The organism is Vibrio sp. 10N.286.55.E10 (genome assembly GCF_002872555.1).
In the GTDB taxonomy this organism is placed as follows: domain Bacteria; phylum Pseudomonadota; class Gammaproteobacteria; order Enterobacterales; family Vibrionaceae; genus Vibrio; species Vibrio crassostreae.
This window is the reverse complement of record NZ_MCSD01000014.1, coordinates 1-42,629: the sequence shown is the minus strand read 5'-3', so window position 1 is coordinate 42,629 and position 42,629 is coordinate 1. Positions and strand designations below refer to the sequence as shown.

Sequence of the window (42,629 nt, the reverse complement as noted above, 5' to 3'; positions counted from 1 at the left end):
ATTAAATCTTTAGGTTGACCAACCTGGAGATATGGACGCTCACTTAGTGAGTTGACCACTGCGGAGTGGTAGTTCAGTTGGTTAGAATACCGGCCTGTCACGCCGGGGGTCGCGGGTTCGAGTCCCGTCCACTCCGCCACTTATTAGAAAAGCCCTGCTAGAAATAGCAGGGCTTTTTTACATTTAAAGAAAAGTGTTTTGCCCTTCGGCCGAATGAGTTCCACAAAGGGTTTGCCAGAAGCCCACAATCCCGTCCATTCCGTTACTTATTAGAAAGCCTAGTCTGACGACTAGGCTTTCGTCGTTTCTGGGTTATGAGTTTTAACTCTTGGTTTTGATTTCCGTAAAAGGTTGTTTTGGTTAGTAATCGTTGAATCGACGATTGATTAGAAAGCTGTGTTAGCAATAGCCGGGCTTCGCGCTTATGGGCTCTAACATGACAAATTATTTTTAATCAATAAGTTAGCAGGGGTTTTCTAAGTAGCGGTGGCTTCTTAATTACTTCTGTTGAGTGATGATTAAGCCGCGCTTTAAACTTCGGAGTTTTGCTGTGTCTCAGAATTGATTTCGTCTAGAGTCTGAAACTCCGCTGCTATACATTCACTTCTTCAATCTTAAACCAATAGGTTGGTTACGGAGGTAGGCCAGATTTACGAGATCCAATACTTAGAGGTACATTACTTAAATGTAATTTTCATCTAATGATTCCAGTTGCTAAGCCCACTGTAATCTAGAGCTAATCTCTATCAAATGACAACTACTGCGAAACGTCTTTACTTTCTCTCGGTACAAATCCAACCAAGTTATCTGATCATTATTCCTTCAAAAATCTATATAAAGATTGTCAGTCAGCTCAAATGGATTCTAAACAGCTTGTTTTATAATTGGCTAAAACTACATACGGATAGCTCTAAAGTATCCCTCAGTGTTTTTTAGGAAACCTTGCGGGTGATTTCATGAGGATTTAACCTCATGACTTAAAATCAGTACTTATAAAGCATTAATAGCATTTGAAATCCAATGATCAAGATGTGTGACTTATGGATTGTTCCGAGCTAGGCAGGCCTTATTAAAAATGGACGGTGCTTCGGTCAGCAATAAGCTGGGTGTGGAGAAGGGATCTGGATGGAAGACCTTTACTACCATCTCTAGTGTTTGCTTATTGGTACTGAGGAAGTTATCCAAGGTAAACAGTAGATACAAAAAAGCCGATGCTTGGCATCGGCTTCATGATAGTTGTAACAGTTTAAGCTGGTTGAACGAGAGCGAGTGCCTTGCGAGAAACTTCGTGAGCAGCCTTCGTTAAGTTTTGCTTTTCTAGTGCATCAGATAAGTATCCGTAATCTGATACGTTTGAGCGAAGTGCTAGTGCTTTCTCGAAGTGGGTTTGTGCTTCTGACCACTTCTGTTCTCTTAGGTAGAACTGAGCCAATGCGCTGTGTGCTTCGGCATTGCCACCATCTTTACTGATGGCGCGCTCTAGCATCACAACGACTGGGTGGTGATCGGCAAGGTTAAGCTCTGGAAGCAACATGTAGAGCTCATTTGAACCACTCTTCGCAATGTTCTCTTTGATCACAGTGAAGGCTTCTGAGTCAGCTTTACGAGCGATCAGTTGCTTCACAAAGCAGGAAACAAGGTGAGAGCTTTGTTTCTGCTTTCTTGAAAGCTTGTTCCAATGGCTGATTAAACCTTCGCTACCTTGCTGCTGTGCCACATCGTGAAGCAAGCCGCATTGTGCTTTTTGTTCTAACTCAACTTGCTCATCAGCCGTAAGAAGCTTGTTTTTAGCTAGCTTAGGCGTTAACTCTAGTAATGGCTGCCAGAGTTTAAGCTGCATGTAGGTGGCTTTTAATAGGCCAAGTACAGCGGTGTTATTAGGGTATGTACCTTTTAAGGTCGAAAGTGTATCGAATGCGGCTTCGTAGTTCGACTCACTGATCTGTTGTTTTGCTTTAGTTAGCTCAACAGCCAGTAGAGAGTCGTCCTGCTGGCTAGCAAGCTCGATGTACTTATCACGCTCTTTCGTATTACCCTGTTCGTGAGCCGCTTGAGAAGCGACTAAATAACAAAGTAGAGGCATGTCGTGGTGATTCGCCCAGCGAGTTACCTTTTTCTCTGCGCCTTTCCAATCACCCTCAAGAAGCTTGATGATGCCTTCATTGGTATAACGACGCGAGCGTTTTAGTTTACGAACGCTGAACCAGTTCCAAGTTGTTGAGCTCGCGTACATAAGCTTCTTAAATAGGTACTCTAAGCCAAACAGTGCGGCCAAAAGGGCAATCACAAAGATAGCCATTGTTGTCACACTCATCTCAATCGTCTTATTGGCAATTGAGATCAGCACATAACCTTGTTGACCCGAGAACTGAGTACCGACAAACAGACCCGCACCGAGTACAAGGAAAAGAAAAATCAAACGAATCATTATTTCTCCTCCGAGGTCATTACCGTTACCTCACGGCGTAGACGTTCACGAATGACATCTGACAACTCATTTTGAGATTCAAGCTTTACAGGGTATTTCACAGAGATGCTCTGTTCACTTAACTGTTTAATTGCTTTCTCAAATTCAATCACTGAGTTGTTATCTTGGTTTAGATACGCTTTAGACCATTCGCTAGCGGTATTAAGAGCTGCGCTATAGAGTTCACCTTGTTCTTTGTAGACGGCGCGAATCGCGGTTTCTAATTTACCTTTGATGTTTTCACGCAGGTAGAAGTGCTGTTCTGGTGATAGTAGAGGGATAACTTCGCCATCACGACTGCGGAATGTGATGAAGTTTTCTGAGAAGTCTTTCATCGAAGTCATCAGGTTGTTCTGCCAATCATTAATATCTTGCGATACAGCTTTTTTCTCAACAACTGCGGCTTCAGGAAGAATCGCATTGGCAAGCGGAAGCGTATCGACTTGCTGTTGCAGACTTGTGATGCGGAGAACTAAACCGTCACGGTCGATCAGAGGAATTGTGCGAAGTTTAGTAATATCATTGGTCATTGATTGACGCAGTGACACTAAGCTAGGGTCGTTCAGTGCTGCGATACGTTGATCGGCACTTTCCATTAACTTGGTTGCGCTAACGGCATCATGCTCTAGGAACAGTTTACGTCCCGCTAGTTTCACAAGGTAATCGGCTTCGGCAAGTAACCAGTCATTCGGGCGGCGACCTTTAACGTCAGCCACTGCTAACTGTAGGCTTTGAATACTCTTCTGCTGTTGAGACTGTACGACCTGAGTTTTCTCCACCGCGTGTGACGCTTCTTGGATAGTCTCTTGCTTGATGGTTTGTAGGTCTTTATTTACTGCAGATTGGGTATTTTGAAGCTGTGCTTGAAGAGCGGCGATTTGAGCTGAATACTCAGCGCTCTTTTGCTGCATTTGAAATGCGATACCGCCACTGAAAATAATCGAAATAGCGATCGCAATAGCGCCTAGTTTGACACCGCGCTTACCTTGCTTTTCTGCTTTCTCTACTTGCTCTTTATGCTCAGTTTGAGGCTGTTCATTTTTAGCGGTCTTTGACGCAGAGGCGTCAAGCTTCTGTTCGGGCTGTTTTGTCTCTGTAGAGTCAGCTTTTTCGTTTTCAACAACTACTGGCTGAGTGTCTTGTTTCTTTTCAGGTTCAATATGCTCGTTATTTTTTTTGCTTGTCATGCTTATTTCCTGTTCTAGCTAGGGCCGGAGAGCAGCCAGTAATATTTGGTTCGTAGCACTGTGAGTATTGGTCACGTTCGAGAAGCCGAGTTGTTGTGCTCGTTCTACTATGCGCTGACTTGGGACAAATAGGTGTCTTGTTGAAAGCCAAGTCAAATACTCATCAGGGGTAATTGAGCAGAGATACTCCAATTGTTCCTGACTAGTGATGACAACTTTGGACGCTTTTTTGTTTATCCATGTTTGATAGGTATTGTGGTCGCTAATGGGAATATATTCTCTACGGTAGGTCTCACAATAAGAGACTTGTGCACCTCGGTTGAGTAGAGAATCTCTAATGAGCTCACGCCCACCATTACCACGTAGTATCAAAATGGACTTATTTTCTACGCCATTAAGTTCAGTAAGTTTAAGAAGGTGTTCACTATCACTAACTTGAGGGTAGTTTACTTTTTGTTTACAGACTTTGCTTAAAACGTGCGCAGTTTTTTGACCAACGCCAAGATAAAGCGGCGAAGTAGGCCAAATGGATGAGGTTTTCGAAAGGATGTTTTGGGCAGCGGTCACGGCGTGGTGACTGACGGCGATGATGATATCGCTGTTACTGAGCTTGGTGCTTAAATCCGCAGAGTTTGGATTATCAACGATACGAATCAGCGGATGATGGATTGCTTGAATCCCTTCATCCGCTAGTTGTTGGCAAAGCGATTGCCCCTCTGAACCGGGGCGAGTCACCAACACTGTCATGATTATTCTTGGTCAGCGTAGAGCTTGGTTAGGATTTCTCTTGCACCATCATCCAGCAATTGATTTGCTAGAGTCACGCCAAGCGCTTCTGCATCCTTACGAGAACCAGAGATCTCACCACGAACCATCTTAGAACCATCCGGTTCACCAACTAATGCACGTAGCCAGATATTGTCGCCGTCTAATAGTGAATAGCTACCGATAGGCACCTGACAACCACCTTCTAGAGTAAGGTTCATTGCTCGTTCGCAAAGCACGCGATCGGCTGTGTCTTGGTGGTTTAGTGGTTCAAGAAGTTTAATCAGACGCTCATCATCAAGACGACATTCAATGCCAACAGCACCTTGACCGACAGCCGGTAGAGACTGCTCTGGTTCGATAAAGCTACGGATACGCTCTTCAAGTTCTAGGCGCTTAAGGCCAGCTGCCGCTAGGACGATAGCATCGTATTGGCCATCATCGAGTTTACCTAGGCGAGTACCAACGTTGCCGCGTAGCTCCTTGATGATTAAGTCGGGGCGAGACTCAAGTAATTGACACTGACGACGCAGGCTGCATGTACCAACGACAGCACCTTGTGGTAGCTCATCAATATTGTTGTAAGTGTTTGATACGAATGCGTCACGTGGGTCTTCACGCTCACAAATCGTTACCAGACCTAGACCTTCAGGAAAGTCGACAGGTACATCTTTCATTGAGTGAACGGCTAGGTCAGCACGACCTTCTAGCATTGCTACTTCAAGTTCTTTAACGAACAGTCCTTTACCGCCCACTTTAGCAAGAGGAGTGTCGAGGATGATGTCACCTTTGGTCACCATAGTTACCAACTCAACCTCTAAACCAGGGTGAGCAGCTTGCAGTGCATCCCTTACAAAGTATGCCTGCCAAAGGGCAAGAGGGCTTTTTCTGGTCGCGATACGGATTGGTGCTGAATTTGTCATGGTGGTTCCGATATAGGTTCTGTAATAGCCTAATCCTACCATTATGAGGCGAGAATTCTTACTGTTTGATCATTTGATACTTTGATAGCTCAGAGATTTTCATTAGTTCACCAAAATAGTGTGATTGGTATCTCATTTGAAACATGGGCTATTATTAGAAATAGTCAATAAAGAGGACACTACGGCGCCGTGAGTTTAACTTTCTGTCATCAAGGAATTGACCAGTATGACAGGTTCCTTTGCTTTACCATTAAGGCTAAAAGTGTTAAATTGATCACGTTTTGTTGCTGCTTTCGTTCAGTAACTAAACAGAACTGCACTTAACCTCAAACCAAGGACTTACCTTGCAGGCTTACACTCAAACTTTGATTCAACGATTAGACAATCTAAATCAGCAGCGCATTGATCGTGCGTTGGCGTTGATGAATGTGCAAGGCCAGCGAGTTTTCAACCTTATTCCCGCACTGCTTCACTTTAATCACCCGATGATGCCTGGTTATTACGACCAACAAGTTCCTTTTGGAATTCGTAGCTTCACGCTTAATGAATTCCAAAAGCAATTTGTCTCTGATACCGAATTAACGCTGGGTGGTAAACTTACCGAGGCTGCTGAACCTGCCATCCTTGGCTTGTACACCATGGGCAGTACTTCTTCTATTGGTCAAAGTACTTCAAGTGATCTTGATATCTGGGTATGTGTGTCTCCAGATATGGATGGCGCATCTCGCGACAGCCTAACCAACAAATGTCTGCTGATTACCGATTGGGCTGAAACCTTAGGGGTTGAAGCTAACTTCTTCTTGATGGATGAAGAGCGTTTTCGTTCGAACCATTCAGAAGAGATGACCGGTGATAACTGTGGCTCTTCGCAGCACTTGTTATTGCTTGATGAGTTCTATCGTTCTGCGGTTCGTTTGGCTGGCCAGCGCTTGTTGTGGCAAATCATTCCTCCAGAAATGGAAGAGTGTTACGACGAGTATGTTCAAGGCTTATGTCAGGATGGCTATCTTGACTGCTCACAGTGGATCGATTTCGGTAAGCTGAATCGTATTCCCGCTGAAGAGTACTTTGGTTCTAACCTGTGGCAGCTCTACAAGAGTATCGACTCACCGTATAAATCGGTGTTAAAGGCGATCTTGTTAGAAGCTTATTCATGGGAATACCCAAATACTCAATTGTTGAGTATTGATACCAAGCGCCGTTTCTTTGCGGATGAACCTGATCTGTATGGTATGGATAGCTACTATCTGATGCTAGAGAAGGTGACGCGTTACCTAGAGCGTATCAATGACCACACTCGATTGGATTTGGTAAGACGTTGTTTCTACCTAAAGACTCACGAGAAGTTGTCACGCGAAGCTGGCATTGGTTCTGTTGCATGGCGTCGTGAAGCCTTAACTGAGATGACTAAGTCTTGGGATTGGGGACAGGAAATCATTGCTGAGCTCGATAACCGCCGTAACTGGAAGGTTGAACAGGTTAAAGTGGTGCACCATGCACTACTTGATGCCTTGATGCTGAGCTACCGTAACCTGATTCAATTTGCGCGTCGTAATGACATCACTTCAGCCATCAGCCCACAAGATATCAGTATCTTGGCACGTAAACTTTACGCTGCGTTTGAGGTCTTGCCTGGTAAAGTGACGCTACTGAACCCACAAATCTCTCCTGATCTGCATGAACCCGACTTGAGCTTCATCGAAGTTCGTCAGGGTCAGTCGAATAAAGCCGGTTGGTACTTGTATAAACAGCCACTGGTAGCGCATCGTATTCTTGGTCAGCCTTCTCTGGAACACCATGAGTACTTGAGTAAGTTGGTTGCTTGGTCATTCTTTAATGGCTTGATTACTGAGTCGACACGTCTGCACTCTGTGGTGCGTGATGCCCATATTGATATCGATAAGTTCTATCAAATGGTGAGTGATCTGCGTAATACCTTCTCTTTACGTAAGCGTCGCCCAAGTATGCAGGCCCTGGCTAGCCCATGTGAGATTAGCCAGTTGGCGATGTTCATCAACTTTGAAAATGACCCGACTTCTGAATTAAGTGGTCGTGCATTAAAAGTGGATCTCAAGAATGCGGATATCTTCAGCTTTGGTGAAGAAGGTAAGAGTTTAGTCGGTAGTGTTGATTTGGTTTATCGTAACTCTTGGCATGAAGTACGTACGCTGCATTTCCAAGGTGATACGGCGATGCTGGATGCGCTTAAGACGGTACTTGGCAAAATGCACCAAGATGCGTTGCCGCCAGAGTCGGTCGATGTGTTCTGTTACAGCAAAAACCTGCGCGGTGTGATGCGTAACATGGTGTATCAACTGCTTGCCGAGTGTATCGACCTAAGATTGAAACCGATTGAACCAGAGAAGCGCCGTCGCTTTAAAGCCATTCGCTTAGCGAACAAGATGTTTGGCCTGTTTTTTGAGCGCCGTGGTGTGTCGGTTCAGATGTTGGAAAACTCGGTCGACTTCTACCGTAGTATCTCAACCAACAAGCTGAAGGGGTCGCCTTTACTGATGCTCGATAAAGAGCAAGAGTATCAACTGCCAGAAGTGGTGGATGGTTTTGCGAGTGAGGGCTTAATTCAGTTCTTCTTTGAAGATACCGATAAAGGTTTCAATATTTATGTATTGGATGAGTCGAATCAGGTAGAGGTGTATCACCAGTACAGCGGCGAAAAAGATGAGATGATCGCGAGTGTGAACTCTTTCTATACGTCGGTAAAAGATGAGTCGAAGATGTCGTCTAAGTTGATTAACTTTAATTTACCTCAGTACTACCAGATTGTTCACCCTGAAGAGGGTAGCTCCTACGTTGTGCCTTACCGTAACGATGCGACGTTAGCTTCTCGGAGTTCAAAGATAGTCAACATCTAGGCTTATTAAGACTGATTGATATTAAAAAAGGAGTGATTGATTCACTCCTTTTTAGTTTTGCTTACAAATGATTAGACCCAATCGATCTCTTCACCTGCATGCTTCACGCATTCTTCTTTCACCATCTCAAACAGCTCCATGCCCGTCTTTGAACATGTCCACTTGTCGTCAACTAGCTTGAAGTGAAAGCCACCAGATTTAGACGCTAACCAGATTTCTTTCATTGGTTCTTGGCGGTTGATAATGATTTGGCTGCGGTTCTCAAACTCGAGTGTCATTACGTTACCAGTCACTTCGTAATCAATATCTGCCTCTGATTCATCGATAGCTTCTTCGATGTTTTGCATCTGTATATCGACCAGTTGATGAAATTCAGTCTCGTTCATCCTTTCTATCCTATTGCTTTTCCTGAGTGTGGTGCGATTATAGGGGGCATTGAGTTAATAATCACGATATGCAAAATGAAAAAATTAATTACCGCTCTGTTTATGGTGTCCGTTATTGGACTTTCTGGTTGTGGTCAAACGGGTCCGTTATACGATCCTGATGAAGTTCAGCAGACTGAACAATCACAATAAGTGAAGCACGCAGAAATCGTTATTTATAAGGGATAAGAACTTTGGATTACTTCAACTATCAGGAAGATGGCCAGCTTTGGGCTGAGGACGTCGCACTTTCACAATTAGCAGAGCAATATGGTACACCGCTGTATATATATTCTCGTGCAACATTAGAACGCCACTGGAATGCGTTTGATTCATCGGTTGGTGAGCATCCACACTTGGTGTGTTATGCCGTTAAAGCTAACTCAAACCTTGGCGTATTAAACACTTTGGCTCGTTTGGGTTCAGGTTTCGATATCGTTTCAGGCGGTGAGCTAGAGCGTGTGGTTGCTGCCGGTGGCGATCCAGCTAAAGTTGTATTCTCTGGTGTCGGTAAAACAGCTGCTGAAATGAAGCGTGCGCTTGAGTTGAACATTAAGTGTTTCAACGTTGAGTCTGAGCCAGAACTTGAGCGACTGAATAAAGTGGCTGGTGAGCTTGGTGTTAAAGCACCGATTTCACTGCGTATCAACCCAGATGTTGATGCCAACACTCACCCTTATATTTCTACAGGTCTGCGTGATAACAAGTTTGGTATTGCTTTCGACCGTGCTCCTGCTGTCTATGCGTTTGCACAAACACTCGATAACTTGTCTATCCATGGTATTGATTGCCACATCGGTTCTCAGTTAACGGATATCGAACCTTTCATTGATGCGACTGACCGTTTGCTTGCTCTGATCGACCAACTACGTGCTGATGGTATTAACATTAAGCACCTTGATGTTGGTGGTGGTTTGGGTGTGGTATATCGTGATGAATTACCACCACAACCTTCAGATTACGCAAAAGCACTATTGGCTCGTTTAGACAATCATTCTGATCTAGAGCTGATTTTCGAGCCTGGAAGAGCGATTGCTGCTAACGCTGGTGTACTATTAACGAAAGTTGAGTTCCTCAAGCCAACAGAGCACAAGAACTTTGCCATCATAGATGCAGCAATGAACGACCTAATGCGCCCAGCACTTTACCAAGCTTGGCAGGATATTGTTCCTGTGAGCCCGCGTCAGGGTGAAGCGGTGACTTACGATTTGGTTGGCCCAATTTGCGAGACAGGCGATTTCCTAGGTAAAGATCGTGACCTTGTTCTTGAAGAAGGTGATCTGCTAGCGGTTCGTTCTGCGGGTGCTTATGGCTTCGCGATGTCATCTAACTACAACACTCGTTCGCGTGCGGCTGAAGTGATGGTGGATGGCGATAAAACTCACTTGGTTCGTCAGCGTGAAGAGCTTACGAGTCTGTGGGAACTTGAAAACATTCTTCCGGAGTAATTTTAAGCGTTATGCACTTCCACTTTTCTAAAATGCATGGTTTGGGCAATGATTTCATGGTCGTGGACTGCATTACTCAAAATATTTTCTTTTCTCCAGATTTGATCCGTCGTTTGGCGGATCGTCACACTGGCGTGGGCTTTGATCAGCTACTTGTGGTTGAGGCTCCCTATGATCCAGAAACTGATTTCCATTATCGCATATTTAATGCGGATGGCAGTGAAGTGGAGCAGTGTGGTAATGGCGCTCGTTGTTTTGCACGATTCGTTCGCATGAAAGGCTTAACGAATAAGTACAGCATCAACGTGAGTACCAAGAAAGGTAAAATGGTTCTCAAGATTGAAGAGAATGACTTGATCACGGTGAACATGGGCATTCCTGAGTTCGAACCTGGCAAGATTCCATTTAAGGCGAAGCAGCCAGAGAAGACGTATATCCTAAGAACGGATGTACACACTTTATTCTGTGGTGCAGTAAGCATGGGTAACCCGCATGTGGTGACTGTTGTTGATGACGTCGACACGGCTGATGTGGATACCTTAGGCCCGCTTCTTGAATCACATGAACGTTTCCCTGAACGTGTTAATGCTGGCTTTATGCAAGTAGTTAACCGTGAAGAGGTTCGCTTACGTGTTTATGAACGTGGTGCTGGTGAGACTCAAGCGTGTGGCAGCGGTGCATGTGGCGCGGTTGCGGTAGGCATTACTCAAGGCTTATTGGCTGAGAATGTAAAAGTTCGTCTACCTGGCGGTGACTTACACATTAGCTGGCAAGGCCCGGGAAAACCTCTGTATATGACGGGCCCAGCGACGCATGTGTTTGATGGTCAACTTTCTTGCTAATAATGATTTATAACCAATAGATTCATAAAATATAAAGGATAGGTTTTGTCTTACGTTGAAGCCGACGCACTCACCGCAGAAGTGGTCGCGGAATATTTACGTGATAACCCAGATTTTTTCCAAGACCGAAAAGATTTGGTTGATCGCCTTGCTATCAATAACGTTGAGCAGGGCGCTGTTTCTCTGGTTGAGGTTCAGCTTAAACGCCAGCGTCATCGAATCGAAGAGCTTGAAGAAGAGATCACTGGCTTGATGTCGTTGGCGGCAAATAACGATAAAACCTTCTATGAGTTTATGGATCTGCAAGCGCAAGTGCTGAAATGCAGTGACTTCATGCAGGTGATAAAAGCCGTTGAACAAAAAGCGTTAGATCTTGGGCTTAAAGCGCATGTTCGAATTCTTTCGCAACCGGGTTTTTATCAACTTAGTGCCGAGGGTTACTCGAAGTTTTCGCTTAACCATTTTAATGGCAAAGATGCTTATCTAGGACGCCTGAGAAAAGCCGATAGACACGATTTGTTTGGTGATTATCCAGTTCCAGAGCTAGGCTCTTATGTAGTACTACCGCTTGCTAAGCAGTCTCCATTGGGCTTGCTCGCCTTTTCTAGTGAAGATGGCGGACATTTCCAACCCCATATGGATACGCTCTTTTTACGCCATTTAGCACTTGTTGTCGCTCATTTGGCGGACACCTTACCTTGGCAGATAAATAATGAGCCTAGAGCCCAAAATACCTCTTCCTAACAGCCTTCAAAAGCCACTTTCTCGCTTCTATGAGTATCTCAGAAGCGAGAAGGGACTCAGCTTACACACCCAACGTAATTACAAACAACAACTTGAAACCATGGCCGGTCATTTAGTCACGCTAGGGCTAAAGGATTGGGGTCAAGTCGATGCGGCTTGGGTAAGACAACTTGCCAGTAAAGGCATGCGTGAGGGAATGAAAGCGAGCAGCATCGCAACGCGTTTGTCTTCACTACGCAGCTTCTTTGATTTCCTTGTGTTGCGTGGCGAAATGACCGCCAATCCAGCCAAAGGTGTCTCTGCACCTCGCAAGCAACGCCCTTTGCCTAAAAACCTCGATGTCGATGAAGTCGGTCAACTGCTTGATGTTAATGAGGACGATCCATTGTCTATTCGTGACCGGGCGATGATGGAGGTGATGTATGGTGCGGGGTTACGATTGGCAGAACTGGTCGGTATCAACCTGAAAGATGTGTTGGGTCGACAAGGCGAAATTCGAGTGATTGGTAAAGGCGACAAAGAACGCAAAGCGCCTTTTTCTGGTTTAGCTAAAGAGTGGGTCGATAAATGGCTCAAAGTCCGTGGTGAGTTGGCTTCACCGGGTGAAACCGCACTGTTTGTCTCTAAGCTCGGGACTCGTATTTCTCATCGAAGCGTGCAAAAACGTATGGAAGAATGGGGCAAGAAGCAATCTGTCGCGAGCCACATCAGCCCGCATAAACTGCGTCACTCCTTTGCAACGCATGTGCTGGAATCGAGCCAAAACCTTCGTGCTGTTCAAGAATTGCTTGGCCATGAAAACATCTCGACGACCCAAGTGTATACCCACTTAGATTTCCAACACTTAGCACAAGCTTATGATCAGGCTCACCCGAGAGCGCGTAAGAAGAACAAAGACTAGATTTAAGGGTTTATTATGCGAATTTATCGAGGGTTAAAGCCCATCAAAGCCATGACCTTTGACTTGGATGACACCCTGTATGACAACTGGCCTGTGATCATGAAGGTTGAGAAGGAGATGGCACAGTGGCTTTATCAAAAGCACCCAGTGTCGGCTTCTTTATCGCTCGAAGAGTGGCAGGGCATTAAGCAGCAAGTCGCATCTGAAAACCCAGCTTTGAAACATGATGTCACCGTGTGGCGTGAAACTCAGATTAAGAGTGGTTTGCTGCAATTGGGTTATTCTCAGCAGCAAGCAGAGCAAGCGGCTCGAGAAGGCATTGAGCATGCCTTGTGGTTGCGTAATCAAGTCGATGTGCCTGACGAAACACATCGAGTGATGACTGAGCTTAGCCAACGTATTCCTCTAGTTGCAATTACTAATGGCAATGTCGACCCGCACAAAATTGGCTTAGGGCTGTATTTTCAGTTAATCCTTAAAGCCGGCCCTGATGGCAGAGCTAAACCTTACCCAGATATGTTTGAAAAAGCTCAGCAGCACCTAGATTGTAATGCTGAGAATATTCTTCATGTTGGTGATCACCTCAAAACGGATGTCTACGGAGCCAAGCAAAATGGCTTCCAAGCATGCTGGTTTAATGACACTGGTTCCAATTTATACCACTCCCCGAAGGCGAGCCTGCTTCCTGATGTTGAAATAGACCAACTTAGCGATCTTATGCGACTAATTTAATGGCTAGGTAGGCTTATTGTGTCGCATTTATGATAGTGAATTGTTACATTAGTCGCCTATAAAAGCCTGATTAGGTTAGGATAATTGGCGACTACTTTTTAGCGATTCATTTCAGTCATAGCAGTGGTTGCGGGTTGTTACTTCACTCGATTTTGAACAAGGGTTGGCATGCAAACATTTACATTTCTCGCAAATACTGAGGCGTTATTTAGAGCTCAATTTGATCAGCGAGAATGGTGTGACAGCAAACAGTACCTTATTCAAATCTTCTCAGCTCAATCTTCAGATCTGGCTCGTCAAATCGCGAGTGTTGCCCTCAATCGCTTAAACAATGCGACGCTAATCGGTCAGAGTGCTCGTCATGTTATCTGTGACAACTGTCTTGAGAGTACATGTACTTTAGTCATCATCAGTGAGTTTAACGAAACCCATCTAACCTCTGCGGTTCAGCCGTTTACTGGCAATCCAACTCAAGACAGCCAAGCGCTTGCTTCTCAGCTAGGCCTAACCAAAGACACCAAAACCGTTATCAGCCTATGTGATCAGGTAGAAGGGCGTGATTACCCTATCTATAGCGCTTTTGAGAATTTGCCTTACGCCTTGCCGATCGCTGGTGGACTGTGTCATGAGAATGAATTTGGCCGTTGGGTTATGTATAACGAGCAAACCTACCAGCACGCCTGTGTTGCGGTGGCTCTGACTAACCCAAGATTGAAGGTTTGGTCGGACGCGTACTCTGAGTGGAACCCGATTGGGATGAAGCTACGAGTCACACACGCAGTTGGAAATCGCTTATACGCGTTGAATGACAAGCCGGCTATTGAGGTATTCAAACATTACCTTGCGGATGGCAAAGACCTTCCTTTTAGTCAACTGATGAGCTTTCCGCTTTATCGAGAGCTTGGCAGAAAGAAGGGTATCTCGACGCCTCTGCGTATTAATGATGATGGCAGTATCGAGTTTGATAGCCCTTGGCATGTTGGTGAAGAGGCGCAGTTTTGTTATAACCACCCCTCTTTGACCGCTGAAAAGGTACGTCATGGTGCCGAGATGCTTGCGATGCATCAGCCTGAATCGGTGATCATCTATAACTGTGTATCTCGACTTGAGTTTATCGACAGTAAACTTGAGCTCAAGCCATTTGAAGGGATAGTGAACACGTGTGGTGCCTACTGTATGGGGGAGCTATACCGTAATGAAGACCGTCAAGAAATACTGCATCACAGCCTGACTTATATTGCTATGCGCGAGTCTGACGAGATCAAAGAGTTTCATTGTGAAGACTTTCAGTGTGGCTCAACAGTGTCGCCATTACTTAACCTGGTCAGAAATGCAGTCGCTGATCTCGACAGTATGAATACTCAGATGGAAAAGAAGCTCCATCAACAAGCGCGTCGTTTAACCGAGAGCTATCGCATTGACTCACGCACTGGCTTGCCGAATCGTATCGTATTAAAAGAACGCCTCAATACGATTCTATTTAGTGAACACTTACTCACGTTAAAGCTAACGAACTTCCATCAAGTTAATGAAAAATACGGCTACCAAGTGGGTGACCAGTTACTGCTTGATCTGTCTAATCACTTTATCGAACGATTGCAGCTTCGTGTCGTGAAAGAGCCTCGCGTGAAGGTTGAGCTGTTCAGTATTGGTGTCGGAGAGTGGGCGATTATCTTTAATGCCAGTGTTGGTAGTGCGAGAATAAAAGAAGGTTTCGTTGAGTTCGCGGATGACATCGAACACATCAACTTTGAGCCGTATGGTTTGGCTGATATTGATTACCTGTCAGTTTCTTTGTGTGGCGGTTTTGCCAGTCGTTGTGATTTCTTAACCGACAGCGGTGACGAAATCTTATTGAAAGCGATCGAAGCTCGACGTTATGGGGTTCGGAACAATACCCACATCACCAATGCCAAAGACATCCAGGTGAGCGAAGAAGACCGCAAAGAGCAACTCGGTTGGTTGAGCTGTGTAAGTCGTGCGATTTTAGATCAGAACATCATCACCTACTCACAGCCGATTGTGGAATCGGGTACGCACGAAATGATTGGCCAAGAGTGTTTGGTCAGAATCATGGAGTCGGACGGTACCATTGTACCACCAGGAAAGTTCTTACCTATCATTGCTGACACCCATCTATACACGCGTCTTAGTCGACACATGATTAAGAGTACTATCGGCTACATGGCGGATAAGCAGAGCTCATTTTCTATCAATCTATCCCCACAAGATTTGTTGAGCGACAAGACGCTTGAGGTGCTCGAGGCTGCGATCAGTGGCATGAACGATCCCACTCGACTAGGTTTAGAGGTTCTCGAGTCAGAACAGATTAAAGATTATGGCCGCATGATCGAGGTGTGTGATCACTTCCGTGCACTCGGGGCGAGAATCATTGTTGATGATTTTGGCTCTGGTTACTCCAATATCGATGAAATCATCAAGCTAGAGCCGCAGATCATTAAGCTCGACGGTAGCTTGATTCGTAATATCGATAAAGACCAAAAACAAAGAAATATCGCCTCTCAGTTGGTTCGCTTATGCCAAGTGTTCAATGCCAAAACGGTCGCTGAATTTGTCCACAACCAACAAGTTTGTGAGATAGCAGAACAAATGGGTGTCGATTATCTGCAGGGTTACTACTTCGGTGAGCCTAAGCGACTGTTTTAGCTGTTAAAGCTTCCAGTATCAGTATAACTACTGACGATAAAAGTACTGCGCCGCCATTAATGACTGCTTTTTGGCGGAATGAATGATGTCTTACTAAGGTCACATTATTCATAGCACGATCGTAAGTATTCCGTGCAAGCCTTATCTATAATAAGCACAATAACAGATCATTAACGTAACGATTAATGTGAATATGCAGTCGACTTCTCTCCTGATACAAGACATTGAGCAAACCCAACTTGAATTGGAAAAGATAGATTTTCATCAACATGAAAGCCTACTGATTCAGGTGTTTTCGTCTTTCGAGAAAGGTTCTGTTTTGGCTGCCTGCCAAGTGATTCAATCGACATTCCCCAATGCCAAACTGATTGGTTGCAGCGCTAACCATTACATTAGCCAAGGTGTCATCCTACACCAAGGTCTTTATCTGATTGTTACCCGCTTTGACACGACGTCTTACTCCTGTGGTGTTGTCGAATATAGCGAACAACCATTGTCTGATAGCCACGCTATGTGGCAACAGCTTGAGTGCAATGATAATACTCAAAGCATCATTTGTTTCGCAGACCGCTTGCAGATAAATAACCGAGATCTATTTTCAGCATTTGAGCAGTCGAGGTATTCATTACCTATCTGTGGCGGTGCATCGACCATCACAGATAATGGGCGATGGGTGATGTTAGACGGCATTTGCTATGAAAATGCCTATGTGATGCTTGCGCTGCACAGTGTTGAGCTCGCAATCACAAAGGGTTACTTCACTGAGTGGAACCCTATTGGCCGGACTTTCCGAGTAACAGGTGCTCAAGATAACCGGTTGCTGGAGTTGGATGGCATGCCTGTTCGCGAACTCTATAATCGTTACCTCGCTGATGGTCTCGAAGTGCCTTTGGAACAACTGCATAACTTTCCGTTGATGGTCGGTGAGCCGAAAGAGCAAAACATTCACTTACCGCTCAAGGTAGCGGAAAGTGGAGAGATAGAATTCAGTGGCCAGTTTCAAGTGGGCGATGAGGTCCGGTTTTGTTATGACCATCCATCACTGACCTTAGAGCAGATACGACTGGGCGTGCAACAGATCGCCTCTCATAGACCAGAACAGTTCTTTATTTACAACTGCACCTCTCGCATCGACTTTATCGATGGCAACCAAGAGGTTGAGGTTTTTCAAAAATTGGCCGACAGCTATGGCGTTTACTGCATGGGAGAACTTTATCAAGAGAATAGCCAACAGCGAATCTTGCACCATAGCCTCACTTACCTCACGCTTAGAGAGGGCGAGGGTAAGGCGGTATTGCCGTTAGAGACACAACCCGCGACTAACATATCCCCTCTGTTTTCATTGATCCGAAATGCACTGCTTGATGTCGATGACATGAACAACAGCATGGCGAGTAAGATTCAGCAGCAAGCTACTGCATTGACGGCGAGCTACCGAATTGATCACCGTACTGGCTTGCCCAATCGAAGTGTGTTGCGTGAGAAGCTGTCGAAGATGAGCAGTGACAGCCATTTGTTAGCTTTGAAGGTCACGACCTTTGGTCAGATCAATGAGAAGTACGGCTATCGAGTGGGTGACAAGCTTCTGCATGATTTGAGTGAGTACTTTCAAAAGGCGCTGTGGCAGTTCTTTGATGAGGGTTGTCAGCTTTACAGTATCGGTATTGGTGAGTGGGCGGTGGTGTTTGATAGCTGGGCGAGCCAAGAACATATTCATCAGCGATTTTCGGAATTTGCCGATCAAACCGAGCATGTAAATTTCGAGCCGACCGGTTTACCCGACATTGATTACTTGTCGGTGTCTATCTGTGCGGGTATAGCCAGCCGTCGAGATTTTCCTACTACCTCTATTGATGACTTATTGTTGAAGGCAATTGATGCGAGGCGCAGCGCAGTCAGCCAGAACAAACACTTAGTGAGCGCCAAGACGCTCATTCAATTGGAGAAGCATCGCCAAGAACAACTTGGTTGGTTGTCGTGCGTGAGTCGTGCAGTGCTCAATCAGAATATTGTGGCGTGTTCTCAGCCCATATTATCGGCACACAGTCATCAAGTAGAGAGCTACGAGTGTTTGGTTCGAATTGAAGAGGACGGTCAGTTGATTGCGCCGGGTAAGTTCTTGCCAATCATTGAAGGAACCCACCTCTACACACGCCTCAGTCGGCAGATGATAACGCGCACCTTTGATTTTATGAGTCAGCGAACCGATTCGTTCTCAATTAATTTAGCACCACAAGATTTCAGCAATGAGAAAACCATTCTTCACCTTGAGCAAGCGATCAAGAAAATCAGTCACCCACAGCGTATTGGCTTGGAGGTGCTAGAAACGGAACAAATTCAGGATTACGGTCGCTTGATCGAGGTGTGTAACCACTTCCGCGATCTTGGTGTGAATATTATTGTTGATGACTTTGGTTCGGGCTATTCGAACATTGATGAGATATTGAAGCTAGAACCACAGGTGATCAAGCTTGATGGCAGTTTGATTCGCAATATTGATAAAGATAAAAAGCAACGCAAGATCGCTCAGCAGTTAGTGAGCTTATGTCAGATTCTGAATGCTAAGACGGTGGCTGAGTTCGTTCATAATGAGCAGGTGTGTCGTATTGCCGAAGACATGGGGGTCGATTACCTGCAAGGCTATTACTTTGGTCAACCTCAGCGTTTGTTTTGATGGAGCGAGCGTTTCACGTGAAACACTGGTTGGCTCAATAACTAAAGTACGATGTAAAAAGGGTGAGCTTATGGCTCCCCCTTTTTGTTTTCAGTACCTGTCCCGTCCTGAAATGTGTTTATTGCCTTCCTACGCGCCTACTTAGTCTATTTGAGGGCGTGGCCACACTTGTCGGCGTGGAAGACTTTTAGATAATGTTGGTAGTAGTCATCAATGAGCTTGGCAGGTTCACTTTCACCTAAAGATTTGAGTAACTCAATACCCACTTCACAAGTACACAAGTGGCCGCTGTCTTGATTGCGGCGCAAGGTGTATGAAGATTCGCTGGTAATGTCGAGGTGAACTTGCGGAACAGCTTGTAACCACGAGCTCTTGTTAAGCATCTTCTTCGCTTCTTGCCATGTGCCATCCAAGATGATGAATAACGGCTTATGACTCTGGGCTTGGGTCACTACGGCTTGCTGACACTCGATACTTTGATCATTTGGGAATAACAGAAACGGTTGTCGAGTTTTATCTTCAAGCAGTGCGATTAGCTCAGCTGGTGGTGTTTTCCTTTGCCATACAAGGGACCGACACTGATCAAGGGATTGCTGAAGCAGCTTTCCGGTATTGGTATCGCGCGATAGTTCATTCTCATGAGTGAGCAGTACCAGATCGATTTGGCTTTCGACACTAGGTATAAGGTGACAAATACATTGGTGAGTGAAGCCACAACCAGGGCAAGCTTGTTGGTTACTCATGTTTACAGCTTCACTCCACTTTGTGCGGGTGAGATACCATCAGCAAACAACACCACGTCGCTGATATCAGCATCATCTGCAACTGGAGCGACACTTGGGTTTAGCGGATAGCTGACACCAGAGTATGAAAGTGTGTGTTTCGCAGCTGTTGCACCGCCGCCACTGACGTTGAAGATCAGATCCTGCCAGCCGTGGTTTTGCGATTTACCTAAGCGTATGTCGCCCTTAACCAGTGTCACTCGGCTATTGAAGCGCCAGTTATCTTGATGGTTTTCGAAAATCAGCAGTGTACAGCCACCAGAACCACACCAATCGAGTTGGGCAAACAACTCTTCTTTGCCGTCACCATTGAGGTCGTAGGTGAGCCAGCGATACTTAGTATCATCAGGTGAGCTGTTGTTGATCTTAAAATATTCGCGGATCGCTTGGTCAATTTTTGGATCAAGTTGATCGCTGGAGTTCACCTGCTTTGCGTTTAGATCAACGTTAGTGATGGTGTTTACTTGCGCTTGCGCACTCTTAGCTTCGAATAGCACCAGACCGCCATTGGCAATCGGATAGACCACGTTGCCCACTTTCTCTTTTTCAGCGACCAGCTTGCCATTATCGAGTGTGAAGATACGCTCGGAGATCAAATACTGTTGCTGATGGCGAGTCATCACCACTTGTACCTGATTTTGGTTCAGTTGTTGCCAGAAGCCTTGCTCAACAATAGAAGGGTCTCCATTGCTGTATGAATAAGTCGTGATAGCACTGTGGTCATCGTTGAGTTCAAGGTTGATAGAGAACCCTGAGTTTTGCGTTGAGCTAGCGAAGTAGAGTCCGCTCCAGTCCAGCGTTGGATCTTGGTTAGAGAGCGTCGCACAGCCATTGTAGCTGCTGTCGTTGAAGTTGAGCTTGGCTTCCCAGCCATAGATAGAGTCGCTCATGCCGTCGCTACAGCTTTCTTTGATCAGGTTGAGTTCGCCTTGCGCTGATTGACCTTCTAGTTGGTAGTCACGAGTGCTTGGAGTGGTGCGGCTGGATTCAATGCTGAGGATCTGTGGCTGTTCGCCCATCTTGGTGTATTTCAGCTGATCTTTATCAAAAGTCGCTGACCAGAATGGTTCATTGCCGAACACACGAGTAGAGCGCAAAGGTTGGTCACAACGATCAGGGTTCTCTGCAGTGAGGATATTGACTTGGTCAACCACGAAGCGTGCGGTGAAGTCGGCATTGTATCCAGTTTGGCTTGGTACCGTTAGGTGACCGATGAGCTCACCATACAAGGCTTGATAAGGTCTGGTCGCTAAGTCTTGAGCCTCGAGTGCTAGCTCAGGCGATAAGTCTAACCAGTATTGTTGCTGGCTACCGCAAGGGGTAAAGGTTCGGCTCTCATGGCCAACCACAACCTGACCACGCATGATGAAGGTTTGCGGTTGAATGCTCAGTGGCTCGTCCAAGGTTGCTGGTGGAACTTCAGGTTGTTGCGGCGTATCTGGCGCCGTTACACAACCTTGTAGCGCGAATGCGACTAACCATGTCACTGGGTTTTTCATTACCTTCATGTTATATCTTCCTCGAAGCAACCGTTAATTGGATTTATTATGGCATATTGGTTATTTAAAACAGAACCCGACACCTTTTCTATTCAGACTCTGAGAGTACAAAAAACCTCTTGTTGGGAGGGTGTACGCAACTATCAGGCTCGAAACATGATGCGTGATGACGTCAAGCTTGGCGATCTGGTGATGATATACCACTCATCATGTAAAAAAGTTGGCGTAGCGGGGATCGCTAAAGTAACCAGAGAAGCCTACCCAGACCACTTTCAATTCGATCCTGAGAGTGATTACTACGATCCTAAGTCTTCACCCGATAATCCACGTTGGATAATGGTTGATGTCGAGTTTGTGCGAGTGACTGAGCGCTTGATTCCCTTGGCAACGCTTAAAGCTATGCCTGAATTATCAGAGATGCCATTGGTGAAGCGCGGTAATCGCTTATCTATCATGCCGGTTACCGAACAAGAGTGGCAGGCCATCTTAAGCAAAGAAGTGCTAGGTTCTCGATAGCGTTAGAGAGAGCTTTTTACGTAAGGTTCAAAAAAGGCAGCCAGTTGGCTGCCTTTATGTTTTATTGGGACTGCTTAGAGTAGGTTCTTTTCTAAGTAGTGAGCAACGGCATCATCTGCGTTGCTGCCAATCACTTCATTGTCTGGCAGAGCTTTCATCACTTTTTCATGTGATGTGCCCATGATTAGGCCTTTACCCGCCATCGCCAGCATTTCAGCGTCGTTCATACCATCACCAAAGGCAACACAGTTATCCAGTGTCAGGTTCAATGATTTCGCAACAGCGTCTAAGGCGTGGCCTTTAGATACTTCAGCAGCCATCACTTCTAAGCACCAAGGTGTAGAGAAGGCGATGTTCAGTTTGTCGCCAAAAGCATCTCTTAGCTTTTGTTCAAACGTGACGAGATATTCGTGATCCTGATCTGGGTGTGTGAAGAAGACTTTCGCGATGCCTTCGCTTGGTGCGTTGTCAGCTTCAAAGCGTTTGTAACTAAAGCCAGATTCACTGTGGAACTTAGCCAGCATTTCATCTTCACGGTCTAGTAGCCAATCTTCATTCTGGTACATGTGAATAAAGAGGTTTGGATCTTGGCGAACGATATCAATAACAGGCTGAACGAGTTCCTGAGGTACGTTCTGGCTATACATCAATTGATCGTTCTGGTCATGCACACGTGCACCGTTTGATGTGATCATGTACGCCGGAATGCCTGCAATCTGACGAATACCCGCCACATCGACGTGGTGACGACCCGTAGCGAAGATGAAGGTATAACCTTGGTCGTGTAATTTCTTTAGCGTCAACTTGGTAAAGTCGCTTAGCTGATGGTTGGGAGCCAAAAGCGTACCATCTAAATCAGAAGCGACAATTTTCACGGAATCTTTAAGTGCAGGAATACTCATTTAACCCTCATTGCAAAATGCTGAATCAATATTGACGCTAGCCAACGCTAGAATCGTTTTAACTACAATATCTCTAGGTAGAAATTGTATGCCAAATTCATGCAAGAAAAGAGGGCAAAGCTCACTTACTTCTCTTCCTCTTTAGCGACTCTCTCTGCTGTCCGTTACTTTTCTTGTTGTCACGCTAACGCTAAGCAAAAAACTGAGTAATAGCCCCCAATGTTGGATTACGATACTCATCTTTCTCAAACAACACCTCATGTCTAGAACCTTCGATGACCTTAAATTGGCAATCCGAGTTGGTTTTCTTCAGCTTATTGATGAACTTCACTTGAGCATCGTTACTGACAATCTTCTCTTCCCCAGCTTGAATCAATAGTAGAGGGATTTTGATTTGGCGAGTTTGTTGAATCGCTTGCTTGGCTGCCATTAATCCTTGCCATACCCAGCGCGTACTTGGCCCACCCACCTGCAAAGAGGGTGACTCGTCATATAAGCGACGGAACCACTGATAGCGAACCTTGCTGTGGCTCAGTAAGTTGTTTTCGAAAGGCTTCGAGTAATACGCTTGCTGCCCCGGCGCGTAAACTGGCTTGGCGTGATATGCGGTAAGCACTTGTCCAACAATCATCGCGATAGGTTTTAGGTACCATTCAGTGTTGATGCCAAACATCGGCGCACACAGAGTGACCTTATCAAACGGATGGTCTGGATGAGTTTGTAGGTAGCGAGTCGCGATGGTACTGCCCATTGAATGCGCGAGCAGATAGCGATTGGAATACTTACTGAGATCAAAACTGGCAATGACGTCAGACATGTCAGATGCATAATCATCAAACTCATGAATGTGACCGATGTCAGAGTCTGTTACCATACGTTCAGACTGGCCTTGACCTTGGTGGTCAAATGAATAAACGTCATAGCCTTGTTGATAGAAATCATAAAAGAGTTCTTGGTATTTTTGGCAGCACTCGATACGGCCATTTGAAATAACAATCGCCTTGGTATGCGCCTCTGAAGTAAGGCTACACCAGTACAGCCTCTTTTTACCGGATGATGTTACATACCCATCTTTTCGTTGTTGCCAAAGGGTGGGGATCGGGTGTTTAATCGCTTGCTCGAATTGAGGTTCTTGCGTGTACGAAAACGGGGCGGCGCTGTGGTTTTCCATGGGAAATTACCTGAACTGGTGCATGTGAGAGCTTTATCGCTACTAATGTTGTTAGATTAAAGAACTAGTAAGGAAATGCAAATGGATACTCATGTTTGGCTTGCTTATTTCGTCACGGCGATTTTGTTCAGTTTGGCTCCGGGCTCAGGTACCGTTAACTCAATCAGTAATGGGCTAAGTTATGGCACTAAGAAGTCACTCGCGTCGATCGCAGGCTTACAGCTTGGCCTTGCATTTCACATCATGCTGGTGGGAGCGGGTATTGGTGCATTAGTCGCTCAATCTGCATTGGCGTTCACCATCATCAAATGGGTGGGGGTGGTGTATCTTCTTTGGTTGGGTATCCAAAAGTGGCGCGACAACTCTAGCTTAATGGCTTCTGAAGAAAGCTCAACGTTATCGAGTGGCAAGCTGCTAAGAAATGCGGTGCTGATTAACCTTACCAACCCTAAATCTATCGTGTTTTTGGTGGCTCTGTTCCCTCAATTTATCGATCCAACACAACCGCAAGCACCACAGTTATTAGTGCTAGGTGTGACGACGGTATTCATTGATAGCGTTGTTATGTTGGGTTACACCTCATTAGCGTCACAAATGGGACGTTTTATTCGTTCAGATCGCATAATGGGTAAGATAAATAAAATCTTTGGTGGTATGTTCATGGGCTGCGGCGCATTGCTGGCTGCCGCTAAAGCCTAGTGAAAGCAATAGAGTTATAGTTAAACCAATTAGAGTTATCAAGAAATGACCGCTACCTACGTTGCTCGACAACCTATCTTAAACCGAAACAAGAACACGCTTGGTTATGAGCTGCTGTTTCGTGACGGAGAAAGGAATGCCTATCCAGCGCATATAGAGTCTAATCGAGCAACGTATCGTCTGATTGTTGAGAATTTCTTGTCGGTTGGGCTTAATCCGTCGATCCCATCTTCACGTTGTTTTATTAACTTCCCGTATCAAAGCTTGATTCGTCGGCTGCCACTGAGCTTGCCGAAAGACAAGGTGGTGGTTGAGATCCTTGAAACCTGCCAACCGACCGACGAGTTATTAGAAGCCGTTAAAGAGCTCTACCAAGCGGGCTACATGATCGCCCTAGATGATTTTACTTCGACGCCAGAATGGGAACGTTTCCTCAGATATACGCATATTGTTAAGCTCGACATCATGCAGATGGGCTTAGACGAGGCGTGTGATTTGGTTAGGGCGCATCAAGGGAAGAAATTTAGCTTTCTTGCTGAACGAGTCGAAAACGAACAAGAATTCCAGCAAGCGAAAGAGGCGGGTTTTAAGTTCTTCCAAGGCTACTTCTTTAGCAAACCGGAAATCATCAAGACCAAGTACATCAGCCCTGAACAAGTGATTGCCATGGAGCTGTTCCAAGAAGTGTGCAAGCCGGATGTCGACTTTCAGCGTGTCGAGAGCATCGTCGCAAAGGATGTCGCTTTGTCTTATAAGCTACTGCGCTTTGTAAACACCATGTCGCCTCGTCTTGAGGTAACTATTTCGTCATTCCGTCAGGCCTTGGTTTACTTGGGGCAAGAGAAGCTGAAAATGTTTGTTTCGCTGGCGGTAGCGTCTTATGTTTCTGATAAAAAGCCGAAAGAGTTGTATGGCTTGTCTTTACAGCGAGCGCAATTTTGTCAGCGTATGTCTCGTTACCAAGCGTTTGAAGGGCACACTGAGCAAGCCTTTATGATCGGTTTGTTCTCGTTGCTGGATGCATTGCTCGACCTATCGTTAGAGAATTTAGTTGAGCAACTGCCTTTGTGTAAAAGCATCAAGGTGGCTCTGCTTCGTAGAGAAGGGCCATACGGTACCTTACTTGCGCTTGAAGAGAGCTTTGAACATGCCGATTGGCAACAGATTGATGAGCACTGCGCTGATTTAGGGTTAAGCGTGGATCAGGTCAAAACGGAGCTTACTGAAGCTCGCCGCTGGAGTCATACCGTGACCAACAAGCTCTGATGTTTATTCGTTAAACTTTTATGACAATGGAAACGCACGCCTTGACGTGCGTTTTTTTATAACTAACATATGCGCATATCCATATATGAGTATGTAATTATGCTTCCTCACCAATTCTTTAAATTACTGTCTGATGAAACGCGAGTGCGTTGCTTAATGATGATTGTGCGCCAAGAGTGCCTCTCTGTTGGTGAGTTGACTCAGGCATTACAAGAAAGTCAGCCAAAAGTTTCACGCCACCTTGCGCAGTTGCGCTCCAACGGCATTTTGACTGACGTTCGCCAAGGGCAGTGGGTGTTTTACCGCCTGTCACAAGATTTACCGGGTTGGATGCTAAAGTTAATTGATGACCTTATCGCATCGAACTGTTTGAAAACTGAATACCAACAAGACATTGATCGCTTAGAAGAAATGACTTCACGCCCTCAATGTTGCGTTTAATTGAATATTTTTAGATTCACCACTAGCTGAGAGAGCATACGATGACAGTTAAAGTAGGTATTAATGGTTTTGGTCGTATTGGCCGTCTAGCACTTCGCGCAGCATTCGACTGGGCAGAGCTAGAGTTTGTACAAATTAATGATGTAGCGGGCGATACCGCAACGTTAGCACATCTTCTAGAGTTCGATTCAGTTCAAGGTCGCTTTCACCACGAAGTAAATGCAGAAGGCGATGAGATGATCATTAATGGCCAGCGCATCAAGACCACACAAGAGCGCGACATCGATGCGATCGATTGGTCTGGCTGTGATGTGGTTATCGAAGCGACAGGTGTTCACCGTAAGACATCTTTCCTAAACAAATACCTAGAGCAGGGCGTGAAGCGTGTTGTGGTATCGGCGCCAGTGAAAGAAGAAGGCATCGCAAACATCGTTGTTGGTGTGAACGACAACATCTTTGACCCAGCAGTACACAAAATCGTAACGGCAGCGTCTTGTACAACAAACTGTATCGCACCTGTGGTTAAAGTGATCAACGAGAAGCTGGGTATCGAGAATGCCTCTTTCACCACGATTCACGATCTAACCAACACGCAAACTATTCTTGATGCGCCCCACAAAGACTTACGTCGTGCACGTGCATGTGGCATGAGCCTTATTCCTACAACAACGGGCAGTGCTAAAGCGATCGTTGAGATCTTCCCTGAGCTTGAAAACCGTATTAACGGCCACGCGGTTCGTGTACCACTAGCGAACGCTTCTCTGACTGACATCATCTTCGAAGTGAAGCAAGACACAACAGCAGAAGAAGTTAACGCGATGCTAAAAGAAGCGTCTGAGAACGAACTGAAAGGTATTCTTGGCTTTGAAGAGCGTCCGTTGGTTTCTATCGATTACAAAGGCGACCAACGCTCAACCATCGTAGATGCACTATCAACTATGTTAGTGGGTAAGCGCATGGTTAAGATCTACGCTTGGTACGATAACGAAATGGGTTACGCGACACGTACGGCTGAGTTAGTTCGTACTGTCGGCCTTTCTAAATAAGAATCTGGGGAAGACACAATGACACATCCAACGTGGCAACTAGACCTTGAGAAAGGTGCACTTATCCTGACTCCATGCCCAGGCACTAAAGACGCAGACCTAGATGCATCTCTAGCTCAACTTAAAGCGCAAGGCGCAGAAGCAATTGTGACGGCTTTAGACAGTGAAGAACTGGCAAGCAAGAATGTTTCTGAGCTAGGCGAGAAAGCACAAGCACTAGGCATGCAATGGTTCCAAATTGAAATCGAAGATGATTGTGCACCGGGTGCTGACTTTGCGCAGAAGTGGCAAGCAGCAAGCCCAGAGCTACATCAAGTTGTGGATAATGGCGGTAAGGTAGCGATGCACTGCATGGGCGGTTCTGGCCGTACAGGTTTATTCGCAGCTCATCTGCTTTTAGAAAAAGGCTGGGACCTCGATAAGATCGTTCAAGAAGTTCAGGCACTGCGTCCAGGTGCCTTCACTAAATCTATCCAGGTTGAGTACATTAATGGCGTAGCGAATAGCTAATAGTCATCAGTGTTAGACAGGGAGCTTTTGGTATCTGGAGTGTTGAACTTATCATGATCCAAAAGCTCTTTTTGTTTTGGTTGCAGAGATAGCATTATGTTTTCAAATCTAAGTAAGAGCGTTCGCCAATACATGTTGGTGACCTTCAACTACTGGAACTTCACCATTACTGATGGTGCACTTCGTATGCTGGTGGTTTTGTATTTTTACGACCTTGGCTACAGTTCGTTAGAGATCGCCTCGCTGTTCCTTTTCTATGAATTCTTTGGTGTGGTGACGAACCTAATCGGTGGTTGGTTGGGCGCACGTCTTGGCCTCAATAAGACCATGAACATTGGTTTGGGGATGCAAGTTGTCGCCTTGGGTATGCTCGCGGTGCCAACGGCGATGTTGACTATTCCTTGGGTAATGGCGGCGCAGGCCTTGTCTGGTATCGCTAAAGACCTCAATAAGATGAGCGCCAAGAGCTCAATTAAGACCTTAGTGCCGGATGAACAGCAAGGCGCGCTGTATAAGTGGATTGCAATTCTGACAGGCTCTAAGAATGCCCTGAAAGGTGCAGGCTTCTTTATTGGCGGTTTACTGCTTTCAACGATTGGCTTCCAATATGCAGTGCTTGCGATGGCAGCTGTGCTGACTTTGGTCTTCATTGGCAGTGTGCTGAGCTTAGAAGCGGACATGGGTAAAGCGAAAACCAAGCCTAAGTTCAAACAGATCTTCTCTAAATCTGAATCCATCAACATCCTATCTGCAGCTCGCATGTTCTTGTTTGGTGCTCGTGATGTGTGGTTTGTGATTGCTTTGCCAATTTATCTCGGCAGCGTGTTTGGTTGGGATCACTCATGGGTTGGCGGTTTCTTAGCGGCTTGGACTATCGCTTATGGCTTTGTACAAGGCATAGCGCCGAAGATTACGGGTAAAGCTCAGGGTAAGGTGCCAGATGGGCATGCCGCGCTGTTATGGGCTGGTGCGTTGGCTATCGTGACCGCTGCCATTGCTTATGCGGTACAGATTGGTTGGCAACCAGAGCTAGTTATCGTGGGTGGTTTGATGGTGTTTGGTGCTATCTTTGCGGTGAACTCGTCCCTTCACTCATACCTGATTGTGAGTTATGCGAAAGGCGACGGGGTATCGCTTGATGTTGGTTTCTACTACATGGCGAATGCAATGGGTCGCTTGATTGGCACAATCTTGTCGGGCTTGGTATTCCAAATGGCAGGTTTGTCTGCGTGTTTGTGGGTTTCCTTCGCATTCTTAGCGATAACGACGGTGATCTCTCTGCGTTTACCTAGGATACCGCAAATCTCAGCAGCATAAGCTTCAGCCGCATGAGCTAAATTCGCGATAAGCATCTCCTTTAACACTAAGCTGACTTGGTATTTATTCCGGTCAGCTTTTTTATTGCTATAGTAGAATGATTGAATATTAATCAGGCATTTACATGAAGCAGCGAATTCTTTTTTTTGATTTAGCACGATGTGTCGCGGCCGTAGCGGTTATCGCGATTCATGTTTTGGCGCCTTATCGCAACGAACTAGGAACCATTCCTTTCGGCGAATGGTTAACAGCAATCACCGTAAATGGCTTCAGCCGCTGGGCGGTGCCTGTCTTTATATTGATAACGGGTGCTTTGATGTTAAGCGATCAGCGCCCGTTTGACGCTAAGTACTACCTCAAGCGACGTCTAGGCAAAGTATTGATACCTTTCATCGTTTGGTCGCTTTTCTATACCTACCTATCTGGTTGGTCTGCGATGGGCTTTGATGCCGACGTCAGTTGGGACGTGTTGCTCAATAGCTACCATCATTACACCTATTACCACCTCGGTTTCTTCTATTACTTTATCCCGCTCTACTTTGTGATTCCGTTCTTGCAGATCATGGTCAGAAAGTACGGTGATAGATCGGTCTATGCCTTTACGGCGGTATGGCTGTTCACAACATTACTGTTCTTACTGAAAATCGACGGCCCTTGGAGCCACGAATTGTGGCTGTACACCGGTTACTTACCATTGGGGTACTTGCTGTATAAGATTGTGCCACTTAACAAGATGACAGTCGGCGTGAGTGTGTTACTGGGTGGGTTAGCGTTACTAACCACGGTTTACATGGTAGTTGATGCAAGCTTGGTAGCAGAAGAGTACACGGTGGGGCGCTGGTTATCTTACAAGACGTTGAATACGGTATTAGCAGCGAGCATGGTGTTTATGCTGTGTCGTTATTACGGAGAAGGATTATCTGAGAAAAGTAACCAAGTGGTTGGCTTTATCAGTAAGCACAGCTTAGGTATCTACCTGCTGCATCCTATCTTCTTGTGGCCAATGAAAGAGTTTGGTTGGTACCAGGGACACCCTGCGTGGGTTATCCCATTATGGATTGTGATCAGTGGCGCAGGTGCGCTTTGGATGAGCTGGATGGTATCTAAGTCTGAGAAAACGCGTTGGTTATTGCCTTAGTCGTTAATACTAAGGCCATTAGTTATTATCGCTGATGGTCGGTTTTTGATGAATCGTTGAAGCGGCTTACGATTAGCGTTTCAACGCAAAGTGTAAGAACTTATCGCCTTGGTAGGTTAAGGTTCCTTTGTCGCCGGGGTTAAGGGCGTGGAAATAGTGGATTCCGACTTGGAATTCGCGTTTCGGACCAACCACACCACGTTGAACGTAAATCCAGTACTCTTGATCTTCTTGGCCAGGTTCTGCGTCAGGAAGGTCGATGGATTGTTTGTCTAACACAGTGACATTCACTTTCTTCTCTGGCGCATTTTCACCTTGCGAGTGTTTTCGATAGAAACCAATAAATACCCAAGCCGCTAGAGCAGCGAGTGCAAAAATGGCAAAAAAGAGTGAATTAGGCATATAACCTCCATGTAGTCGTGATGGTTATTCTAGTCTTTCAGGCAATAGGGATATGTGTTTAAAGCCGTTATTCGTGAACTGTTGTAAGCCAAGCTGATTATTTTTCGGCGGACATCACATTTAATGGCCAGTTTGGGATAAAGCATTGTTATTTATTGTCTCTTTCTCTCGTAAATAACAGTGATTTTGTATAAGAATAGGGAAATGCTCGACTAGAATTATAGTGTGGAGTGGGAGGGCCAAGATGACCGATATTGAAAAAGTGGTGACAAGAACTCGCAATATAGAGAAATTATTGAGGCTTCAATATCATGCCGAAGGCGAAGGATTGCATGAGCTTGTAACAAGCTGTGAAGAAAGGCTACCGCACGATATGGTGAGCAAGCTGCGTTATATCGCAACGTGTCGTAACAAGGTAGTCAATGAACATGAGGCTAAGTTGGAAGACCAACATAAGTTCATCATGATGTGTAACGACTGTGAGAAGGAGCTGACTCCACGTAGTGGTCGTTTTATTTGGCGAATTGCGATCTTACTAATGATGGCAATGACTTTGGCTGCCGCAGGTTTCTATTATGCGAACTGGGATGTGCTAACACTGCATCTGTTTTCGAAATGAAAAAATTGAACAAAAAAAGGGACGCTCATGGCGTCCCTTTTTTTATCTGTAACTTGCTTAGTACATCATCGGTAGTGTCATTAGACCTACAACTACCGCGATCATTACAAGTCCTTGTCTTTGCGAAGATGAAATCATAACACTACTCCTAAATTTGGTTGTCTCTCGCTATGTTTTAAAGAATAGCACTACTTATGGCTTTAGATCAATAATTACTTTCGAAAGCTTTAAAAGTAGTAGAAAACTATGAGTTTTTTGCTTGTTTTAGTGTATTTAACTGTGTTTTATGGTGTGTTCTTATTTTGTTCGTTGTGATTTATGTTTGTTCTAATTTGGTTTAACCTGTTGTTTTTTAATGGTTGTTTTGTGTAATTTATATTGTTAAAGGTTGTTAAACTGTATTAATAAGGGTTGGCGGTGGCTAGGTTTGTTTTGGTTGATTTTTTAAGTTTTCGACTTGGTTTTTGTGGCGGTTTTTACCGGGGGCTTGAAATAACCTGACAAAACTGGGTTCTAAAAAAGAAAACTGGCTACTTTACAAGTCTAGGGTTGGTCGGAGTTTTTATTTTCCTATTAAGCTTGAGTTTGTTTGTTTAAGTCATTGTTATTGTTTGCTTTAAATGTATTGATTTTAATTTTTTAAGTGTGGTATTTGCCGGGATTTGGCCAGTTTTTATGGAACCAATAGGTTAGAATTGACCAAAATTCAAGTATGGCGACTCTAATGCCAGTTTGAATAGGTTTTATGATGATTTGCTCTAGTTTTAAACGAATAGTCATTGTCACTGTGGTAATTGTTACGACTTCAATCTAAAGAGACTCTTTTTAGTGGAAGCGTAATCAAGATCCAATTTTGAGGGGCTGAGGCTTTACATCAACACTCGTGTGCCTAGACTGGCGACGATTTAAAGCAATAGGGCAAATGGTATGTGGAGTTGGTTGGCGGTTTCCTTGTCTGGTATCGGAGCAATAGCAGGAACGAAGCATGGACATATCGGTCAGGCCTTATCGTATAAGGTTTTTACCTTTGTATTATTAGCGACCATTGCTTTAACTCAATCTGTCGTTGCTGATTTTACCTATTGGGTCGTTGCTGGGTTGGCGGTTTCTGCGATCGCAGATGTCTTACATACTGTTACTCAAAAACGTCCTCTGCATTTTGTTTGCTTCTTGCTGGCTCAGCTCTGTTACAGCAAAGCATTTTGGTTACAGCTATCAGGAGAAATGGTCTGGTGGTTGTTCGCACTCCTGTTAGCGGCTTGTGTCGTTGCTTTCTTCTTACTTCTGCCTCGCTTAGACAAACTCGTCTTTCCTGTGGTTATCATGGGTATCGTGCTTATTCAGCTTGCATGGGCTTCTGGTGAGCTCTGGTTGCTTGATCCTCAACTGTCGCATGCGGTGGGTTTTGCTGGTTGTGCCGTGTTGCTGCTTTCTGCATTAGCATACGCGCTAAACTTCTATCGTAGCCCCATTAAGGGTGCCTACTTTTGGGTGACGGGCAGTTACTTTCTGGCTCACGCTCTCATTGTTGCTTCCCTTACCATTTAGGGTAGAGCTAGCTTAACTCTGAGCTACATCAAGGCAGCTAAGATGAAAGTAGGTAATCTACGTCTACTTCATTAAACATGAGATAGAGTTATGACTACCGAAATTCATGCACACAACGTTTTAAACCTACTGAGTGAAAAGCCACTGACTTGTGAAGAGTTGACGCAAGAGCTTGCTCAAACTTATGGCGCAGAAGCTCGTTTCCATACCTGTAAGCTGAACGGCCTGGATTTAGATGGATTGCTGAAGTTTTTCCTGAAGATGGAAAAGGTCGTAGTTATTGATGACAAGCTTTGCACTAATCGCGAACGTGTGTGTAACCACTAACTCCCAGTGACTTGGTTTCAGAGCCTTTTGGCTTTTATAGATTAAGAAGAGTGGATGCTATGTTTCGGCTTCACTCTTTAAATTCTCTTTTTACTTTTCTCCTTTCTACTTTTCTATTTGCTCTCGCAAAATTCCCTTCTAATTAGATAAGTTAATCCTTTTATTACTGCGTTCGAAAATCAATGTTGAGGCTGCTATACTCCGCGCACTTACGCTTTTCGAGACAAACTTATGGAAATTTTATCTGCAGCAACCATGCTGTTTCTTATTATGGACCCGCTTGGCAATCTACCAATCGTGCTCTCTATCCTTAAGCATATTGATCCGAAGCGTCGTCGTATTGTTCTTGTTCGTGAACTGATGTTTGCGCTGATTATCCTGCTGTTGTTCTTGTTTGCTGGTCAAAGCATTATGAACTTCCTGCATGTGCAGCCTGAAACCTTGAGTATCTCTGGCGGTATTATTCTGTTCATCATCGCGATTAAGATGATTTTCCCAAGTGCGGGTAGTATTACTGGCCTCGCGGCGGGTGAAGAACCGTTTATTGTGCCGATGGCGATCCCAATGATTGCTGGCCCTTCAGTGATTGCGGCATTAATTCTGTTGTCGACACAGCACCCTGACAACATGTTAGAGCTTTCAGCCGCGGTGATGTTGGCTTGGGGCGCTACCTTCTTCATTCTGATGTTTAATGGCTTCTTCCTGCGAGTGTTGGGTGAGAGAGGCCTTAAAGCCATCGAACGCTTGATGGGCTTGTTGCTGGTTATGCTGTCGACGCAAATGTTCCTAGATGGTGTGAAAGGCTACATGGGTTAACATCAGTATCATCGCTGAATAAAAAAACGCCGCTCAAATGAGCGGCGTTTTTGTCTCTACTGTTTCTGTCATGATGTTTTCTGTAGCTAAGCGTTTTATATCTGAGCTTAAGCTTGATTACATCATGTGCTTGCGTCGGATATCGAGTAGGGCAAAGACACCGAAAATCAATATTGACCACTTCTCCCAACGTGACATTTCGATCTTGTCGCCGAAAGCACCGATAAAAATCAGCATCTGCAGGCCGTGCATGAAGAACAAGAACGCTGTCATGATATAAAGCGCAATCGCCGCATTACCCGGGAACGGGTAGAAAATATTTACGATTAAGATAAACCAAACAAAGGCGATGGCTGCTTTTGCTAGTGGAAGCAAGAACTTCATTCAATAACTCCTATTCTTCAGTGATTCGATTGAACAGTCGGTAACTTGACTGTCCGGTAGTCTTATCGCGATGCAACTCCCAGTTCTCTGGCATAGCTTCGAGTTTCAGCTCTTTCTCTGTCTCGACGTAAATGATGGCATCGTCTGCAAGCCAACCGTTACTCTCAAGCAGTTGTACTGTTTCTGCCAATAAGCCTTTACGAAATGGTGGATCAAGGAAAACCATATCGTAAGGGGTGCCTGGCTTCTTAAGGAAAGAGATAGCGTCAGTATTTACAACATTGATGTTGTCTGCTTTGAGCTCTTTCGCGTTATCAGAAAGTTGTTTAGCAGCCTTTTGGTTCATTTCGAGCAGCGTCACCATTTTTGCTTGGCGAGAAGCTGCTTCAAAACCTAAACCGCCAGAACCGGCAAATACATCCAAGCAAGTTGAATGTGGGATATCTTGAGCCACCCAGTTAAAGAGTGTCTCTTTTACTCGGTCAATGGTTGGGCGTAATCCTTCTAAATCATGGACGGGCAGTTTTCTACCTCTCCATGAGCCACTAATAATTCGAACAAAGCCTCCGGATGGCTTTTTTTGTGATGTGTTTTGCTGGCGACGTCTTACCATAGATTTTTTGACCGCTAATAAAGTGATACTATACCGAGCCCAATTTAAGTGGGTTCGTGTATTAAATAAATTTGCAATGACAAAGTGTATCAAGCTAAAAGCAAACTTATCACTGCTTTGTCATTTTTCTTTACTATTCGTTTGTACAAGCTTGTATTGTATAACAATAGCAAAGAGTCGACGTGTATTAAGTCAATACAGCTAATTAGTAGATCTAGGAAACTCCTCTGATGACGGAAAAAAAGAAGCGCGGATTATTATCGTGGCTTGGTTTTGGTGAAGAAGAACAAAGCCCAAAAACTCAGAATGAAGCGAACGTAGAAAGCGTTGAAGATCAAACTGAAGTTGAATCACAAGTTGAGGCTGAACAGGTCGCGCCTGAAGCTGAAGTCGCTAAGCCAACTGCATCTGAGCAAGCGCTTGAAGAAGCTCAACAAGAACAGCAACCTGTCGCAGCAGAAGCAGAAGCAGAAGCAGAAGCAGAAGCAGAAGCAGAAGCAGAACAGGAAGAAGTGGTTGTTCCTCAAGCTAAGGTTGAAGAAGTACAAGAGAAGCCAACAGAAAGCTTCTTTGCTCGCCTTAAGCGCAGCCTAAGCCGCACTAAAGCAAACATCGGCGCCGGTTTCTTCGGTCTGTTCAAAGGCAAGCAAATCGATGAAGATCTGTTTGAAGAGCTAGAAGAGCAACTTCTGATCGCTGATGTGGGTATGAATACCACGGTTAAGATCATTGAAAACCTGACAGAAAAAGCATCTCGCAATGACCTAAAAGACGGTGAAGCGCTTTATGGTCTGCTCAAAGAAGAGATGGCAGACATCTTAAGCCAAGTAGAACAGCCACTGGTTGTTGATACCACTAAAACACCTTACGTTATCTTAATGGTTGGTGTGAACGGTGTAGGTAAGACAACTACGATCGGTAAACTGGCAAAACAATTCCAAAATGAAGGCAAGAAAGTGATGCTAGCGGCGGGTGATACCTTCCGTGCTGCAGCCGTTGAACAGCTTCAGGTTTGGGGTCAGCGTAATGATGTGCCGGTTATCGCTCAGCACACAGGTGCGGATAGTGCGTCTGTTATCTACGATGCGATTGAAGCAGCGAAAGCACGTGGCGTTGATGTTGTGATTGCCGATACAGCGGGTCGTTTGCAGAACAAGAGCAACTTGATGGAAGAGCTGCGTAAGATTGTTCGTGTAATGAAGAAGATTGATGACTCTGCACCACACGAAATCATGCTAACGCTCGATGCCGGTACGGGTCAGAATGCTATCAGCCAAGCGAAACTATTCAGTGAAGTGGCTCCAGTAACCGGTATTACACTGACTAAGTTAGATGGTACGGCGAAAGGTGGCGTAATTTTCTCAATTGCTGACCAGTTCCAGATTCCAATCCGCTACATTGGTGTGGGTGAAGGTATTGATGACCTGCGCCCATTTGAATCTAAAGACTTCATTGAAGCACTATTTAGCCGCGAAGAGTAACGCGAGTAGCAAAGTGGTTTATCCTTAATCTGCTACCGTTTTTAAATTTGATATTAGTGATCGTAAGAGGAATTTTCGGTGATCAAATTTCAGCAAGTGAGTAAAGCCTACCGAGGTGGAAGACAAGCGCTCCAAAAAGTGGACTTTCACCTGAAACGTGGAGAGATGGCTTTTTTGGGTGGGCACTCTGGAGCTGGTAAAAGTACCTTGCTGAAGTTGATCTGCGCGATAGAGCGTCCAACCGATGGACGTGTCTGGTTCAACGATCACGATATCACTCGTATCCCAGCCAAAGACATCCCTTTCTTACGCCGTAATATTGGGATTGTTTTTCAAGACCATCGCCTGCTGATGGACCGTTCGATTTTCGATAACGTCGCTCTGCCTATGCGTATTGAATCTATTTCTGAAAACGAAATAAAACGCCGAGTCAGTGCTGCGTTGGATAAGACAGGCCTATTAGATAAAGCCCGTTGTTTGCCAAGCCAGCTTTCTGGTGGTGAACAGCAACGTGTGGGCATTGCTCGGGCTGTGGTGAACCGTCCAACCCTACTGCTTGCGGATGAGCCGACGGGTAACCTAGACCCTGAATTATCTAACCGTGTGTTGCGATTATTTGAAGAGTTCAACCGCGCAGGTGTGACGATCATCCTAGCGACGCACGATATCGGGTTAGTGAACACTCGCCCTCAGTACCGCCATCTTGAATTAAACCAAGGATTTTTGAGTGAGGTTGAAGACTATGGCCGCGAATAAGCGCATCAAAAAACCTCAATCTAATCGAGCAGCAAACCGCGCTTCAAGCGACGGCTTCTTTGTTGTTCACTGGAAACAAGCCAAGTCATCGTTCTCGCAAATGTGGCAGCGCCCGTTAGGCAACTTGCTGACCCTTGCGGTGATCTCTATGGCGTTGGCGATGCCAGCTTGTTTGTACCTGTTGGGTAAAAATGTGGGTGAAGTAGCGCAAGATGTCACTAGCCCGTCACAAATAAGTGCTTATGTAGAGGATGGTATTCCTGAGCCACGAGTAATGGTGCTCAAGGATGAAATCGAAAGTTGGGATCAAGTTGAGCTGGTGGAGTACATATCTCCGCAGCAAGGGCTTGCAGACCTCAGCCAGTATTCTGGTTTTGAAGACGCCCTAACTATCCTAGATGATTATTCACTGCCAGGTGTGCTGGTGATTACGCCAAGCGTACACAGCGATACCTTAATTAAAGAACTGGCAGGCACAGTTAAACAACAAGAATTAGTAACCGATGTTCGCCTAGACGAAGATTGGTTAGCTCGATTAGATGCGATCAAAGCACTCGCGGCTGTCATCGTGATTACCTTAACGGTATTGATGTTGGGCGCGGTATTTCTGATTATCGGCAATACACTACGATTTAATGTGTTGGCGCATAAAGAAGAGATTCAAACCATGAAGCTGATTGGTGCGACCGACAGCTACATTCTTCGACCATACCTTTATGCTGGGATGTGGTTTGGCGTATTAGGTTCGATTAGCGCTTGGGTAATGACGGCATTAATTACCGTATTACTGAACAGTGCAGTGGATGACTTGGCTCAGTTGTATGACAGCCACTTCCGCTTAATTGGCCTGAGCTGGGATGAATCTTTACTGCTTTTGATCGTCGGAACTCTGCTTGGTAGTGTGGCTGCGAAGCTTTCTGCACAGCGTCACCTAAAAGAAATTGAACCAGTTTAGGTGAATAGAGTCATATTTAGACGAAAAATAGGCACTTCTTAACCAGTTTTTGCCTTGTATAGACGAATTGATTATGCATAATTACTTCCCCCTCCTTGAAACCTGTTCATTTTAGGTTCAAGATTGTCGGGTTTTAATAGATGTATTACTCCAGATCAGAGATTGATGAGGAACCGAATGGCAAACCAAGCGTATCAAATGGCTTTAGTCACACAAGATAGTTTAGATAGCTATATCCGCTCAGCGAACAGCTACCCAATGCTGACACCTGAAGAGGAACGTGGACTTGCAGAGCGATTACATTACAAAGGTGAGATCGATGCTGCGAAAGGCTTGATCCTTTCCCACCTACGATTCGTGGTGCACGTCGCAAGAGGCTACTCTGGCTACGGGCTGCCAATGGCTGATCTCGTCCAAGAAGGTAACATCGGCTTGATGAAGGCTGTTAAGCGCTTCAATCCAGAAGTTGGTGTTCGATTGGTTTCTTTCGCAGTTCACTGGATCAAAGCTGAAATTCATGAATACGTTCTGCGTAACTGGCGCATCGTTAAAATTGCGACAACTAAGGCACAGCGTAAACTGTTCTTTAATCTTCGTAAGTCTAAAAAGCGTTTAGGTTGGTTTAATAACGGTGAAGTTGAGACAGTTGCTCGTGAACTGGGTGTTGAGCCTTCTGAAGTTCGTGAAATGGAATCTCGCTTAGCGGCACAAGACGCGACGTTTGAAGCGCCCATGGACGATGACGACGGCGGTTCTGCTTACACAGCTCCAGTTTACTACCTAGAAGACAAAGCATCAGACGTTGCTGAAACGGTAGAAGCGGCTAACTGGGAGTCACACACCAATAATCGCCTAGGACTCGCACTAGCAAGCTTAGACGAGCGTAGCCAACACATTGTTCGCTCACGTTGGTTAGACGACAACAAAGCAACCCTGCAAGACTTAGCGGATACCTACAGCATTTCTGCAGAGCGTGTTCGCCAGTTAGAAAAGAATGCGATGAAGAAATTGAAGCAAGCCGTTGGCGATTTCTAATAGCATCTAGTTTCTATTAGCTTCAGAGCTAGCAAATAACTGAATTTTGAAAAGGCCGAGATCGAGAGATCTCGGCCTTTTTATTTTGGATCGATTTCTCAACTTTTGCGATCGAAATTTGCAAAATGATTTTGTGGATAACTCTGTGAGAAGTTTATTCGTCAGCTGTCTAAAAGCAGGGTGTAGTAAGGCTTTGACGGGGTTTTTCGAGTGGGGATATTTTTCAGTTAACCCACAGTTAGATCAGGATCCTTACTACATGTTGTGGATCTATTTTTAAAAAGGCACTTTATTCACGCAATTCACAGATTTATCCACAAATGGTGTAAAAGTGATCGCTGGTGGATAACCTTATTAAGTGGATGTGAATGTTAGCCTTGGGATAGGTTACAATGGCAGCAAAGTAAATCAGTATAAAAGAGAAAGTCATGGACCAGTTTAAACATATCGATGTTAAAGGCGCTCAAGCCCTCATTGAACAAGGCAACGCTCGACTTGTCGATATACGTGACCCGCAGTCTTTTGCGGTTGCCCACTCACAAACAGCCTACCACCTGACTAACGATACGATGGTGTCGTTCATGGATGAGGTTGAGTTCGAACAACCTATCTTGGTGATGTGTTACCACGGTATTAGCAGCCAAGGTGCAGCACAATATTTAGTGAACCAAGGCTTTGAAGAGGTATATAGTGTAGATGGCGGTTTCGAAGCTTGGCACCGTGCTGAACTTCCTGTGATTGCTGGTTAATTACCTTTATCGCTCCAAGCATCTCTCATAGTATGAATAGGAAGTACCAATGATTAGATTGATGGTGTTAGACAACCCACGTCTTGCTCAAGCATTTATTGATTATATGGCGTCTCGTCAGATCCCTATTCAGATGTCTCCTGAGGGGGAAGGGCGTTTTGCGCTTTGGCTTATTGATGGTCAATTTCAAGTTGAAACCGAAGCTGAGCTCAATCGCTTCTTGTCGGAACCCAATCATAAGCGCTATCAAGCGGCGTCTTGGGACATGGCAGAGACCAGGAAGAGCAACTTTCATTATCATACACCAAGCTTCATGGGCATGATAAAAGCCAAAGCAGGCCCTGTGACACTCAGTATCATGCTGGTATGTGTGGTGATTTTTGCTCTGCAGCAGATAGGTTTCGGGCAGGCGATTTTTAACGCCTTACATTTCCCTGCGGTTGATGGGCAGCAATGGCAATTATGGCGCTGGCTCAGTCATGCTGTTTTGCATTTCTCGGTTATGCACATCGCATTCAACATCTTGTGGTGGTGGCAACTGGGCGGAGATATTGAGAAAAAGTTAGGTGGTCTTAAGTTACTTCAGATCTTTGCCGTATCTTCAGCGATTTCTGGTGCCGGACAATACTGGGTCGAAGGGGCGAACTTCGGTGGTTTATCTGGAGTAGTGTATGCCTTGGTTGGTTACTTATGGGTTGTCGGAGCAAAGGCGCCGCAACTCGGTTTAGGTATCCCAAGACAGATCGTTGGCTTTATGTTGGTGTGGTTAGTTCTTGGATACATGCAGCCATTTATGGCCATCGCTAATACCGCTCACTTGGCAGGTTTAGTCGCAGGTGTGATTATCGGCTTTATAGATTCAATGAAAGCGCCGAAATCGGCAACAAGCTAGCGCGTTAGTTACCGAGAATCGATAGATACAAAAAAGCGGCCAGATGGGCCGCTTTTTTATTGGGATTCGTTTTACATCATTACTGATAAAGGTACTTGGTAAACAGTAAGTCAGCAATCAGGGTTTTGCCCGTCTCAGGCAGTAGAATCTTGTTGAGGTGTTCAACCAAAGTCTTTCTCAAATCTTCGCGACCAGACAGAGACTTAATCGTTTCTTCGTTTTGTTTACCAAGCAATTCAATCACCGCATCACGAATCAGTGGTTGGTGATGCTCAATAGCGGCCAAGTCGTTACTATTTGCCACCATGATGTCGAGGCGAACCTGAATGTAGCCCAGTTTTTTACCTTTAGTGTAAAAATTGGTGGTCAGGTCTGGCTCTAGCGTGAAGTAGGCTAGTTTGGGTGCCAATTCCTCTTCAGCGAAACTTGATGCTGAAAAGAGTAGGGTAATCGCAAGAATTATTTGGGCTACATAACGTTTGTGCATATTTGTGACTTTTCTTTAGTTTATTCGCGATATTCGAAACGCATTAGTCTTGTTACAATGAGCGGTCTAAATCTAAATACGTTTACAATTCGAAGAGCGCTTTAATTTTGTTCGAAAGTTGAAGCTTTATTGTACGTGTAAAGTTACCTATTGAATACTAGTATGAATCAGCCAATATCGCTGTATCTTAATTCGTTAATGAATGTAGATTGGCAAAGTACAGAAACATTTGATTTTCCTAATGAAACCACCAAAGAGTGGCTTATGGAGCAAGGTTCTCTTTCCCGCAAGTTGGGTAAGAGCTGTCAGCACCTGTCTGTTGAGTTGCTTCATAATCAAGTTGTAGAACGCTCAAGGCTACAACAAGACGAGGAACATCTTTTATCATCGTTTGATTGCTTACTGCGTAAAGTGATTTTAAAGGGTGATGATGAACCGTGGGTGTTAGGTCGAACCTTGATTCCCCGAGTCACGCTAGAAGATCATCAGCACTCTGACCTTTCTCAACAAGGTAATGTCCCGCTTGGATTGACCGTTTTCAGTGCTGAGAACGTGGAGCGAGATGCGCTGCAAGTCGGTTGGGTTATCGTGGGCGATGAGCAATTACTCGCACGTCGTTCTCGATTATGGATGAACCATAAACCGATGCTTGTGGCTGAACTGTTTTTACCAACATCACCCATTTACTCTAAGGAGAGTGTGTAAATGCTTGCCACCAAAGCGAAGGCGTATTGGCAATTAACGCGAATGAATCGCCCGATTGGTACCCTGTTACTTCTTTGGCCGACCTTGTGGTCATTGATTATCGCCGCACAAGGTATGCCTGATTTTGATGTCTTGGTTGTTTTCGTACTCGGTGTGGTGTTGATGCGTTCGGCTGGCTGTGTGATCAATGACTTTGCTGACCGTAAAGTAGATGGTCATGTTAAACGTACCAAGCAGCGTCCATTACCTTCAGGTTTGGTTTCCAGTAAGGAAGCGATTCTGCTCTTTTTAGTGCTAGCCGTGGTTTCCTTCTTGCTGGTACTGACCATGAATCCACTGACCATTAAGCTCTCATTTATTGGTGTTGGTCTGGCGTTCATTTACCCTTTCATGAAGCGTTTTACGCATCTTCCACAGTTGTTTCTCGGCTTAGCGTTTAGTTGGGCGATACCAATGGCTTGGGCGGCACAAACCAATGAACTGCCAAGCATTGTGTGGTTTATATTCGTGATTAATGCGTTGTGGACGATTGCTTACGACACGCAATATGCGATGGTTGATCGAGATGACGACCTGAAGATTGGTATTAAATCGACGGCGATTTTATTTGGTCGCTTCGATAAACTGATTGTTGGCTCTTTGCAACTCGTCACCCTAGCGATGCTGATTGCGTTAGGCATGCATTACCAACTAGGTGATACCTTCTATTGGGCATTGTTGGTAGCGGGAAGCTTGTTTGTGTATCAACAACACCTGATGCGCCACCGTGATCGAGACCTTTGTTTCCAAGCATTTCTCAACAATAATTATGTTGGAATGGCAGTGACTGTAGGCTTATTCATTACCTTCTGGTAAGCATCAGCTTTTCGAGTTAACGAACGCTAAAGAAAAAGGCACCCAGTGGGTGTAATGCCAGTCAGTTAAG

42 protein-coding genes and 1 tRNA gene are annotated in these 42,629 nt (G+C 45.2%); 30 read left to right on the top strand and 13 right to left on the bottom strand.

Features of this window, described 5'->3' with window-relative positions:
- The first annotated feature begins 62 nt into the window (after positions 1–62).
- A tRNA-Asp gene (locus tag BCV39_RS10665) sits at positions 63–139 on the top strand.
- Between the two features lie 1,107 nt (positions 140–1,246).
- On the opposite strand, the gene BCV39_RS10660 is transcribed toward BCV39_RS10665, so the two are convergent.
- The 4 genes from BCV39_RS10660 to hemC are packed head-to-tail and all read right to left on the bottom strand — an operon-like array spanning position 1,247 to position 5,342.
- Positions 1,247–2,428, bottom strand: coding sequence for a heme biosynthesis HemY N-terminal domain-containing protein (locus tag BCV39_RS10660; protein WP_102432581.1), 1,182 nt, complete (start codon positions 2,426–2,428; stop codon positions 1,247–1,249).
- Entirely contained in the window at positions 2,428–3,654 is a 1,227-nt protein-coding gene (locus BCV39_RS10655; protein ID WP_102432582.1) for a uroporphyrinogen-III C-methyltransferase, read from the bottom strand. The genes BCV39_RS10660 and BCV39_RS10655 overlap by 1 nt, the downstream gene beginning before the upstream one ends.
- Positions 3,655–3,672: 18 nt before the next feature.
- A complete protein-coding gene (locus BCV39_RS10650; protein WP_048658901.1) occupies positions 3,673–4,401 on the bottom strand; it encodes a uroporphyrinogen-III synthase in 729 nt (242 codons plus the stop codon).
- Between the two features lie 2 nt (positions 4,402–4,403).
- Positions 4,404–5,342, bottom strand: a complete 939-nt coding sequence (hemC, locus tag BCV39_RS10645; protein WP_048658900.1) for a hydroxymethylbilane synthase — start codon at positions 5,340–5,342, stop codon at positions 4,404–4,406.
- A 344-nt stretch (positions 5,343–5,686) separates the two neighbouring features.
- Here hemC and BCV39_RS10640 point away from each other — a divergent pair, with 344 nt between their 5' ends.
- Positions 5,687–8,215, top strand: coding sequence for a class I adenylate cyclase (locus tag BCV39_RS10640; protein WP_048662861.1), 2,529 nt, complete (start codon positions 5,687–5,689; stop codon positions 8,213–8,215).
- A gap of 71 nt (positions 8,216–8,286) precedes the next feature.
- On the opposite strand, the gene cyaY is transcribed toward BCV39_RS10640, so the two are convergent.
- Positions 8,287–8,601: an iron donor protein CyaY gene (gene cyaY, locus BCV39_RS10635; RefSeq protein WP_048658898.1), complete on the bottom strand. Its 315-nt coding sequence runs from the start codon at positions 8,599–8,601 to the stop codon at positions 8,287–8,289.
- Here cyaY and BCV39_RS10630 point away from each other — a divergent pair.
- From BCV39_RS10630 to BCV39_RS10595, 8 genes are all read left to right on the top strand, one after another.
- A complete protein-coding gene (locus tag BCV39_RS10630; protein WP_017104751.1) occupies positions 8,581–8,793 on the top strand; it encodes a lipoprotein in 213 nt (70 codons plus the stop codon). The two genes, cyaY and BCV39_RS10630, sit on opposite strands and share 21 nt — an antisense overlap.
- Positions 8,794–8,834: 41 nt before the next feature.
- Positions 8,835–10,088, top strand: a complete 1,254-nt coding sequence (lysA, locus tag BCV39_RS10625; RefSeq protein WP_102432583.1) for a diaminopimelate decarboxylase — start codon at positions 8,835–8,837, stop codon at positions 10,086–10,088.
- Positions 10,089–10,099: 11 nt separating this feature from the next.
- Complete coding sequence (gene dapF, locus BCV39_RS10620) at positions 10,100–10,930, top strand: diaminopimelate epimerase (RefSeq protein WP_048662862.1); 831 nt, start codon at positions 10,100–10,102, stop codon at positions 10,928–10,930.
- Positions 10,931–10,975: 45 nt separating this feature from the next.
- Positions 10,976–11,674, top strand: a complete 699-nt coding sequence (locus BCV39_RS10615) for a DUF484 family protein (RefSeq protein ID WP_048662863.1) — start codon at positions 10,976–10,978, stop codon at positions 11,672–11,674.
- A complete protein-coding gene (xerC, locus tag BCV39_RS10610) occupies positions 11,643–12,575 on the top strand; it encodes a tyrosine recombinase XerC (RefSeq protein WP_017061015.1) in 933 nt (310 codons plus the stop codon). The genes BCV39_RS10615 and xerC overlap by 32 nt, the downstream gene beginning before the upstream one ends.
- A gap of 15 nt (positions 12,576–12,590) precedes the next feature.
- On the top strand, positions 12,591–13,307 hold the full coding sequence (gene yigB, locus BCV39_RS10605) for a 5-amino-6-(5-phospho-D-ribitylamino)uracil phosphatase YigB (protein WP_102432584.1): 717 nt from the start codon (positions 12,591–12,593) through the stop codon (positions 13,305–13,307).
- 168 nt (positions 13,308–13,475) lie between these two features.
- Positions 13,476–15,974 carry an EAL domain-containing protein gene (locus BCV39_RS10600; protein WP_102432585.1) on the top strand — a complete coding sequence of 833 codons (2,499 nt, stop codon included), beginning with the start codon at positions 13,476–13,478 and terminating at the stop codon, positions 15,972–15,974.
- 193 nt (positions 15,975–16,167) lie between these two features.
- Complete coding sequence (locus tag BCV39_RS10595; protein WP_102432586.1) at positions 16,168–18,648, top strand: EAL domain-containing protein; 2,481 nt, start codon at positions 16,168–16,170, stop codon at positions 18,646–18,648.
- Positions 18,649–18,794: 146 nt separating this feature from the next.
- Here BCV39_RS10595 and BCV39_RS10590 read toward each other — a convergent pair whose 3' ends face one another.
- Both BCV39_RS10590 and BCV39_RS10585 read right to left on the bottom strand, forming a co-directional pair.
- Entirely contained in the window at positions 18,795–19,391 is a 597-nt protein-coding gene (locus BCV39_RS10590; protein WP_102432587.1) for a DTW domain-containing protein, read from the bottom strand.
- A 2-nt stretch (positions 19,392–19,393) separates the two neighbouring features.
- Positions 19,394–20,938 (bottom strand): hypothetical protein, encoded by a 1,545-nt coding sequence (locus tag BCV39_RS10585; protein WP_102432588.1) that lies wholly within the window; start codon positions 20,936–20,938, stop codon positions 19,394–19,396.
- Between the two features lie 39 nt (positions 20,939–20,977).
- Here BCV39_RS10585 and BCV39_RS10580 point away from each other — a divergent pair, with 39 nt between their 5' ends.
- The gene (locus BCV39_RS10580) at positions 20,978–21,445 is read left to right on the top strand and encodes an EVE domain-containing protein (RefSeq protein ID WP_017633148.1); all 468 of its coding nucleotides are present in this window, start codon (positions 20,978–20,980) and stop codon (positions 21,443–21,445) included.
- A gap of 74 nt (positions 21,446–21,519) precedes the next feature.
- Here the strand turns inward: BCV39_RS10580 and BCV39_RS10575 are convergent, their stop codons facing one another.
- Together BCV39_RS10575 and BCV39_RS10570 are read right to left on the bottom strand one after the other, a co-directional pair.
- A complete protein-coding gene (locus tag BCV39_RS10575; RefSeq protein ID WP_102432589.1) occupies positions 21,520–22,347 on the bottom strand; it encodes a Cof-type HAD-IIB family hydrolase in 828 nt (275 codons plus the stop codon).
- Positions 22,348–22,537: 190 nt separating this feature from the next.
- Complete coding sequence (locus tag BCV39_RS10570; RefSeq protein WP_048662871.1) at positions 22,538–23,518, bottom strand: alpha/beta fold hydrolase; 981 nt, start codon at positions 23,516–23,518, stop codon at positions 22,538–22,540.
- Between the two features lie 81 nt (positions 23,519–23,599).
- Between BCV39_RS10570 and rhtB the strand changes: the two genes are divergently transcribed.
- The 7 genes from rhtB (at position 23,600) to BCV39_RS10535 (ending at position 29,935) form a co-directional block, all read left to right on the top strand.
- A complete protein-coding gene (rhtB, locus tag BCV39_RS10565) occupies positions 23,600–24,217 on the top strand; it encodes a homoserine/homoserine lactone efflux protein (protein ID WP_102432590.1) in 618 nt (205 codons plus the stop codon).
- A gap of 45 nt (positions 24,218–24,262) precedes the next feature.
- Entirely contained in the window at positions 24,263–25,483 is a 1,221-nt protein-coding gene (locus tag BCV39_RS10560; protein WP_055318280.1) for an EAL and HDOD domain-containing protein, read from the top strand.
- A gap of 99 nt (positions 25,484–25,582) precedes the next feature.
- Positions 25,583–25,924 carry a metalloregulator ArsR/SmtB family transcription factor gene (locus BCV39_RS10555; RefSeq protein WP_102432591.1) on the top strand — a complete coding sequence of 114 codons (342 nt, stop codon included), beginning with the start codon at positions 25,583–25,585 and terminating at the stop codon, positions 25,922–25,924.
- A 41-nt stretch (positions 25,925–25,965) separates the two neighbouring features.
- On the top strand, positions 25,966–26,970 hold the full coding sequence (locus tag BCV39_RS10550; RefSeq protein ID WP_048662874.1) for an ArsJ-associated glyceraldehyde-3-phosphate dehydrogenase: 1,005 nt from the start codon (positions 25,966–25,968) through the stop codon (positions 26,968–26,970).
- A gap of 18 nt (positions 26,971–26,988) precedes the next feature.
- Positions 26,989–27,480: a cyclin-dependent kinase inhibitor 3 family protein gene (locus BCV39_RS10545; RefSeq protein WP_048658884.1), complete on the top strand. Its 492-nt coding sequence runs from the start codon at positions 26,989–26,991 to the stop codon at positions 27,478–27,480.
- Between the two features lie 96 nt (positions 27,481–27,576).
- Complete coding sequence (arsJ, locus tag BCV39_RS10540) at positions 27,577–28,797, top strand: organoarsenical effux MFS transporter ArsJ (protein ID WP_048658883.1); 1,221 nt, start codon at positions 27,577–27,579, stop codon at positions 28,795–28,797.
- 124 nt (positions 28,798–28,921) lie between these two features.
- Positions 28,922–29,935, top strand: coding sequence for an acyltransferase (locus BCV39_RS10535; protein ID WP_102432592.1), 1,014 nt, complete (start codon positions 28,922–28,924; stop codon positions 29,933–29,935).
- Between the two features lie 72 nt (positions 29,936–30,007).
- On the opposite strand, the gene BCV39_RS10530 is transcribed toward BCV39_RS10535, so the two are convergent.
- Complete coding sequence (locus BCV39_RS10530) at positions 30,008–30,337, bottom strand: DUF2500 domain-containing protein (protein ID WP_017061032.1); 330 nt, start codon at positions 30,335–30,337, stop codon at positions 30,008–30,010.
- 244 nt (positions 30,338–30,581) lie between these two features.
- Here BCV39_RS10530 and BCV39_RS10525 point away from each other — a divergent pair, with 244 nt between their 5' ends.
- The 4 genes from BCV39_RS10525 (at position 30,582) to BCV39_RS10505 (ending at position 33,647) form a co-directional block, all read left to right on the top strand.
- Positions 30,582–30,956, top strand: coding sequence for a DUF4145 domain-containing protein (locus BCV39_RS10525; protein ID WP_102432593.1), 375 nt, complete (start codon positions 30,582–30,584; stop codon positions 30,954–30,956).
- Between the two features lie 927 nt (positions 30,957–31,883).
- Entirely contained in the window at positions 31,884–32,504 is a 621-nt protein-coding gene (locus BCV39_RS10515) for a lysoplasmalogenase (protein ID WP_048658881.1), read from the top strand.
- Positions 32,505–32,594: 90 nt separating this feature from the next.
- Positions 32,595–32,831: a YecH family metal-binding protein gene (locus BCV39_RS10510; protein ID WP_102432594.1), complete on the top strand. Its 237-nt coding sequence runs from the start codon at positions 32,595–32,597 to the stop codon at positions 32,829–32,831.
- Between the two features lie 231 nt (positions 32,832–33,062).
- Positions 33,063–33,647 (top strand): YhgN family NAAT transporter, encoded by a 585-nt coding sequence (locus BCV39_RS10505; RefSeq protein WP_048658880.1) that lies wholly within the window; start codon positions 33,063–33,065, stop codon positions 33,645–33,647.
- 117 nt (positions 33,648–33,764) lie between these two features.
- Here the strand turns inward: BCV39_RS10505 and BCV39_RS10500 are convergent, their stop codons facing one another.
- Together BCV39_RS10500 and rsmD are read right to left on the bottom strand one after the other, a co-directional pair.
- Positions 33,765–34,031, bottom strand: coding sequence for a DUF1145 domain-containing protein (locus BCV39_RS10500; protein ID WP_016784000.1), 267 nt, complete (start codon positions 34,029–34,031; stop codon positions 33,765–33,767).
- 10 nt (positions 34,032–34,041) lie between these two features.
- Positions 34,042–34,644: a 16S rRNA (guanine(966)-N(2))-methyltransferase RsmD gene (gene rsmD, locus BCV39_RS10495; RefSeq protein WP_048658879.1), complete on the bottom strand. Its 603-nt coding sequence runs from the start codon at positions 34,642–34,644 to the stop codon at positions 34,042–34,044.
- 230 nt (positions 34,645–34,874) lie between these two features.
- Between rsmD and ftsY the strand changes: the two genes are divergently transcribed.
- From ftsY to glpG, 6 genes are all read left to right on the top strand, one after another.
- On the top strand, positions 34,875–36,125 hold the full coding sequence (gene ftsY, locus BCV39_RS10490; RefSeq protein ID WP_102432595.1) for a signal recognition particle-docking protein FtsY: 1,251 nt from the start codon (positions 34,875–34,877) through the stop codon (positions 36,123–36,125).
- A gap of 78 nt (positions 36,126–36,203) precedes the next feature.
- Positions 36,204–36,881, top strand: coding sequence for a cell division ATP-binding protein FtsE (gene ftsE, locus BCV39_RS10485; protein ID WP_004736585.1), 678 nt, complete (start codon positions 36,204–36,206; stop codon positions 36,879–36,881).
- Positions 36,868–37,836 (top strand): permease-like cell division protein FtsX, encoded by a 969-nt coding sequence (ftsX, locus tag BCV39_RS10480; RefSeq protein ID WP_017061038.1) that lies wholly within the window; start codon positions 36,868–36,870, stop codon positions 37,834–37,836. The genes ftsE and ftsX overlap by 14 nt, the downstream gene beginning before the upstream one ends.
- A 177-nt stretch (positions 37,837–38,013) precedes the next feature.
- Positions 38,014–38,871 carry an RNA polymerase sigma factor RpoH gene (gene rpoH / locus BCV39_RS10475; RefSeq protein ID WP_017055518.1) on the top strand — a complete coding sequence of 286 codons (858 nt, stop codon included), beginning with the start codon at positions 38,014–38,016 and terminating at the stop codon, positions 38,869–38,871.
- A gap of 428 nt (positions 38,872–39,299) precedes the next feature.
- Positions 39,300–39,620, top strand: coding sequence for a thiosulfate sulfurtransferase GlpE (gene glpE, locus BCV39_RS10465; protein WP_048658877.1), 321 nt, complete (start codon positions 39,300–39,302; stop codon positions 39,618–39,620).
- 49 nt (positions 39,621–39,669) lie between these two features.
- Positions 39,670–40,512 (top strand): rhomboid family intramembrane serine protease GlpG, encoded by an 843-nt coding sequence (gene glpG / locus BCV39_RS10460; protein WP_102432596.1) that lies wholly within the window; start codon positions 39,670–39,672, stop codon positions 40,510–40,512.
- Positions 40,513–40,591: 79 nt separating this feature from the next.
- Here glpG and BCV39_RS10455 read toward each other — a convergent pair whose 3' ends face one another.
- On the bottom strand, positions 40,592–40,999 hold the full coding sequence (locus tag BCV39_RS10455) for a flagellar basal body-associated protein FliL (protein ID WP_048662879.1): 408 nt from the start codon (positions 40,997–40,999) through the stop codon (positions 40,592–40,594).
- 162 nt (positions 41,000–41,161) lie between these two features.
- Between BCV39_RS10455 and BCV39_RS10450 the strand changes: the two genes are divergently transcribed.
- Together BCV39_RS10450 and ubiA are read left to right on the top strand one after the other, a co-directional pair.
- Complete coding sequence (locus BCV39_RS10450; protein ID WP_170960874.1) at positions 41,162–41,704, top strand: chorismate lyase; 543 nt, start codon at positions 41,162–41,164, stop codon at positions 41,702–41,704.
- A complete protein-coding gene (ubiA, locus tag BCV39_RS10445) occupies positions 41,705–42,559 on the top strand; it encodes a 4-hydroxybenzoate octaprenyltransferase (protein WP_048658874.1) in 855 nt (284 codons plus the stop codon).
- Positions 42,560–42,629 lie beyond the last annotated feature (70 nt).

What these genes read in the sequence shown, in the direction of transcription:
- BCV39_RS10650 (WP_048658901.1), bottom strand. Translation starts at nt 4,401, where the DNA reads ATGACAGTGTTGGTGACTCGCCCCGGTTCAGAGGGGCAATCGCTTTGC.
- BCV39_RS10655 (WP_102432582.1), bottom strand. Translation starts at nt 3,654, where the DNA reads ATGACAAGCAAAAAAAATAACGAGCATATTGAACCTGAAAAGAAACAA.
- ftsX (WP_017061038.1), top strand. Translation starts at nt 36,868, where the DNA reads ATGGCCGCGAATAAGCGCATCAAAAAACCTCAATCTAATCGAGCAGCA.
- rsmD (WP_048658879.1), bottom strand. Translation starts at nt 34,644, where the DNA reads ATGGTAAGACGTCGCCAGCAAAACACATCACAAAAAAAGCCATCCGGA.
- glpG (WP_102432596.1), top strand. Translation starts at nt 39,670, where the DNA reads ATGATTAGATTGATGGTGTTAGACAACCCACGTCTTGCTCAAGCATTT.
- BCV39_RS10500 (WP_016784000.1), bottom strand. Translation starts at nt 34,031, where the DNA reads ATGAAGTTCTTGCTTCCACTAGCAAAAGCAGCCATCGCCTTTGTTTGG.
- rhtB (WP_102432590.1), top strand. Translation starts at nt 23,600, where the DNA reads ATGGATACTCATGTTTGGCTTGCTTATTTCGTCACGGCGATTTTGTTC.
- BCV39_RS10590 (WP_102432587.1), bottom strand. Translation starts at nt 19,391, where the DNA reads ATGAGTAACCAACAAGCTTGCCCTGGTTGTGGCTTCACTCACCAATGT.
- BCV39_RS10510 (WP_102432594.1), top strand. Translation starts at nt 32,595, where the DNA reads ATGACTACCGAAATTCATGCACACAACGTTTTAAACCTACTGAGTGAA.
- BCV39_RS10505 (WP_048658880.1), top strand. Translation starts at nt 33,063, where the DNA reads ATGGAAATTTTATCTGCAGCAACCATGCTGTTTCTTATTATGGACCCG.
- BCV39_RS10660 (WP_102432581.1), bottom strand. Translation starts at nt 2,428, where the DNA reads ATGATTCGTTTGATTTTTCTTTTCCTTGTACTCGGTGCGGGTCTGTTT.
- BCV39_RS10550 (WP_048662874.1), top strand. Translation starts at nt 25,966, where the DNA reads ATGACAGTTAAAGTAGGTATTAATGGTTTTGGTCGTATTGGCCGTCTA.
- BCV39_RS10630 (WP_017104751.1), top strand. Translation starts at nt 8,581, where the DNA reads ATGAAATTCAGTCTCGTTCATCCTTTCTATCCTATTGCTTTTCCTGAG.
- BCV39_RS10585 (WP_102432588.1), bottom strand. Translation starts at nt 20,938, where the DNA reads ATGAAGGTAATGAAAAACCCAGTGACATGGTTAGTCGCATTCGCGCTA.
- BCV39_RS10580 (WP_017633148.1), top strand. Translation starts at nt 20,978, where the DNA reads ATGGCATATTGGTTATTTAAAACAGAACCCGACACCTTTTCTATTCAG.
- BCV39_RS10570 (WP_048662871.1), bottom strand. Translation starts at nt 23,518, where the DNA reads ATGGAAAACCACAGCGCCGCCCCGTTTTCGTACACGCAAGAACCTCAA.
- BCV39_RS10545 (WP_048658884.1), top strand. Translation starts at nt 26,989, where the DNA reads ATGACACATCCAACGTGGCAACTAGACCTTGAGAAAGGTGCACTTATC.
- rpoH (WP_017055518.1), top strand. Translation starts at nt 38,014, where the DNA reads ATGGCAAACCAAGCGTATCAAATGGCTTTAGTCACACAAGATAGTTTA.
- xerC (WP_017061015.1), top strand. Translation starts at nt 11,643, where the DNA reads ATGAGCCTAGAGCCCAAAATACCTCTTCCTAACAGCCTTCAAAAGCCA.
- BCV39_RS10600 (WP_102432585.1), top strand. Translation starts at nt 13,476, where the DNA reads ATGCAAACATTTACATTTCTCGCAAATACTGAGGCGTTATTTAGAGCT.
- BCV39_RS10555 (WP_102432591.1), top strand. Translation starts at nt 25,583, where the DNA reads ATGCTTCCTCACCAATTCTTTAAATTACTGTCTGATGAAACGCGAGTG.
- glpE (WP_048658877.1), top strand. Translation starts at nt 39,300, where the DNA reads ATGGACCAGTTTAAACATATCGATGTTAAAGGCGCTCAAGCCCTCATT.
- BCV39_RS10575 (WP_102432589.1), bottom strand. Translation starts at nt 22,347, where the DNA reads ATGAGTATTCCTGCACTTAAAGATTCCGTGAAAATTGTCGCTTCTGAT.
- cyaY (WP_048658898.1), bottom strand. Translation starts at nt 8,601, where the DNA reads ATGAACGAGACTGAATTTCATCAACTGGTCGATATACAGATGCAAAAC.
- ftsY (WP_102432595.1), top strand. Translation starts at nt 34,875, where the DNA reads ATGACGGAAAAAAAGAAGCGCGGATTATTATCGTGGCTTGGTTTTGGT.
- dapF (WP_048662862.1), top strand. Translation starts at nt 10,100, where the DNA reads ATGCACTTCCACTTTTCTAAAATGCATGGTTTGGGCAATGATTTCATG.
- BCV39_RS10595 (WP_102432586.1), top strand. Translation starts at nt 16,168, where the DNA reads ATGCAGTCGACTTCTCTCCTGATACAAGACATTGAGCAAACCCAACTT.
- arsJ (WP_048658883.1), top strand. Translation starts at nt 27,577, where the DNA reads ATGTTTTCAAATCTAAGTAAGAGCGTTCGCCAATACATGTTGGTGACC.
- BCV39_RS10530 (WP_017061032.1), bottom strand. Translation starts at nt 30,337, where the DNA reads ATGCCTAATTCACTCTTTTTTGCCATTTTTGCACTCGCTGCTCTAGCG.
- BCV39_RS10455 (WP_048662879.1), bottom strand. Translation starts at nt 40,999, where the DNA reads ATGCACAAACGTTATGTAGCCCAAATAATTCTTGCGATTACCCTACTC.
- BCV39_RS10560 (WP_055318280.1), top strand. Translation starts at nt 24,263, where the DNA reads ATGACCGCTACCTACGTTGCTCGACAACCTATCTTAAACCGAAACAAG.
- yigB (WP_102432584.1), top strand. Translation starts at nt 12,591, where the DNA reads ATGCGAATTTATCGAGGGTTAAAGCCCATCAAAGCCATGACCTTTGAC.
- BCV39_RS10450 (WP_170960874.1), top strand. Translation starts at nt 41,162, where the DNA reads ATGAATCAGCCAATATCGCTGTATCTTAATTCGTTAATGAATGTAGAT.
- BCV39_RS10515 (WP_048658881.1), top strand. Translation starts at nt 31,884, where the DNA reads ATGTGGAGTTGGTTGGCGGTTTCCTTGTCTGGTATCGGAGCAATAGCA.
- BCV39_RS10525 (WP_102432593.1), top strand. Translation starts at nt 30,582, where the DNA reads ATGACCGATATTGAAAAAGTGGTGACAAGAACTCGCAATATAGAGAAA.
- ubiA (WP_048658874.1), top strand. Translation starts at nt 41,705, where the DNA reads ATGCTTGCCACCAAAGCGAAGGCGTATTGGCAATTAACGCGAATGAAT.
- BCV39_RS10535 (WP_102432592.1), top strand. Translation starts at nt 28,922, where the DNA reads ATGAAGCAGCGAATTCTTTTTTTTGATTTAGCACGATGTGTCGCGGCC.
- hemC (WP_048658900.1), bottom strand. Translation starts at nt 5,342, where the DNA reads ATGACAAATTCAGCACCAATCCGTATCGCGACCAGAAAAAGCCCTCTT.